Origin of the sequence: Actinomadura madurae (assembly GCF_900115095.1) — a bacterium.
Classification (GTDB): Bacteria; Actinomycetota; Actinomycetes; order Streptosporangiales; family Streptosporangiaceae; genus Spirillospora; species Spirillospora madurae.
Genome location: NZ_FOVH01000013.1, coordinates 229,084 through 285,896, shown reverse-complemented (window position 1 = coordinate 285,896; position 56,813 = coordinate 229,084). Strand labels below are relative to the sequence as shown.

Here is a 56,813-nt window from a genome sequence, read left to right as displayed (position 1 = left end):
GACGGACATCAGCACGGGACACGAGATCTTCGTGGCGAGCGGCCACAGGTTCATCTTCGTGCCGAGTTCGGCGTCGAAGAGCTCCTCGTCGGTGTAGCCGGCCATGGCCATGAAGTTCGTCTTGAAGTTCGGTTGCGCTCCGTTGAAGAGCTTGTCGAAGTCGCCGTAGACGCCCATGAATCCGGCGACCGCGCGCAGGCGCGGGTCATGGGCCGCGGCCCGCATGCCCCAGTAGGTGCTCATGCTCATCCCGAGAAGGCCGATGCGGGTCGCGTCGACCTCGGGCCGCCCGGCCAGGTAGTCGATGAAGCGGGAGACCGCACGCTCGGGATTGGTGAGCGTCACCGTGGTGCCGTGCAAGCGCGACTCGCCCATGCCGGGCAGGTCGACGGCCAGTGCCACGTAGCCCTGATCCGCGAAGAGCCGTTGCCCGACGTCCAGCAGGTCCTCCTTGGTCATGTCCATGCCGGGGCTGAGGAGGACGGCCGGAACGTCCCGGACCTGACCGGCCGGGAGGTGCAGCAACGCGAAGACCGGCCTTCCCTCGAAGTCGAGCTCGACGCGCTCGATCCGCCCCTTGCGCAGCTCCGCCATCTTCGCGACGGCGGTGTTGCACCGCTCCCGGAGCGCCCATTTGCGGGAGTCGACGGTGTAGATCGAGTACTGGGCACGGCTCCAGAGCAGCGCGGCACGGAGGTAGAGCGCGTACGCCGTCTCCAGGAAACCGTCCTGCTCGTACTCGCTCGCGCTGCGCTCGACCTCGGCGGCGACACCGGACCATGCCTTGGCGAGCATCGAGCCCGCCTTGGCCCGCGCTCCGACCTGCTCGAGGTCGTGAGGGTCGTAGCCCAGCCCCTGGAACGCCTTGAACCCGTCAGGGTGCAGGACGTCGAATCCGCCGGTGCGGATCCCCAGGTCGAGGATCCAGCTCTGGCTCTCACCACGGATGGTCATGGCCACTCCTAACCGTCAGGTGCCGGGACGCACATCACGTCGCACTGGGCGACCGTAAGAAGACCGAACTACAAACGCAAGTGTCTGTGCGTTAAGGTGCATCATGGCCTCAGACAAGATCACTCGAAGACCAGGCGGCCGAACGGCGCGCAACCGCGCGGCCGTGCACCAGGCCGTCAAGGTGCTGTTGATCGAGGGCGGACTCGCGAGCGTCACCGTCCCGGCGGTCGCCGCTCGGTCCGGCGTTCACCACACGAGCATCTACCGCCGCTGGGGAACGGTGCAGAACCTGCTGCTCGACGTCATCCTCGCGAACGTGACCCGCGCGGTGCCGACGCCCGACACCGGCTCGCTGCGCGGAGACGTCCGCCAGTTCGCCCGCGACGCGGCCCACGCATTCCAGGACCCGCTGCGTGCGGCGCTCGCCCAGGCCATCTTCGCGTTGCCCGCCGACGACGGGACCATCCGGCGGCGATACTGGGCTCGCCGCTACGAGACGCTGCGCCCGATGTTCGACCGGGCAGAACGTCGCGGTGAGACCCCTCCCAGCCCCCAGGACGTTGTCGAGCGCATCCTGGCTCCGCTGTACTTCAGACGATTCGTGACGGGACGCCCGGTCACCAACCGGTTCCTCGACGGCCTGGTCGATGACGCACTCCGTACCACGGCGCGCTGACGAGCCTCCCGTCACCCCCCGTCACCGGGCGAGCCGGCCTCCTCGTGTCTCCCGCATCCCGGCGAGCCCGATCAGTCCGAGCAGCGCGCAGCCGATCCCCCACACACCGGGTGCCGCGAGCCAGTCCGTGGACACGATGAGCTGCCCGCAGACGTAAGGACCGAGGACGGCCACGATGGTCCCGAGGTTGAAGCCGATCGAGACGGATGTGTAGCGGGTGCGGGCGGGGAACAACTCCGCGAACGAGGTCCAGACGGCAGCCGAGATGAACGGCTCGATCGCCAGGAAGACCAGCAACGCGGGCGCGAGCACGGCGAGACTCGTCGTGGACCCGGCGATCATGTACAGCGGCAGCGAGAGCACCAGGAACGCCCCGTACCCGGCCGCGGCGATCGGTCGCCGCCCGAACCGCTCGCTGACCCGGCCCATGATCGGGAACAACGCGGCGGTGACGAGGAGGAGCACGCCGAGCATCGTGTAGACCGGGACCGCGGGCAGGTCCCGGAACTGGATCAGGTAGATGCCGATGTAGATCTTGCCGAGCACGCCGGCCCCGAACAGGCCGATGGCCATGGCGGTGACCCGGAGAATGTCCGGAACGTGTCCCCGGACCGCATCGCGGATGGGCGATCGGGTGACCTCGTTCTGCGCGGCGAGCGCCTGGAACTCCGGGGTGTCCTCCAGCCGACGCCGGAGCAGAAGGCACAGGCCGGTGAGGACGATGCACAGCAGGAACGGGACCCGCCAGCCCCAGGTCTCCATGTCCGACCCGATGACCGCGCTGCACAGCGCCGTCACCAGTGCGGCGAGGGCGAGTCCGATCGCCACCCCGAGAGCCGGCAGCGACCCGTAGACGGCGCGCCGGTTCGGTGGCGCCAGCTCGACGATGTAGGTCAGCGCGCCGGTGGCCTCTCCCCCGGCCGCCAAGCCCTGCAACAGTCGCAGGATCACCAGGAGGACGGGGGCCAGTACGCCGACCTGTGCGTGCGTGGGCAGCACCCCGACGAGGCTGGAGGCCCCGCCCATGAGGAAGATTGTCGTCATCAGTACCGGCCGCCGTCCGAAGCGGTCGCCCAGGGCACCGAACATCAGCCCGCCCGCCGGGCGCGCGATGTAGGCGGCGCCGAAGACGGCCAGCGCGGAGAGGGTCGAGGCGATGGGATCGTCCGCGGGGAAGAACTGCGGCGCGAATATCACGGCGAGATACGCGTACACCGTGAATTCGTAGAACTCCACGGTGCTGCCGAGGGTGCTGGCCCACATGGCTCGGCGGCGCGCGGTGGGACTGACGGTGATGGCCTGCTTCGGAGGGGCTGCTGGATCCGCACTGGGTTTCATCGCGCTTCCTCGACGCTAAGGAGAATCTGGTGGCCCGCCCGTCATCGCGGGCGGGATGGGTGGGGTCCATCTTCACCACCCGGGAAAAGGCGGGGCCATGGCTCGACGGCCAACACCTGGCCTGACTTTTTCTGCCTGCGACAAATTCGCCCGTGGCGGGCAGGAAGCGGCCACTCGCCGCGGCTCGGGCTATGTTCTCGGTGACGTATCGCCGTAGCGGCGGGAAATGACGGCTCGGAACCTAATCGAAGAAGGGATTCCTCGGCGTTGGCAGGCCAAGCCGATCGCGCAGCGTACCGCCTTCGTAGGCGGTGCGGAACAGGCCACGCCGCTGCAGCTCGGGCACGACCAGGTCGACGAAGTCATGGAGGCCGCTGGGCATGATGGGCGCGTTGATGAGGAATCCGTCCGCGCCCTTGCCTCGGTACCATTCCTCCATCTCGTCGGCGACCTGGAGCGCCGTTCCCTTGAAAATGGTGTGCCCCATCGACGGCAGCACGCGCTCGTACGCCTGCCGGATCGTCAGGTTCTCGCGCTGGACGATCGCGCCGATCTGCACACGGAACGCGGCGATCGCATTGGTCTCGACGGAAAGGTCCGGCATCGGACCGTCGCAGTCGTACGCCGACAGGTCCATGTCGACCAGCTTCGACAGGTACGCCACGCCGACGTCAGGCGTGATCAGTTCCTGCAACTCCCGGTAGAGATCATCCGCTTCGGCCTCACTCCGTCCAACGTAGACGGCGCAGCCGGGCATGACCTTCAGGCTGTCCGGAGCACGCCCGTACCTGTCCAGCCTGCCTTTGATGTCGGCGTAGAACTCCTGCGCTTCGGGCAGGGTGTTCGAGACCGAGAAGACGCAGTCAGCCTGCTTCGCGGCCAGTTCCCGGCCGGCTTCCGACTGACCGGCCAGGAACAGAACGGGATAACCCTGGGGCATCCGGGCGATGTTGAGCGGCCCCTGCACGGAGAAGTGCTTTCCCTTGTGGTTCAAGGTATGCACACGCGACGCGTCGAGATATCGGCCCGTGTTCTAGTCCTCGATGAAGGCATCCGCCGCCCAGCTGTCCCAGAGCCCCTTGCACGCGTCGACGAACTCATCCGCGCGCTCGTACCGCACGGCTTTGTCGACGTGCTTGTCGAAGCCGAAATTGACCGAGTCGCCCGGATAGGAGCCGGTGACGATGTTCCAGCAGGCGCGGCCCTTGCTGAGGTGGTCGAGCGACGCGAAGCGGCGTGCGAGCAGGTACGGCTCCTCGTAGGTGGTCGTCGCGGTCGCCAGCAGGCCGATGTGCTCGGTGTGCTGCGAGATCGCCGACAACAGGGTCAGCGGCTCGAAGCCCGCGGGGCGGTCCGATTGGCTGTTGGCCTCGAACAGTGCCGGTTTGTCCATCTGGCGGACGGCATTGCCGTCGGCGAGGAACACCAGGTCGAACTTGCCCGCTTCGGCGATCTTGGCGAGCTCGATGGCCTGGTCGAGGTTCATCGTCTGGCGGGTCCAAGCCTTCGGGTGCCGCCAGCCGGCGAGGTGGGAGCCCAGAGCGAGCAGCGGTGTCATCAGATGTAGCACGATTTTTCTCCTTGAGGGCGGAGGTCAGCCGCGGACCGACACGTCGTGGAACCGCGACCACGCCTGGAAGTCCTGCGCCAGTCCGGAGACCCGGTCGCCCGCGCCGACGAGCTGGGAACCCTCCCAGAACGGGATGATGAAACCGTTGTCGATCATCGTGTCCTGGATCTTCGCGTAGGTCGCCTTGCGGGCCGACGGGTCTGCGTCCGCCTGGGACCGCGTGAACAACCGCGTGAGACCGGCGGCCTGGAGCGCGTTCTTGTCGGCGAACAGGAAGTTCGCGACCGTGCTGCGGATGATGTCGGGGTCGGGGTCGGTCAGCGAGGCCAGGTAAAGGTCGAAGTCGTGCTTGCTGCCCGCGCTCACCTGCCCGGCTTGGGTCAGGTTCTTCAGGGTGATTCCGATGCCGATGTCCTTCATCTGCTGCTGGAACAGCTGCAGCAGGCTCGTGAAGTAGGCGCCGTAGCTCGCCGAATAGGTGATCGCGAACTTCAGGGTCACGCCGCCCTTCACGCGGATGCCGTCCGGTCCGGGCGCCCAGCCCGCGGCGTCGAGCCCCGACTCGGCCTTCGTCGGGGCGAAGGCCAGCGCGGGCGATTCGTCCTTGTACTGCGGCAGGTTCCTGGTGAGAATGCTCGTCGCAGGGGAATAGGCCGAGCCGAGCACCGCCCTGACGTTGCTCACCCGGTCGAACCCGATCATGATCGCCTTGCGCACCGCCGCATCGGCCAGGCCGGGCCGGGTCGTGTTGACGACGAACGAGACCGGCTGGCCAGGCTGCGTGCCCTGGAGCACGGAGACTCCGGACCGCTTCAGTGCCGGTATGTCCTGCGTCGCAACGTCCAACGCCACGTCCGCCTGCCGTGACTGGAGCGCCCCGGCGCGGAGTCCGTCGTGGCGGCGACCACCGTGAGCCCTGTGCAGAAATTGCCGACGACGTCGCGGAACCGCCGACCGGAATCGACCGCGGCGCCGCCGGTCACTTCGTCACCGCCTTCTTGGTCGCGGACAGCGCGCGTCCCTGAAGCGCCCCCACATTCTCCTGGATCCAAGCGTCGATCGTGGCGTCGAAGCGCGGCATGCTACTCATCGGGAAGTACAGGCCCCGGGTCGGCACGGAGGCGCCCAGTTCCACCAGAAGCGGGCGAAGAGCGAATTCGACCGCGAGGGCGTGTTCCGGTGCGCTCGCGGTGAGAATCGGTATCGTCCGGACGCCCAGGAGTGAATTGCTGGCGTAGCGATCGAGGAACGACTTGAGGAGTCCGGTGTAGGAGGCTTTGTAGGTCGGGCTCGCGACCACGACGATGTCGCTGGTGCGGACGGCCTCGGCGAGTTCGTTCATCCCGTCGTCGGGCCACCGGAAGATCCGGTCGGCATGGTCGATGAGGTCGATGGTGATCTTCCGGTGCCCGCAAAGGTGTTCGGCCACCCGGTCCGCGACGGCTTCGGCGACGAGGAACGTACGCGAGCGCGGCTTCGGATTGCCCACCACAACGGCTATTTCGGTCATGTGCTACTCCCAGACCAGTTGGCACAGGCGTGCAACAGTGGAGGAAAGAGCGAACCACGGTCTTTTGTCGTAGCACGGCACTGGACGTCTTACGCCAGCGATATTGGATATTATGCGAGCGTCAAGGTCACATCAGCGCGAGATTTCGGATCTGCTGCGGCTCCCGCCTGCCAGTCGTAACCCTCGATTCCATATGAGCACTCCTCCGATTTCCCTGATTCGGTGTCAGGGTCCGCCCCCATAATCGCTGGACACGCCGGCACTGGCTATGGCTTACGAGCCAACAGGGCCGGTGTCTCCTTGGCCCTTCGACGCATCCTTCAAGCCGCGGCTCCGCCGGCGCGCTGCACCTCCCGGACCATGACCGCGACGCGCAACTCGAACACGTCTTCCTGGTGTTGCGGGTCCAGGCCGGTCAGCTCGGCGACGCGCCGGAGCCGGTAGCCGATGGTGTGCGGGTGGACATGCAGCGCCCGTGCGGCCTCGGCGGTCGAACACCCCATCCGGAGCCAGACCCGCAGGGTCTCCGCCAGATTCGTCTCCCGGCTCGCGTCATGCTCCTCGACCGGGCCGAGACGGCGGTCGGCGAGCCCCCGCAGGCTGTCCGGCGTCCCCGCCTCCAGCAGCAGCACCGCCACACCGAGATCGTCCAGATCGAACACGGAAGCGCTCCCCCGCTCTCCCGCCAGCGCAGCCGCGCCGCGCAGCATGCGCCACGCGCTCGGGTAGTCGGCCACGGCGTGCACGGTCGGCCCGATCACGGTCGGCCGCCGCGGCGCTCCGTGCGCGACCGCCAGGTCGGCCAGCGCACCGGCCAGTGCGGGCCGGTTGTCCGGGGCGCCCGGCACGAGCGTCACCAGCGCCCCTTCGTGTTCCCCCACCAGCACCGGTTCCGCCAGGCGAGCCGTCAGCTGCGCCCGGGCGGCGGCCGCGCCTCGGCGGCCCCCCGAAACGCCGGAACCGTCCGCCAGGGGGATCAACACGACCGTGTGGGGGCGGGAGAGATCGTGTCCGAGCACCCGTGCGCGTTCGGCGAGGTCTCGCTCGCTCCCGGAACCGGTCACCAGCTCCACGGCGAGGTCACGGGTGAGCCGGAGCTCGGTGTCGATGGCGTAGCGTCTCTTGAGCAGTTCGAGCGCGACCAGCAGCGAGAAGCGCTCGATCACCGGCCGCACGAGCAGCCCGACGTCGGTACCGGTCGTCTCCCGGGAACGGATCACCCACAACCGCGCAACGACCTCGCCCGCCGTCGCGACCGGCACCACCCACGCGACGGCATCGTCGAGGTCGACGTGCACCGGGACCCGTTGCTCGTCCATCTCCGCGAGCAGCCGGACGTCCCGTTCGGAGCGATTCCTCGCCGTCGGCCAGGCCTCGTCTCTCGGCCCGCGCGCCTGTCCGAGCACGGCGCCGTCCTCGGGGATCTCCACCATCACGGACGCTTCGAGCGCCTTCGCCAACGCCTCCAGCACTCCGTCCAGCCCGACGTCGTCGACCAGCAACCGCACCAGCCTGCGATCCTGCTCCTCCGCCCACTCCCGCCGACCACGCTCCTGGCGCAGGTTCTCCACCGCCGCCGTCAACTGCGCGTTGGTCTCCTGCAACCGGGCGATCGTGCGCTGCTCGGCCTCGCGCAGCGCGGCGGTCTTGAGCACGATCGCCGCGTACTGCGCCATCAGCTCGGCGAGGGCAAGCTCCGAGGCGCCGAAGCGCCGGATCCGTCGCGTGTAGCCGACGAGCACGCCGGTGCACCCCTCGTCGGCGCCCAGCGGCACGGCGAGGATGGACTTGATGCCTTCGAGGTGGACCGCCGAAAGCCACGGACTGTTCGCATCGAGTTCCCGCACGTCGGAGAGCACCACCGTGCGTCGTTCACGCACCGCCTGGGTCGCCGGAACGTCGAACTCGTGCGTGGCCGGATTCACCCGCAGCGCCCGCAGGGTGTCGAGCTCGTGCCGGTAGCCCTCGGTCAGCGCGTGGCTCGCCCGAGCGACGAGCCGCTCGCCACTGTCGTCCAGCAGCATCACCGAGCAGGAGTCGAACCTGGCCAGCGCGCAGGTATGCCGGGCGATCCGCCCCAGCAACGACTCCAGCGACTCGTCGGCGTTCAGTGCTCGCAGCACGTCCGCCGCGGCGTTCATCCACCCGCTGTCCGCAGTCCTCTCACCGATCATGGCGCGCCTCCGCCCTGTTCCTCGCCGGCACGGCCGCCGCCGGCTCCGAAGCCACCGGCCGACTCCTCGCAACGGCCACTCACCTCACCGGACTCGTCCACGGCACGGTGGGGAGCCAGGTCCCGGGCCGCCGGGAGATCGGTTCCGGGGGAGTGAGCGTCGATGTCCGCCGCCGTGGCCGGCCCGCCGGCGGTCCGTCGTCCAGCCATCGGCCACCTCTCGCTCGGCGGGGCCGACGCGCGGGCCCGGGTAGGTGACGATCCTCGACGTGATGCCGCCGAGCCGGTCGCCCGAGATCGTGACGGTGTCGCCCGGCCGCTCGATCATCTCCGGGTAGGAGAAGTGCATCGAGTCCCGCCGGTCGGTGCCGATCACCTCACCGCTGACCACAGCTGCCATCCCCAGGTCGAAGGCGGTGCCCGAGCGATGCGGGGCCGGCTCGCCGGGGGTGACGAGCATGTGCCCGAGGGTCAGGGACGTGCCCTTGCCCTTGGCGGGGCCCAGCCGGACCTCCATCTCGGCGAACTGGAGATCTCGTGCCGACCGGTCATTGAGCAGGCAGTAACCGGCGATGTGGCGTTCGGCGGTGGCGGCGACCACACGCAGCCGGACGCCACGGAGGGACACGACGTCACGCGGGTCTCGGAGCGCCTGCTCGCCCGCCCCATGCAGGCGCTCGCCGTGGTCGCGGAGCAGCCCGCGCAGCGTCACGCCCGGCGGGAGGGCGTAGACCCGGTCGCCGCGAAGCACGCCCGCGCGATCGGCGGCGTCGCCAGGTGCACCAGCCGTGCCCTCGGCATAGGTAACGAAACGCATCGTTTGCAACCTCCTCAGCCGCGGTCCTCCGGCGACCGCCGCGCCACCGGCATCCCGGACGCTGCCGCCATCGAGCAGACCCGGCAACGTGATGCCCGGCCCGAGGGATGCATTCGCTCGCCGGCGAAGCCGACCCGTCCGCACCGCCGGCGAAAGTGGTCCGGGTTCATCGGTTCTCCTCTCCCGAGGCGGTGAAGCCTTCGAGCATGGCGATGCGTTCGAAGACGTGGTAGCGGCTGGGCCGGGGCACGGAGGGGTCCAGTTCCTGGTAGACGCTAAGCACGTTCTGCGCCAGCCGTCCGTGTTCGGGGAGTCGCGCGTAGGGGCCGAGGTCGATGGAGGCGACGGCCTGCTCGACGTCGAGGCCGTCCTCGTAGCGCTTGGTCGCCTCGTCCTGGACGAATCGAAGGTAGTCCCGGACGGGAACGACGCCGCTCTTGCCGGTCACCGGGCCGTGGCCGGGCACTATGGTCGTCAGGTCCATGTCCAGGATCGCCTCGCAGGCGGCGATCCAGCGGGATATCGGTCCGGCCCAGACCACCGGGGTGCCGCCGATGAACAGGATGTCACCGGCGTAGAGCAGGTGGGCGTCCGGTACGTGGACGAGTGCGTCGCCGGGGGTGTGTGCGGGCCCGACCTGGATCAGCCGGACCTCCCGCCCGCCGACGTCGAGGCTCTCCTCGCCGGTGAAGGTGCGGTCCGGTCCTGTCGCGACGATCCCGTCGAAGTCGAAGGCGCCGAAGATGTGCCGGGCGAACTCTCCGGTCGCACCGTGCCGCCGCTTCATCGAGGCCAGGGCGGTGACCTGGTCCTGGGTCATGAGCTCCGACGCGGCCTGCGAGGCGATGATCTCGACGCCGCGCTCGGCGAGGAGCTGGTTGCCGAAGACGTGGTCTCCGTCGGAGTGGGTGTTGACGAGCGTGCGCACCGGATGGGCGTCGGTGACCCGCCGGACGCCTTCGAGCATCTCGCGGGTGTGCGGCAGGTCGAACAGCGTGTCGACCATGACGGACGTGCCCGATCCGGTGATCAGGCCGGAGTTGCTCCAGCCCCAGCTTCCGTCGGGCAGCAGCCACGCATGGCAGCCGCCGCCCAGATCGTGGAGACCTCTGCGGTACTGCGAGAGCGCTGTCGTCGTCATGATCCGCCTTCCTAGTCCGTGACCAGCCGGATAGGCAGTGACGAGAAGTTCCGGATCTCGCGGTTGGAGTTGCGCACGGGCATCCCGGCGATCTCGAACCGGCTGACCCGTGCGGAGAGTGCGGTCAGGAACTCGGCGGCCTCCAGCCGCGCGACGGGGGCGCCGATGCACAGGTGGATGGACGCGCCGAACGCGACGTGCTGGCGGGCGTTGGATCGGGCGATGTCGAGCGTGTCGGGGTCGGGGAACCTGTCCGGATCCCGGTTGGCGGCCGGGAGGATCGCGCAGACGTCTGCGTCCGGCGGGATGGTGACGCCGCCGATCTCGACCTCCTCAAGGGTGCGCCGGAAGAACTGCCGGAAGGGCGAGTCCCAGCGAAGCACCTCCTCGACGGCATTCGGGATCAGGTCCGGATCGGCGCGCAGCGCCTCCCATGCTTGGGGAAAGCGCGCGAACGCGTGGATGGCGTTGGCCATCAGGCTGTTGGTCGAGTCGATGCCGGCCAGCCAGATCGAGCCGAGAACCAGCAGGCGTTCCTCGCCCTCCTTGAGGAGCCCGGTGTCACCGCCTTGCTCGGTGACCAGCCGGCCGAGGCAGTGCGGCGGCATCGTGGCCAGCCCCTCGCCGCCGAGCCACTCGAAGGCTTGCAGGACCCGTGCCAGGTGGATCGGGTCGGCGTCCGGGCCGACCATGTGCATCACCGAGTCCGCCCAGGAGGTGATCGTGTCGGTGTCGGGCGGGGTGATTCCAGTGAGCTGGCGGATCGCCAGGTCCGGCAGCGGCTGGGTCAGCGCGGTCACCACGTCGACCTCGCCCTCGGCGACGGCCGCGTCGACGAAACGTTCGGTCGTCTCGCGGATGCCCGGTCGCAACTCCTCGATCGCGCTGCGCTGGAACCGCTGCTGAACGGACCTGCGGATGCGGGTGTGCTCGGGCGGGTCGTTGTCGATGAACGGCGCCCGGAACCCGGAGTCGGCCACGCGCACATAGCTGGACCCCAGGCCGGACACGAACTGGCGGTAGTTGCGCAGCACCGCCGACACCGAGTCGTGATGGGACACCACCCAGACGTTCCGGCTCGGCAGGTGGAGGACCGGACCCAGGTCCCGGAGGCGTTGGTAGAGGGGGTAGGGGTCGTCGAGGTGCTCCAGCAGGAAGGGGTCGAGCTCCCGCGGGACGGACACGGAGGCGGACGCGGGTGTGGACGGAGAAGCAGCCATGGGCGCTCCCTTGAACTGGTATTATGCACTACGATGCAGAAAGTGCTGTAGCTCACTCTCGCACTGACGTGCGAGAATGTCCAGGGATGCACGGGAGCGACGGAGGAGGCTGCGCCGGTGGTCGCGACGGAGCCGATCGACGGCCAGACCCGGCGACGGCTCGCGACCCGCGAACGGCTGTACCAGGCCGCCGTCGCCCTGATCACCGAACGCGGCTACGAGGCGACCACCGTCGACGAGATCGCCGCACGGGCCAGAACGTCCCGGCGTAGCTGCTTCAACCACTTCCCGACCAAGAGCGACATCACGATCGAATGGGCCCGCCGGCGGCGCGAGCAGGCGATGGCCGCCGCGCAGGAGGCGGTTTCACAAGGCGCCACCGACGTGCTCGACCGCCTGCGCGCCTACTTCCACGAGCTCGCCGTCATCACCGAGGCGCGTCCCGTCGAGACTCGCGAGATGCTCTTCGGCTACCTGCGCGCCTGCGGACCGGTCCTCAACCGGACACCGATGGCCGAGGAGCTGCAAATGCGGCTCGCCGACGACGGCACCGCGGGCACCGATTCCGGGATCGACCTCGCCGCCGAGATCCTGCACGACGTCTACCAGGGAGTGCTCTGGCGCTGGATGCGCAACGACCCGGCCCCACCCGGGGCCTTCACGACCGAACTCGACGCGGCCATCGACATCACAATCCAGGGTGTCGCCGCATCCTTCACCACCGGCCAGGGGAAACCGCCCCACACGGTGGACGACTTCACTGACCGCCAACCACGTCGTTGACGGTCGAAGGACATCGCGATTCTCGTGCCACGCCACCAGTTTTGACCACTCAGGACTGTGACCTCGGGAAACGTTGCCGGGCACGCCGTCGCCCGTACGCTCCCGTCCATGCTCAGGGAGCACGGCGCGGCGTCTGCTTCCTCGTTAGGGGCGGGCGAGGCCGTGTCCAGCTCTTCTGGGAAGTCCCTGCCCGAGAGATCGTTATATGGTTACGGACATACGAGAATCCGTATGGTTCCACCTTGGATGCCCACTCGCACGGGAGGCTCTCAGATGGCCGACGATCACGGGGCCGGACCGGTCGAGATCGATGAGACGGTGCCGCATTCAGCACGTATCTGGAACTACTGGATAGGCGGCAAGGACAATTACGACGTCGACCGGCAGGCGGGGGACGCCTACGCGGCCGGGTATCCCGGGGTCTTCGCCCAGGCTCGCGAGGCCCGCAAGTACCTGATGCGCGCCGTTGGGCACCTCGCCGGCGAGGCCGGGGTGACACAGTTCCTGGACGTGGGAACCGGGCTGCCCACCGAGCAGAACACCCACGAGGTCGCGCAGGGCATCAACCCCCGGGCCCGCATCGTGTACGTCGACAACGATCCGGTAGTGCTGGCACACGCGCGGGCGCTGCTCACCAACACCACCCCCGAAGGGGTCACCGTCTACATCGACAGCGACTTCCACCGCCCCGAAGAGATCCTCGCCGGTGCCGCGAAGACGCTGGACCTCAGCAAGCCGGTCACGGTGATGTTCATGGGGGTACTCGGCCACGCCGAGAGTGTCGACCAGGCCCGGTCGATCATCGGCGCCCTGCTGGACGAAGTCCCGGCCGGCAGCTATCTGGTGCACTGGGACGGCGCCAACACCAACGAAGCACACAACCGCGTTAACGCCGAATACAACAAATCCGGCGCGGTCCCCTACAACCTGCGCAGTCCCGAGGAGATTTCCGAGCTGTATCAGGGGCTGGAAGTGCTGGAGCCCGGCATCGTGGACATCTCGCAGTGGCGGCCCAGCCCGCCTTCGTCCCCGCCGGTTGACGCCTACGGCGGCGTGGCCAGGAAGCCCTGACCGTCTCTCGACAATTTCGCAACGTCTGCACCCGCGGCGGAACTGGCTCACCTGATTGGCTGGCGGGTCCTGCGTGGATGTAGTTTTCGGCAGAACAGCGTCGGTGGCGATGCCGCGTTTGCGGCCCCGGCACTTCTTCTGTGCGTCTAGCGCGGTTGTGGCCGGGTGCCGCTTCACTCTTCGGTACGTCCGCGTGGTCGCGCATGTGAGCCCGGGCGTTTGGACTTCGGTGCGCGCGCTGGTGGACAGAGGATGACAGGTTTTTGAGCTGGAGAGTGGGCGGTCGATCGGCCGATCCTCGGAGCTCGGCCACCTGATGGCCGGAGTCCGAGGAGGAAGTCCGTGGAAAATGATCGGATCGGCGGGGTGCTGCGAGCTGGACGGCTCGCGGGCTTCGCGGTAATGACGGTGATCGGCACCGGGATGGCGTTCCTTTCACCGGTCGGTGCCGTTCCGGTGCCGATACCGGCCCAGGTGCGCGAGCGTATCGACGCCGGCGTTCGGCACACCTGCGTGGTCGACGACGCATTCGCGGTGCGATGCTGGGGACAGAACCACGACGGCCAGCTGGGCCACGGCCGCAACGCCGACCCGGGCTGGAGGAGGATCGGCGACAACGAGGCGCCGAGCGCGGCGGATCCTGTCGACCTGGACGGAAACCTGGCATGGAAGGTGGCCACGGGAGCCCTTCATTCCTGCGCCGTCCTGGTCGAGGGCGGGGTCGTCTGCTGGGGGCAGAACCGCTTCGGCGTCCTCGGGTCCGGCGCCCAGGACGGAGGCAACGTTTCGATCGGCGACGACGAGACGCCCGCGGACGTCCCGGTCGGCGGGGACATCATGGTCGACCTCGGGAGGAACCGCACCGCCAAGGCGATCGCCGCGGGCGGCAGCCACACGTGCGTCATCGACGACCTGGACGACGTCATGTGCTGGGGCCTGTCGAGCAAGGGCCAGCTCGGCTACCCGAACACCGAGGAGATCATCGGGGATGATGAGGACCCCGCCCAGGCAAACGCCGTGGAGCTGGGCCGCCGCAACGTCCGGGCGATCGCGGCGGGTGAAGATCACACCTGTGCGGTGACCGAAAGCGGGGCCGTGTACTGCTGGGGCGACAACACCCACGGCCAGCTCGGGCTTCCGGATCTCACCGATCAGATCGGTGACGACGAGACGCCGCTGGCGGCCGGAGCCGTCGACCTGAGCGGGATGAAGGCGGTGGACATCACGGCGGGCCGCGCGCACACGTGCGCCACGCTGGAGGACGCGACGCTCCGCTGCTGGGGCGACAACACCTACGGTGCGACCGGGCTCGGCACCCCGGGCCTCGATCTGCCTCCGGACTCCGGCCCGGTGGACCTGGGCGGGACCGGCGTCACGACGGCCGTCGCCGGATATGACCACACCTGCACCGCGCTGGCGGGCTCCGTCCACCATGTCCGGTGCTGGGGGCGCGTGGGCTGGCAGTCGAAGGACGGCCGGCTCGGCCTGCCTGACCTCGGCACGTTCGAGGACCTCGGCGACGACGAGCTGCCGTCGAGCGCCTCATGGGTCCGGCTGGCCGGTGACTCTGTCGTCGCGCTCGCCGCGGGGACGGTGCACACCTGCGCCGTCACCACAGCGGGTGCGGTCCGGTGCTGGGGCGACAACGTCGACGGCGCTCTCGGGAACGCGCTGGGGGTGAGCAGCGTCATCGGTGACGACGAGACGCCCGGTGCCACCCGTCCGATCAGTCTCGGCGCGACGGTCACCTGGAGCCTGCCCTCGGCGCCGTAGCCACCACAGACTTCCTGACCGCCCAGCCGCCGCGGATCCGACCGGGTCCGCGGCGGCCTTCCGGGGTCTGTCGCCCGGCCGGGGACGGCGTTAGCGTGGGTTCTCGGCCGTGGGGGGTGGAAATGGCGGAGAACCTCGCGTCGGTCATCGACGAGGAGCGCCGGCGGGCGTTCGTGGGGCGGACCGGCGAGCTCGCCGCCTTCACCGAGGCGCTCGGAGCCGGGACGCCACGCCGGATCCTGCTGGTCCACGGTCCAGGCGGGATCGGCAAGACCACGCTGCTTCACCAGTTCCGGATGCGTGCGCTGGCCGCTGGCCGTCCGGTGGTCTCCGTCGACGGGCGAGACGTCGAATGCACACCCGAGTCCTTCCGCCAGGCGACCGAGCAGGCCGAGGACCGCTCCGAAGCCGTCCTGCTGCTGGACGGTTATGAGTACCTCGCCCCGCTGGACACCTGGATCCGCGAGGAGTTCCTGCCGTCGCTTCCGGCGGGCACGGTCGTCGTGCTGGCCGGACGCGAGCCGCCCAGCCCGCAATGGCGCAGCGATCCGGGCTGGCGCGCGCTCACCGTCCGCCGTGCCCTGACGTCCCTGACCAGCGCCGAGAGCGTCGAGCTGCTGGTCCGGGCCGGGGTGGCCGCGCCGCTCACCGCGCGCCTGGCCGAACTCGGCCGGGGCCACCCGCTCGTCCTGGCGCTGCTGGCCGACGCGGCCGCGACGGGACCGCCGCCGGACGAGTTGGGCCAGGCGCCCGATCTCGTCGCGGCGCTGGTGCGACGGGTCGTCGGTGGCGTGCCCGACGAGGCGCACGCCACCGGACTGGCGGTGTGCGCGTATGCGTGGCTCACCACCGAGGATCTTCTGCGCCGCGCCGTCGGAGATCGCGCCGCGGAGGTCTGGGCCTGGCTGGAGGACCGCCCGTACATCGGCCGGGGCAGCGACGGCCTGCACGCCCACGATCTCGTACGGGACCTGATCGCCGCCGACCTGCGGCGCCGCTCGCCCGAGGCCTACCGGCGCGTCCACCGCCTCGTCCACGACCATGCGATCAACGGCCTGCGCCGGGTCGGTGGCGCGGACCGGTGGCTGGCCGCCCACCAGAAGGTCTTCCTGCTCCGGCGGACGCCGCTGGCGGGCCCCGTCTGGTCGCTGCCGGAGCTGCGGACCGCGGCGGTGACACCCGGACGCCAGGACGACCGTCCCGCCGTACTAGCTCTGATCGAACGGTTCGAGGGCGTCGAGAGCGCGGCCGTCGCCGCGCGATGGCTGGACGCCCAGCCCGAGAACCTCGTCGTGGTCCGTACCTCCGCCGGCCTCGCGGGCTGTGCGTTCCAGTGCGTCTGGCCCGCCGACCCCGCTCTCCACGACGCCGATCCCGTACTGCGCGCCGCGCTGGCGACGGCGGACCACATCTCCCCGGCCAGGCCCGGAGAGCAGATCAGCATCGCCCGCTACGTCATCGGCCCCGACGGCCACGAGCGCGACCCCCACGCCGCCCTCGCGGCCTCGGTCATGTCCACCGTCGACTGGGCCACCCGGCCGCTGGCCTGGTCTTTCACCGCCACCACCGACCCCGACCATTGGGGCCCGATCTTCAACTATCTCGCTCTCACCCCGCAGGTCACCGTCGCCTCCGCGGGCCTGTCCCACACCGTCTACGGCGTCGACTGGCGCCGCCTGCCGGTCGAACGGTGGCTCGACCTCGTCGGCGAACGCGAACTCACCGGCGAGACCGGCCCTCCGCCGCCCGAGATCCTGCGCCCGGCGCCGCTCGACCGCGATCGCTTCGACCAGGCCGTCCGCCAGGCGCTCCTGCACCTGAACCGCCCCGACCAGCTGAGCGGCAACCCTCTCCTCGGCACCTCCCTGGTCACCGAGCTCACCCCCGCCTGCCTCCGCGCGACTCTCCTCACCGCCATCGACCACCTGGCCCAGGACCCCCGCTCGCTTCCGCTCCGCCGCGTCCTCGACCGCACCTACCTGCACCCGGCCCCCACCCAAGAGGCCGCCGCCGAGGCCCTCCACCTCTCCTTCTCCACCTACCGCCGCCACCTGGCCAAGGCCACGGCCCGCCTCACCGACCTCCTCTGGTCCCAGGAACTCACCGGCACTCCCCTGACCCCCGAGGCCCCTCCGCACTGACCAACCATCCGTCCGGGAGATCTGCACGACGCCGACCACACGCCCGAACACCTCCAGGTAAGTCAGGCAGTCCGAAACCCCGCCAGCTCACGGCCCCGACATGGACGCCGGTCAGCGGATAGCCGAGCCGTTCCTCGGCGCGCCGACGAGGGATGGGTGGGTGCACCCCCAGGAGCAAGGCGGCGACGGTGTCTACCGGACCATGCTCGAAGACACGGATACCTTTCTGGTCACCGCCGCCTGACACAGGGAAATGTCGACGACCGCACAGCCCAGAACTCGACGGCCTGCTTGCACTGGCTGGGTGATGGTCACAAACCAAAGCGCAGACGACGACGTCACAATTCGGGAGTCTCCGTGGTCGTACGACTGAGAAGAACACTCAGCGACACCATGGAGGACCCGGATGCGTGACTTTGCGGCCATCGCTGACCGCGTCGAGATCGAGGCGCTGCGCGGCGAGCACGTCGACGCGCCCATGCTCGGCGACTACGACCGTTTCGCTTCGCTGTTCACTGAGGGCGCGGTGTGGCGGATCCCCTTCGCCAACATCGAACTCGCCGGGCGGAAGGAGATCCGCGTCGGGATCGAGCGGCTGCAGAGCGCGTGGGATTTCTGGGTGCAGAACTCGCACTCGGGCACGATCCAGCTCGATGGCGACACCGCGTCCGGCCGGGAATACGTCTTCGAGATCGGTCGGCAGCACGACGGCAGGGCGGTCGTCATGTACGGCCTGTTCCACGACCGCTACCAGCGCACCCCGGATGGCTGGAAGTTCACCGAGCGCATCCTCGAGCCCAGATACCTCGACACCACTCCGCTGACGGGCGGACCACCCCAGGGATCTTGGGACGCCCACTAACGTCTCAGGGGGCAGTTGGCTCGCGAAGCGACCCAACCGGCGCCTTCGTGCCGTGGGCGGTAGTGCACCAGGCGCCACGCCGCCGGGAATTTCGCCGCCAGCACCGACCGGTGCGGCGGGCGCATATTCGGGTGCTCGACGGGCTCTGGCAGTTCGTTGGCCGGCGCCTGCAGATCGAGAAGCCCGGGCCGGTTGCGAGCCGCCGCTGATGATGGCGTTCCTCGACCGCATGCGCCTGCCCAACGTCCTTGTGCTGAGCAACTCCCACCGCTCTGGCTGCGTCACGCCAGCCAGTGGCACGCCTTCACCGTGCCGAACTCGACGCCGGTGCACGACCCCGGCTCAGGAGACGTAGGGGCAGCTGAGATAGCCCGACGAAGGCGATGCTCCGCTCGCGGTGCGTGAAGGTGTGCGTGACATCGATCGAGCGCGCTGTCTAGCAGTCCAGGCGGTCGCTCGGGCGAGGAAGTGACCGAGTTCATTGCGCGCACGCACCGTGCATCCCCTCGCACAACGCTACCAGAGCATGCACTCACCCTGTGGCGGTCGGATTCGGTGTTGCCCCGCCGAGGAGCCATGGAACCCGGGCAGTCAGAGGTCGCCTCAGTCGACCGGATTATCAAGCCATCGGCCGTCCCGCATAACCGTGCGCCCAACGAATTCGTGAAAGCCGTTCCAGACCAGGATGCGCCTAGGTTGCAGGCGTAGGTAGATGAACGTGCCCTCTGGGTGAGTGCGGGGGTCTGTGGAGACTCTGGCGTAGCGCTCGGCGATGTCAGGCTCGATGTCGGGGACGTCCATAAGCGATGCGCCTGTGTCGATCATGACGACGTCGGCGGTGGCGCCGAGAGCGACCCTAGCCTGTGGGTGGGCATTGATATTGGCTACAGTGCGACTCTTGGCAGTCGCGGTATACAGGGCCGAGCCGTCCCAGACATAGGCCACGGGGATCAGATGCGCACCGTGACCGTCACTGCCGGTGGCCAGCCACATCTGGAAGCCGCTTTCGAGCCGGTCTCGGGCATAGGCCCGCCGCCCGACCAGGCTGCGCGGGACCGGGATTGAGGCGAGCTCTTCGTCGGCGTGCATGACGATTCTCCTTCGTGTGGGCGTAAGGCTCTGCCCCCTGCTTGGGGCTGTACCTTCTAGACGAACGGCACTGCACGCGCTTCGACACATCGCCGGACCATTTGTCAGCAAGCGCTGCGGACGGCTCGTTTACCCGACGTCAAACCATGCACGTCCAGCTCCTGAGCGGCAGGAACGGCGTGCCCGCCGCCCTCCTCCGGCATTTCGGCCGGTGCCGCCGTGGGCACCGGGGAGGAAGCAAGTTTCGACTGAAACAGGCGTGGAGGCTCCGGCAGGAGGTGCCGCTCTACCCGAAAAGCAACCCAGGTAAGCGAAACCTTCCACGGCACAACGTCCCGCTCGGGATTCACGCAAGCACACCAGCCGGGCCGCGGGACGGGCCGTGGTGGCTCTGGTGGCTCGTCGACCGGTCTGGGGGTCAGTGCCCGAACACCGGGCCGCAGCCCGCGACCCGCTAGACACGTGGTGCGGCTCACCCGGCGCCTCGAGTATGGACAAAGTTCCGCAGGTCTTCCGCGTTCTCCACCATGTGGCGGAGCACCTCGACGGTGTCGGCATAACGGTCCGGGGTCACTCCGGCACTGATCCGGCGCGCTGTCCGCTCGACGCTCTGCGCCAGGGCGGCGTGGGCGGCCTTGCCTGCTGGGGTGAGGGCGTGAGGCTCCTGTGCGGTGAGCCAGCCGCGCCGGGTCAGTTCCTCGATCGCCTCGTCCACGGTGACCGGGCTCCCGAGCCAGAAAGGGCCCAGCCTTTCAGCGATCGCTTGCTTTGTGGCCGGTCCGCGACCGCCGGTGCGGTCGAGTTCGGGCCCTGGCGCGAGGAGGTTCATCGTTTGCCAGTGGCGACGGTGAAGGCCCTCCGCCGCCAGCATCCGGTTGAGGTTCTCCTCGATGAGCTGGTCGAGAAGCTTGAGCCAATAGCCCAGGGGGCGGCGGCGTTCCATGCTGTCCTTTCCGCGGGCATCAAAGGACGGCCGAGTTACGGCCTCAGGACGGTCTTTCCAGTGGTCGCGCGGGACTCTAGGGCGGCGTGGGCCGCGGGCGCGTCCGCCAAGGCGAACCGCTGGCCTATCACCGGTTGGAGCCGCTTGTCGTTGAGCGCCCGCAGAGCGGCGCGTTCCAGCGTCCGGATGCCGCCCGGTCGTTCGAGGATGCGGGCGCCGACGGCTGAAGCGGCGCTGATGCCGCGGCTGAACAGGTCGGCGGCCGAGAGTTCGGTCAGGGAGCCGGACGACGAGCCGAACATCACCAGCCGTCCCGCCGGACCGAGCAGTTCAAGCGCGCTCCTGCCCACCGGGCCGCCGACGCCGTCGAGCGCAAGCGTGAGCCTGCCGCCGTCCAGCGCTTCGCGGATCGCGTCAGGCCAATCCGGCACGCTGTAGTCGACGGCGTGATCGGCCCCGAGCCGGCGGACCAGCGCGACCTTGCCGGGGCCGCCCGCGGCGCCGACCACCTTGGCGCCGGCGGCGCGGCACGCCTGGACCAGCAGGGTTCCGACCCCGCCCGCGGCCGCGGTGACCAGCACGACGTCGCCGGCGTCCGGCGCGGCGAGTTCGAGGATCGCCATGGTGGTGCGGCCGGTGCCGACCATGGCTACGGCCGAGTCCGCGTCGACGTCGTCCGGTAGGAGGTGAACGGCCGTCGACGGCGCCACGGCGAGTTCGGCGTACCCGCCACTGGCCAGGCCGAGATCGGCCACGATGCGCCGGCCGATGAGCCCCGTGTCGACGCCGGCGCCGACCTCGTCGACGATCCCGGCGACCTCCCTGCCCGGTGTCATGGGCAGGGAGGTGGCGACCCGCGGCCCTCCCCCGCCCCGGCGGATCACCGTGTCCAGCAGGTGGACGCCGGCCGACTCGACCCGGATCCGCACCTCACCGTCGGCGGGGTGCGGGTCGGGCACCTCGTCGAGCCGGAGCTGTTCCGGACCGCCGAAGGCGGCCTGCCTGATCGCCAGCATCGCGGTCAGCCCTCCGTCCCGGAAACGAGGCCGTGCTTGTCGAGCCACGCGACCAGCGATGCGGCGATGGCCTCGGGCTGGTCCTCGGGAGTGTGATGGCCGGCGGGCCCGTGCGTCTCGACCTCGAGAGCGGACATGTGGGCGGCGCACCAGCCGACGAGTTCCGCGCCCATCATCGCGCCCTGACCGGGTTCGAAGGCGAGCAGCAGCTTGGGCACGTCCGGGCTGGCCGCCAGCCATTCGCCATAGGCGTCGACTCTGGCGACGACCTCGGCGGGTTCCCCGTCCAGCGGCATCGACCGCGGCCACTGCAGCAGCGGGACGCGGCTCCGCCTGGTCGGGTACGGGCGGCCGTAGACCGCGAGGTCCTCGTCGCTCAGCCCGCCGGCGACGGTGCGCGGCAGCGCCTGCTCGATGAACGCGTTCCGGTCCAGGACCATCGCCTCGCCCGCTTCGGGCGTCCGCATGGTCTCGAACAGAGGGCGGGCTTCGGCGGGGAACTCGTCCCAGGACATCGGTTTCACGATCGTCTCGGTGAAGGCGATGCCGCGCGCCCGTCCGGGGTGGCGAGCGGCCCAGTCGAAGGCGAGGGCGCCGCCCCAGTCATGGCCGACCAGCACGACCTGGTCGAGTTCGAGGACGTCGAACCAGGCGTCGAGGTACCGCGCGTGGTCGTCGAAGGTGTAGTCGATACCGGGCTTGCCAGACTCGCCCATGCCGATCAGGTCGGGCGCCAGGCAGCGTCCGGACTCCGCGACGACGGGAAGGATGTGCCGCCACAGATGGGACGAGGTGGGGTTGCCGTGCAGGAAGACGATCGGGGTCGGTCCCGTGCCGGCCTCCCGATAGAAGATCGTCGAGTCGATGACGTGCGCGGTGGGCATGACGGGCTCCCTGCTGGAAACTGACATACTAGACAGGTACCTGACCAATCTAGGAAAGTAGACAGGTGCCTGTCAACATGAACGGAAACTCGTCTTCCCGGCGACCGCGGCTGGCGCTGCTTCTGCGGCTGCTCCACCGCGAGTACACCGCCGGCATCGAGGCGGCCCTTGGCGAAGCGGGCTTCGGCGATATCCGGCCTGGGGACGCGAAGGTGTTCCCCTTCGTCCCGCCAGAGGGCATCCAGATCCGCGACCTGGCGGCTCGCGCGGGAGTTCGCAAGCAGACCATGGCGCAGTCGGTCGACCAGCTGGAGCGGGGCGGCTACCTGGAACGCCGTCCCAATCCGCGCGACGGCAGGTCCCGGCTGATCGTGCTCACCGAGCGAGGGAGAGCGGTGCGGCCGCTGACGGCCGGCGCCGGGGACCGGATCGAAGAGCGGTGGGCGGAACTGACCAGTCCCGAGGAGTTCGAGACCCTCCGCGCCCTCCTCCATCGATTGCTGGACCGCATCGCCGAAGCGGATCCCGATGCGGCAGAGCGATTGACGTCCGTCAGCGACGACCGCCTCGACTGAGGTTCACGCTCCAGTGGTGCGCGATCGCCTCCGTTGCCGACGCCGCTGGAGATCGCCGGCGCTTGCCGGTGGGAACCGGGCAATCACCCAGCGCACACCCGGCAGCTTTCGGCGGGTCCCACGAATTCCTGGCGGAGGACTTCCGGCCTGCTGTCACGTTCGGAGGGGGCGGCGGTGTCTTCATGCCGACCAGCTCGAACGCACACCCACAGGGAGAACGTCATGGCGCTGCGCGTACCGAAGGCCGAGCTTCCCGATGAGCTCAAGGAGAACATGATCAAGCAACTCGGTGGCGTCCCCGAGAACGTCGAAGTGTTGTGGCACAGCCCCGTGCTCGCCCAGGACAGCCTGGAGTTCGGTGCCAAGGCGGGCGCCTGGAGCGCGGCCGACAAGACCCTCAAGTCGTTCGCGCACATGGCCGTCGCGGCGCAGATCGGCTGCAGCTGGTGCCTCGACGTCGGCTACTTCCAGGCCCAGAACGACGATCTGGATCTGGTCAAGGCGAGCCAGGTGCCGCGCTGGCGGACATCGGACGTGTTCACCCCGCTCGAGCGGGACGTGATGGACTACGCCGAGGCGATGTCGGACACGCCGCCGACCGTCACCGACGAGCAGTACGCGAGTCTGCTGGAGAGGCTCGGCCCGGCGGCGATGGTCGAGCTCACCGTGTTCATCGCCTCTGTCAACATGGCGACCAGGGCCAACGTGGCGAACGGGGTCACCTCGCAGGGCTTCTCCGACGCCTGCGAGATCCCGCTGGCCGAGGTCCCGGAGAAGCCCGGTGCGGCGTCGACGGCATGAGCGGGGACGCGACGGCCGAGGACCCCTTCCTCACCCACCGCAGCCTGCTGTTCACCGTCGCCTACGAGATGCTCGGGTCGGCGGTCGACGCGGAGGACGTGCTGCAGGACTCCTGGCTGCGGTGGGCCGGCATCGACCGCGCGAAGGTGAGCGACCCGCGGGCCTATCTCGTCCGGCTCGTCACCCGGCAGGCGCTCAACCGCCTGCGCACGCTGTCACGCCGCCGCGAGGACTACGTCGGTGAATGGCTGCCGGAACCGCTGCTGACCAGCCCCGACGTCGCCGAGGACATCGCCCTTGCGGAGAGTGTCTCGATCGCGATGCTGACCGTGCTGGAAACCCTCGCTCCGGTGGAGCGTGCGGTGTTCGTCCTCCGCGAGGTCTTCGAGATGCCTTACGGCGAGATCGCCGGGGCCGTCGACAAGCCCACGGCCACGGTGCGGCAGATCGCACGGCGGGCGCGCGAACGCGTGGCGGCTCGGCGGCCCCGGGTGCGGGTGAGCCGGTCGGAGCAAAAGGCCGTGGTGGAACGATTCCTGGCCGCGGTGCGCACCGGACAGGTAACGGCGTTGATGGACGTCATGGCGCCGGACGTGGTCCTGATCGCCGACGGCGGCGGGCTCGCGCCGGCCGCCCGGGCTCCGATCCACGGGGCCGAGCTCGTCGCGGAGGCGCTCGCACGCTCGAACCGGACGGTGTCGACCATTTGGCTCAACGGCGCACCGGCCGGGCGGGTCGAGACCGATGGCCAGGTGGCCGCGGTAAGCCTGGTGGTCGAGGACGGACGCGTGACCCGGATCCACGCGGTGGCCAACCCGCAGAAGCTGACGCGTTTGGAGGTGCTGGCCGAACTCGCCAGATAGGCCCGGCGACCGCGCCAACGCAGGCTTGTCGCCTACCAGTCGGTCCCAGAATCAGCGTCGGGGCCGAGCGCAGCAGCAGGCGTCCGCGGTCCGGGACGTGGCGCCAACACGCAGCACCCGTCGACGACGGGCCATTCTCGCGCCACGGCGGCTGATCGGGCAGTGCCCGCGAGCGTTCGCGAACGGTCCGGCCGGATCAGGTGGCCAGCTGGCCGAGGAAGCGCCAAGTGCGTCGATGCTCGTCCAGTCCAAGCCCTCCCCGTACGTCCGAGCTCGTTGCCTTGACTCTGGCCCTGGTGCCCAGGTTCGACTGGGAACCCTCGGCCGTCATGAGCGGGATCTGACGGTAGCGCCGAGGCCGTTTCTCAGGTGATGGGGCGGGTCAGTTCTGTAGCGCCGTCCAGGTCGTCGAGGGTAAGGCAGCGGGCGCGCCACGCGGTGAGGCGGCCGGCGGTCAGGGTGTCGAATTTCTTGAGCACCGCGTCCGGCGGGAGGGGGCGTGCCGGGGAGCCCAGGGCGTCCACCACGCGGTGGGACGAGCGGCCCGACGGTGTCTCGATCGTCACGCGGGCGGCCCAGTGGCCGGGGAGCAGGGCGTCCAGCTCCGGATCCGGGACGAGGGTCGTGGGCGGGACGCCGGCGGGCAGCCGGGCGCGGCGGAACGTCGACACGTCCTCGGGGGCGCCGGACAGGACGGCGGCCACCGCGAAGGCCGCTCCGGCGGACGCCTCGGCCGGGCCCGGCACCTCCCGGTCGGCGTTGACGAACGACATCAGCCCGGACGGAAGCGCCACCTCGACGTGGGCGGCGTCCCGGACGTCGAGGGCGAGCAGCGCGTCGATCACGGCGTGCAGCGGGCGCGCGCAGGGGTACGGCTTGAAGCCGCAGCGCTCCAGGTGGACGCCTTCGAGGGGAGACGCGGGCGAGGGAGGGCGGCCGAGCGCCAGTGTCGCGGGGCCGTCCAGGAGGGCGAGGCTTCCCGTGGCTCCGGCGCGGGCGAGGTAGGCCGCCTCGACGCCGTCCGCGGCGGCCCGGCCCGGGAGGAGGTAGTGCGCCTCCCCGAAGGAGCCGGTCGAGAGCAGCCCGCCGAGGCCGGCCGCCGCGATCGCGAGGGCGGCGACCGCCCGCTCCTCGTCCAGGTCGAGCAGGACGGACGTCGCGGCGGCGGCGCCGAGCGGGCCGAACAGGGCCGTCGGCCACCAGCCGGAGCCGTACAGCGACGCGCCGCCGAACCGCAGGCCCGCCTCCACCACCGCCTCGTAGCCGGCGAGCACCGCGTCGACGACCGCCGCGCCCGGGCGTCCCTCGTGCTCGGCGACGAGGAGCGCCGCGGGGACGACCACCGCCGCGGGGACGACGGCCGCCTCGGCGTGCAGCGCGTCGAACTCGTCCAGGTGCGCCTGCGCGGACCAGCGCAGGACGCGGGACCGCAGGGAGTCGCCGAAGTGCCGGGCCGCCGCCGCGGCGATCGGGTGGGTGGCGCCGGAGACCGCGCAGCCCATCGTGTCCAGGACGTGCAGGGCCGCGAGCCGGCGGGCGTCCCCGGACGCCGCCCGGGGAGCGCGCGCGGCCCGGGCGGCGAGGGCGTGCAGGGTGCTCACAGGCGCGGGAGGACGTCGCCGCCGACGGCCTCGATGAGGTCGTGCGGCGGGTCGTAGGAGCCGACATGCTGCAGGAACACGCCGGACGCGCCCGCGGCGAACGTCTCCCGGAGCCGCGTCGCGACCTCCTCGGCGGTGCCGACCAGGCAGAACGCGCGGGCGAAGGCGAGCGCGTCCGCGTCCGACACCCAGCGGCCCGCGACCTTGACGGCGTGGTCCCAGTCCTCGGCGTGCACGAGGTCGGGGTAGACCTCGTCGACCCGGTCCGGCACGGACGGGCGGATTCCCGCGAGGGCGAGGAAGGGGGCGCCGCCGTTCTGCGCGATCGACGCGCAGATGGGCTTCAGCCTGCGCGCGGAGGCGAGGACGTCGTCGGTGACCTCGCAGAACGCCGAGACCGTCAGCGGCACCCCGCCGGACCGACCCGCCTCCCGGGCGCCCGCCCGGACCTGCTCCGCCGCGGCGGCGAGGGTCTCCGGGGAGACGCCGCTGAGCAGGACGACACCGTCCGCGAGGCCCCCCGCGAGCCGGAGGTTGCGCGGCCCGCTCGCGGCCAGGTGCACGGGCACGGACGGCGCCGGGTCCCGCAGCCGCGACCGCACCGGGCCGTAGTCCCATGCGTCCCCGCCGAGCAGGGCCCTCAGCTGGGCCAGCCCCTCCTTCAGCTCCGCGCGGGTGCTGGCCCGCAGCCCGATCGGCAGGACCGAGCTGTTCCCGACGCCGAGACCGAGGGTGAAGCGTCCGGGCGCCAGCTCCGCGACGGTCCGCGCGGCCGACGCCACCACCGACGGGTGCCGGGTGGCGACGTTGGTGACGGCCGTGCCGAGCCCGATCCGCTCGGTGCGCAGGGCGGTCACCGCCAGGACGGAGAAGACGTCCCGCCACAGCAGCTGCGAGTCGGGGACCCAGACCTCGTCGAATCCCAGCTCCTCGGCCCGCGCCGCGACGGACGCGAGCCGGTCCGGGCGGTCGCAGGCCGGGATCCGGACGCCGACGCGGCCGGCGGCCGTCACCGCGCCTCCCCGAGGAACTCCAGGTTGAGGCGGTTGAAGCGGGCGGCGTGCTCGTGCTGGGGCCAGTGGCCGCACTCTCCGAAGATCTCCAGCCGCGAGCCGGGAATGCCGGCGTTCATCCGGTGCGCCTCGGGGACCTCCCCGAACGGGTTCTGCGCGCCCCACACGATCAGCGTGGGCGCGGCGATCCGTCCCATCTGCTCGGCGGTGAGCAGGTCGGGCCGGCGGTTCTCCATTTCCTGGAGGCACAGCAGGTTGTCGACGCGCTTGACGAACTCGGGCCGGTGGTAGATCGCGTGCCGGACCTCGACCAGCTCTTCGGAGACGTCCTTCGCCGGGTCGTGCATGAGGAGGTGGAGGCGCTTGCGGGTGAGGTCGATGTCGTCCTCGGCGACGGCCTTGCGCGTGCTGGTCTTGATCCGCTGCATGACCTCGGGGTTGGCGACGGTCCCGCCGGGCGCGACGAGCGTGAGCCGCCCGACGCGGCCCGGATGGTCGGCGGCGAGCCGGCCCGCGACCCAGCCGCCGAGCGACTCGCCGACGAAGTGGGCGCGGTCGATGCCGGCGGCGTCCAGGTAGGCGAGGACGTGGTCGACGTAGCGGGGGATGCGGTACGGCTCGTCGACGCCGTCGGTGTAGCCGTGGCCGAGCATGTCGATGGCGTGGCAGGCGTACCGTTCGGCGTGCGCGGGGATGTTGCGGACGAACGCCTCCAGGTGGCCGCTGGTGCCGTGCAGGAACACGACTGCCTCACCCGTCCCGGCTTGGAGCGCCCGCGTGCGGAGGCCTCCCGCGTTCACGAAGCGGACGGCGTGGTCCACGCCGGCGAGGTCGGTCCAGATGCTCATGCGTTCTCCTTCTCGGGGTCGGAAGCGGGCTCGACGACGGCGACGCCCATTCCGGTGAGCCATTCGGGGATGGCGGCGTAGGCGAGGGCCTCGCCGCGCGCGCCGGGTCCGAGGGCGGCGAGCATCGCGATCCAGGAGCGGATCTCCTGCGCGCCGTTGCCGGCCTCCGCCTCGATGCCGGCGGCGGTGCGGTCGAGGACGGGCCCGAGGTCGCCCTCCTCGACGAGCTTGAGGAACGCCTCGTCGAACGAGGGGTTGATGTCGGCCTCGGCGGCGCGGATGATCTGCCGTCGCCGGACCTCGTAGTCGCCCCAGGAGCCGCGCCCGTTCAGCCACGCCTCGACGAGGAAGCGGTCGTCGTCCGACAGCGTCTCGAACCACTTCGGCCACGGCAGCCGGTGCGACAGGCCGCCGGACGCTATGACCGCGACGCGCTTGCCGGCGCCGTCCGCGGCGACGGCGCGGCCGATCGCCGCGCCGAGGCCGTGGCAGCGCCGCGGCGACGGCAGCGGCGGCGCGAACATGTTGATCACGATGGGCACGACCGGGACGTCGAGGTCCGGCACCAGGTGCTGCAGCCCGTGCGTGATGCCGTGGTCGACGGTGAGCCGCAGCGAGAACGCCGGGTCGAACCCGTCGTCCACCAGGGACGTGACGAGGTGCCGGGCCAGGCCGGTGTCGGCGGGCAGCGGCCCGCCGGGCGTCCCGGCCTCCCCGGCGCCGAGCACCTCCCCGACGCCGACGGTGAACGCGGGCATCAGGTCGAGGAAGAACCCGCGGAAGTGGTTCGACCCGATGACCACGACGGTGTCGGGGGCGGCGGCCCGGAGCCGGTCCCTGGCACGTTCCAGCCCGGCGCGGAAGCGGTGCGCCCCGTCCAGGTGGTCGACCTTGTCCCAGTCGGTGTTCATCAGGGTGCTGTGCGAGGCACCCACGCCGAGCACGATCTCGCTCATCCGTTCCTCCAGCGCAGGACGGACGGGGCGGCGGCCCGCCCCGTCGTCGGGGTGGCCGTCGCCGTCCGCCCGCGCGGGGCGGCCGGCACGCGGGTCAGGGCCGCTCGGCCGCGAGCCCCTTCAGCAGGACGTCGAGCCCCGCGTGGAACTGCCGGTCCGTGGGCAGCCAGGCCAGCTCGGGCGACAGCTCCACCATGTTGGGGAACTCGCCGGCCGGGAGGGCCGAGTAGAAGTGGGCGCGCTGCCGGCGCAGCTCGGCGGCGTCCGGGCCGTCCCCGCCCCACGGGCGCGGCATCTGGTAGGCGGCGAAGCCCAGCGCGTACGTCAGCAGCAGCCCGTAGACGCGGACGGCCTCGGCGGGCGGCAGCCCGGCCTGCCGGAGCCGCGCCAGCACGCGCTCGAACGCGCCGCTCAGCGACTCGCGGCTCGCCGTGGTCCGGGTGGACAGCAGCCGGACGACGCTCGGGTGCTCCCGCATCATGGCGAGGAACGCCTCGGCGATGCGGCGCGCCTCGGTGATGGGGTCGGGCCCGATCTCGTCGGGGAGCCGCAGGTTGCCGAGCACCTGGTCGGCCATCCCGTCGAGGATGTCGTCCTTGTTCTTGAAGTGGCGGTACAGCGCCATCGTGCTGAAGCCGAGCTCGCTCGCGAGGCGCCGCATGGTCAGCCCGTCGAGGCTCTCCCGGTCGCCGATCCCGATGGCGGCGTCCAGGATGTCCTGTGCCGTGAGCGCCTTGTCCGGACGGCGTCCTCGGGAGGGGGGTCGCCGTGTCGCCACTCTTCGCTCCGTCTCGCCCAAGATCGTGAACTCTTCTCCGCTCAATCTTGCCCGGGATCACAGGCCCGCGTCCGCTCTTGCCCGGGTACAGGTGTTGATCGTCGTGCGCAGCACGTGCCGGGTGAGCCGGCACATCTCCCGGACGTCGACGACGTTCATCCCCATGGGGAAGTCGACGGGCAGCGGCGCCTGCGCGCCCGCCCTGGTCATCCCGATCCGGGCCGTGGGCAGGCCGCGGCTGCGCAGGATGTTGGCGTCGGTCGCGCCGCTGTTGCCGAGGATCGGCTCGTGCGCCCGGCCCTCCTCGGCCTCCCACGCCTCGATCGCCGCGCGGACGATCCACGAGCCCGGGTCGGTGGCGGTGCCGGGGATCGCGAGGACCATGTCCCAGCCGATCTCCAGCCGCCGGTGCGCGGCGGCGATGCGGGCGATCGCGTCGCCGAACTCCCGCTTGACGCTCATCGGCGTGGACGCGGGCGACGTCCGCAGGTCGAGGACGAACCGGCACGTCGCGGGCGAGACGGCGGGCATCCGCATGAAGCCGCCCTCGATCGCGCCGATGTTGCCCTGCGGCGCGACCGTCCCGGACGTGTGGCGGGCGGTGTACTCGGCGAACCACTCCTCCAGGGCCGCGGCGACCGTGCCCGCCCCGAGGATCGCGTTGCGGTAGTCGATGCGGTGCCGGCTGCCCGCGTAGGAGTAGGTGCCGCCGACGGTGACCTCGAACCAGCACAGGCCGACCTCGTCCCAGGAGACGGCCCAGCCGGGCTTGGCGATCAGCGCGTAGTCGGCCCAGACGCCCTGCTCCAGCATGAACGAGCAGCCGTTGCCCTGCCCGGCGTTGTACCGGCGGACGTGCGGGGCGGTGCGCTTGTTCGTCGGCATCCCGCCCGCGCCCAGCCCGAGGACGACGTCGCCGCGCAGCGGCGTGCCGGCCCGGTGCAGGATCTCCAGCGCGGCGACCAGGCAGGCCGCGTGCCCCTTGGGGTTGCTCGCGCCGAGGCCGATGACGTAGTCGCCGTCCCGGACGGGGTTCGGCTCCATGTCGTAGCGCAGCGCCGTGCCCACGTGGGGCAGGTCCTCGCCGGGGTCCCCGGTGGTGAGCGTGTCGATCGGGGCGTAGAGGAGCAGGTCGGGGCCGGTGCCGTCGCCGCGCAGCCGGGCGACGGCGTTGCCCTGGTCGTCGTCGATCGGCTGGTAGGCGGCGTCGAGGCCGGACGCGGCGAGCGTCGACACGACCCAGCGGGCCAGCTCGCCCTCCTCGCCGGTGGGGCTGGGGATGCCGGTCATCCCGGTGATGATCTCGGCGAGCCGTTCGGGGTCGATGAGCCTCTCGGCGTCCCGCAGCAGTCCGAGGCGCGCCTCGTCCAGCGCCGTCATGGGGATTCCTCCTTCTCGGGGGTTTCGGTCTCACGGGGCCGGGTCCGGGCGAGCCGTTCGGCGGCGCGTTCGGCCAGTCCTGCGGCGGCGTCGAGCTTCCACGCGTTGCCGGGCAGCGGGTGCCCGTACCTGGTGAGCTGGGCGTCCACGGTGTCGCGGAGCGCGGCGGGGTCGAACGGCCGCCCGTCGAGCGCGCGCTCGGCGTCCGCGGGGCGCCACGGCGTGGGGGCGAGCGCGCCGAACACGATCCGGGTGTCCTCCCAGCGTTCGCGCGACCGGCTCGACGCGGCGACCGACACCATCGCGAAGTCGCCCTGCCAGAGCGCGAGCTTCTCGAACACGCAGGCCCGGCCCGGTTCGGGGATCCGGACGGACACGACCAGGTCGGCCGGCTCCAGCACCGTCTCCCCGGGCCCGGTGTACAGGTCCGCGATCGGGATCCGGCGCCCGTCGGACAGGTCGGCGGACGCGTCCAGTGCGACGAGCACCGTGGCCAGGTCGGACGGCGTGACCGCCTGGCAGCGGTGCCCGTCGATGGCAGCGTGGTGGAAGCGGTGGTCGCCGAGGATCGCGTAGCACGGGCTGGACGCGCCGTTGCGCTTGTAGCAGGGGAAGCCGTTGCGGAAGAACCGGCAGCGCTTCGCCTGGAGCAGGTTCCCCGCGACCGTCGCCGCGTTCCTGACCTGCGGCGAGGCGATCGATTCGGCGGCCTCGGCCAGGGCCGGGACGGACTCGGCGAACCGCGCGGACAGCTCGGCCAGCGTGACGGCCGCGCCGATGACGACCGTCCCGTCCGGTTCCTCGGCGATGTCGCGCAGGCCGGGGAGCAGGGCCGTGGAGACGAGCCGCTTCGGCGCGATCAGCCGCTGCCGGCGCTGGAGCAGCACGTCGGTGCCGCCGCCGATCGCCGTCCCGTCCCGCAGGGCGGCCCGCGCCTGCGCGACGGTCTCCGGCCGGGCGACCTCGGCGAGGTCGGGGGCGGGCGGCCGCAGCTCCGGGTACCGGCCCTGCCGGCCGAACCGCGTCCCCCACCGGTGCAGCAGCGCGTGGACGCCGCGCGGGTACGCGGCCCGCATCAGCGCGATCCACCAGCGGGACGGGCGCCGCCGCAGCCGGTGGTCGCGGACCCGCCCCTCCTTCTCCGCGAGCGCCCGCAGCACCTTGTCCGGGGTGATCGGCAGGTCGCGGACGCGGACGCCGACCGCGTCGTACACCGCGTTCGCGATCGCCGCGCCCGGCGGGATGATCGGGATCTCGCCGACGCTCTTCGCGCCGTACGGACCGGCGTCGTCGTGGCCCTCGACGATGAACGCCCGCACGGCGGGCACGTCGGCGGCGCGCGGCACGGCGTAGTCGATGTAGGCGGGGTTGACGACCCGTCCCTCGGTGCGGATCAGCTCCTCGCCGAGCGCGGCGCCGAGCCCGTGGACGGCGCCGCCGATGATCTGGCCCTCGGCCATGACGGGGTTGACGGCCCGCCCGATGTCGTGCGCGGCGACGTAGTCGAGGACGGTGACCTTCCCGGTCCGGACGTCGACCTCCACCTCCGCCCCGTGCGCGGCGAACGAGTAGGTGGGCGACAGGTTGGCCCTGTCCTCGCCGGGCGTGATCGTCTCGGTGCCCTCCAGCTCGTAGCGGGCCTCCAGGCTGAGACCGCCCTCCGCGCCGGCCAGGTCGGCGAAGCCCACCGAGCCGTCGCCGTGGTGGGCCGCGCCGCCGCGCAGTTCGACCTCCCGCGCGGCGCAGCCGAGCTTGCCCGCGGCGAGTTCCCGCAGCCTGGCGGCCATCTCGCGGGCCGCCCGCCCGGTGGCCATGCCGGACATGTGCGTCGCGCGGGACGACCAGGCGCCGAGGTCCAGGGGCGTCAGCTCGCCGTCCATCGACAGGACGTCGACGTCCTCGGGCTCGACCCCGAGTTCCTCCGCGGCCATCTGGGCGAGGATCGTCTTCTGGCCGGTGCCCGCGTCGGATCCGCCGAACCGGACCCTCACCCGGCCGTCGCCGCCGACGTCCACGCCCGCCTCGCTGACGTTCGACAGCGGATAGGCGTAGGCGCCCGACCCGTGCGCCGCGGTGGACACGCCGACGCCGCGGCCGGGGGTCCGCGCGGCCCGCTTGGCGTCCCAGTCCAGCTCCCGCCGGACGGTCTCCAGGCAGTCGGCGAGCCGCGCCGTCGTGACGCGGTAGCCGCACAGCGTCTCGGTGTGCGGCTCGACGGCGTTGCGGATCCGCAGGTCGATCGGGTCCATGCCGAGCCGCTCGGCGATCTCGTCGAGCTGGGACTCCATGGCGAGGGCGACCTGCGGCGTCCCGTACCCCCGGTACTGCCCGCCGGGCTGCGTCGCGGTGTCGACGAGCCGGGCGTCGAACCGGACGCCGTCCGCCCGGTACACCGACCCCAGCGTGATGACGCCGACCCGCATCACCGACGAGCCCATGTGCGAGTAGGCGCCGTTGTCGACGTTCACCTCGGTCTCGAACGCGCGCAGGTTGCCGTCCGCGTCGGCGTAGGTGCGCAGCCGCGTCTCGAAGCGGTGCCGGGGCTTGTTGGACGCGAACTCCTCCTCGCGCGTCAGCGAGATGAGCACCGGCATCCCGGTCTTGCGCGCCAGCGCCGCCGCGAGGATCTCGTGCTCGGACGCCTTCGATTTGGAGCCGAAGCTCCCGCCGGTGGCGACCTCGCGGCACACGACCTGGTCGTGCTCCAGCCCCAGCAGGTGCGAGACCTCCTTGGCGATGAAGTAGGGCGCGTGCGTGGAGGTCCACAGCTCCATCACCTCCCGGCCGGGGTCCCAGCGGGCGAGCGTGACGTTGGGCTCCATGCAGGCGTGGGCGACGCTCGGGTAGACGAAGTCGCCCTCGACCATCACGTCCGACGCCGCGACCCCGGCGTCCGGGTCCCCCCACACGCCGTTCCACCGGATCGCGACGTTGCGTTCCGCCGGCCGCTCGTGGAGCGCGCGGGCCCGCGGCGCGAGAGCCTCGGCGATGGTGAGCGGCGCCCGCAGCGGGCGGATCCGCAGCCGGATCGCCGACACCGCCGCGCGGGCCTGCTCGGCGGTGTCGGCGGCGACGGCCGCGATCTCCTGCCCGATGTAGCGCACCACGCCCGCGGCGAGCGGCGGCCGGTCGGACATGTGCCCGCCGCGGTGCAGGTAGGTGATGCCGGGCGGGAAGTCGTCCGCGGTGATGATCCCGCGCACGCCCGGCATGCGCAGGGCGCCGGCGACGTCCAGCCGCCTGATCCGCCCGTGCGGAACCGGTGAGCGCAGCACCGCGGCGTGCAGGTGCGGCGGATCGGTGAGGTCGCCCGTGTAGGCGACGCGTCCGAGCGAACGGTCCCGCCAGTCCAGCGGCCGGACACCGCGCCCGATCCGGGTGGTCACTCGGCCTCCCCCCGTGCCCGGGCCGTCGCGCAGACGGCCTCGACGATCGCCGCGTAGCCGGTGCAGCGGCAGATGTTGCCGGACAGCTCCGCCCGCACCCGGGCCCGCGCCCGCTCCGCGTCGGCGGGAAGGCCGGCGCGGAGCAGGGCGCTGGCGTGGACGACCTGCCCCGGCGTGCAGAAGCCGCACTGGAACGCGCCCAGGTCGGCGAACGCCGCGCGCAGGTCCGCGGACTCCTCCGCGAGGCCCTCCGCCGTCGTGACCTCGCCGTCCACCAGTTCGACCGGAGTGGCGCAGGACAGCCGGGGTCGGCCGGCGACGAGCACGGTGCAGGCGCCGCATTCGCCGCGCTCGCACGCGAGCTTGACCGACGTTGCCCCGAACCGCTCCCGCAGGACGGCGGCGAGGACGGTCCCGGACGGCGCGGCGGCGTCGCCGGTCTCCCCGTTGACGGTGATGTTCATGAAGGACCTCGCAGGAAGGGACGGATGGACGGGACCCGCCGCGGCTACTCCAGGTCGGCCTCGGTGAGATCGTCGGAGGTCTTCTTGTCGAACGGCCGGGTCTCGATGTTCACCACGCTCGGCGTCTCCTTCCCGTCGAGCTCGCCGGCCATCGTCCGCAGCGCCGTCGCGCCCCACTTCTTCGGCTGGAGCGCGATCTCGAAGCCGACCCGCCCGTCCCGCACCATCGCGAGCGTGGACGGGATGCCGTCGAAGCCGGTCACGGTGATCTGGCCGCCCCTGCCGGCCTCGTTGATCGCCTGCACCACGCCGGTGAGGAAGTCGTCGAGGTTGGCGTAGACGACCTTCGCGTCCGGGACCGCCGACAGCGACGCCTTCGTGGCCTTCAGCCCCTCCTCGGAGGTGAGGGCGGAGACGTTGACCTCGTGGGCGACCGTCATGCCCGGGCAGTCGGCCGAGCCGACGACCGCCTTGTAGGCCTTCGTCATCTCCTGGACGTAGGGCGCCGCCGACGGCCCCTTGATCATGATGATCTTGCCCTTGCCGACGTTCTCGCACGTCCACTCGGCGATCTGCCGGCCGGACTTGCCCCAGTCGTTGCCGATGTAGGACGCGCGGCTGGACTTGTCCTCCACGTCGCGGGCGACCGTCATCACCGGGATCTTCGCCGCCTTCGCCGCGTTCAGCGGGGCGACGATCGCCTTGGAGTCGATCGCGGAGACGAGGATGCCGTCCACGTTCTTCGCGATGAGGTCGTTGATGTCGTTGGCCTGCTTGAGCGGGTCGCCGCCGGCGTCGGTGAAGACGACGTCGACGCCGAGCTTCTTCGCCTCGGCCTGGATGCCCTTCTGCATCCCGGAGTACAGGGCGATCCGGGGCGCCGCGAAGCTGACGCCGATCGTCTTCCTGCCCTTCTCGGACGCGTCCGAGCCGCTGCAGCCGGTGGCGGCCAGGACGACGCAGAGCGCCGCCGCGGCGATGCCGCGTAGTCGGGTCATGCGCATGGTGTGAATCTCCTGGTGCGGGGATGGTGGTGAAGGCGGGGGGCCGGGGGACGGTCAGGTGGCGGTGGCCTCGGCCGGGACGTCCGCGACGCCGGTTCGCGCCGGTGGCGCCCCCCGCCGCCCGGCGCGCAGGCGGGAGAACCGGCGCAGCAGCTCGGCCGACATGGCGAGGATGAACACGATCCCGACCGCGACCTCCTGCCAGGCGTCGCCGACGCCGTTCAGGTTGAGGCCGTTCTGGATCACGGAGATGACGAGGACGCCGAGCAGCGTCCGCCACATCGCGGCCCGCCCGCCGTGCAGCGCGCTGCCGCCGAGCACGACCGCCGCGACCGAGAACAGCTCCAGGCCCTCGCCGACGGTCGGCTGCGCCGACTGCAGCCGCGCGGTCGTCCCCATTCCCGCCACGGCGGCGAACGTCCCGGCGAGCACGAACGTGGCGACGATCGTCCGCTCGACGCGCAGGCCCGCGAGGCGCGCCGCCTCCCGGTTGCCGCCGCTGGACAGCACCCGCAGCCCGAACGGGCTCACGCTCAGCAGGAACGCCGAGACGGCGAAGCAGGCGATCATCACCCAGACGATCCACGGGACGCCGAGCGGGCGGCCGACGCCGAACCCGGCGATGCTCGCGGGCAGCCCGCCGACCGACTCGGCGTGGGTGAGGATGAGCGTGACGCCCACCCCGATCACCGAGGTGCCCAGCGTGATCATGAACGGGTGGACCTTGAGCGCGATCACGAGGATCCCGTTGAGCAGCCCGAACACGATCCCGGACAGCGCCGCGGCGGCGAGGCCGAGCGCGATGCTCTGGGTGTCGCGCATGACGATCGCGCCGACCGCGCCGTGCAGCGCGACCTGCGCGCCCACCGACAGGTCGAACCCGCCGCCGGCGATCACGAACGTCTGCCCGAACGCGACGATCGCGAGGATCGCCATCGAGCTGAGCACGTTGAGGATGTTGCCGCTGCTGAGGAACGAGTCCGTCGAGAACGTCAGGACGAGCGCGAGGACGACCAGCAGCAGCGGGACGAACGCGTCCTCCAGCGCGGGGGCGGTTCTCTTCATGGGGCAAGACCTTCCGGGTGTTCGCCGAGGCACGCCGTCATCAGTTCGGCGTGCGTGACGTCGGCCGCGAGCTCGGCGACCAGGCGTCCCCGCCGGAACGCCAGGTAGCGGTCGGTGATGGAGCGGAACTCCTCGCTCTCCAGCGCCACGATGACGACGCAGCCGCGCTCGTCCGCGAAGGCGCGGAGCTGCCGCAGCACGTGCTCCTTCGCTCCGATGTCGATGCCGTGGGTGGGCTCCTCCACGACGAGGACGCGCGCGCCCGCGGCGAGCCACCGCGCGATCAGGACCTTCTGCTGGTTCCCGCCGGACAGCAGCCCGGCCGGGAACGCCGGGTCGGCGGGGCGGACGTCCAGTTCGGCGATGAGCCGCAGCGCCTCGGCGCGCATCCTCCGCCGGTCCAGGACACCGAACCGGGTGAACGCCTTCACGTCGCCGAGCGCGATGTTCCGCTCGACGCTGAGCAGCGGCTGGACCCCGTCCCGCTTGCGCTCCTCCGGCACGAACCCGATCGCGGCGGCGGCCGCCGCGATCCGGTTGTGCGGCCTGACCGTCCGGCCGCCGACCTCGACGGCGGCGGGGACGTGCCGGGGCGGGCGGCGCGCCCCGGCGAGGGTGCGCGCGAAGCGGCCCGCGCCCGAGCCGAGGATGCCGGTCATCGTGACGACCTCACGGTGCCGCAGCTCCAGCTCCGGGGCGTCCGGCAGGTCGGCGCGGACGAGCACGCCGCCCGCCTCGTGCGGCTCCCGGTCCGGGGCGTTGGCGAGGGTCCGGCCCGCGACCAGTTCCACCAGCCCGTGCGGGGTCGCCTCGCCGCGTTCCAGGCGGGCGACGACCCGGCCGTCCCGCAGCGCGGTGATCCGGTCGCAGAGCAGCCGCACCTCGTCCAGGTCGTGGCTGACGAACAGGACCGCGAGGCCCTCGGCGGCGAGGCGCCGCACCAGCTCGGTGATGCGCCGGCACTGCCGCGGCTCCAGCGCCGCCGTGGGCTCGTCCAGGATCAGCAGCTTCGGGCGGGCCCGCAGCGCCCGCGCCACCTGCAGCAGCTTCTTCTCGGCGAGGTCGAGCGCGCCCACGCGGCGCGCCGGGTCGAGGTCGAGGCCGAGGGTGCCGAGCAGCTGGGCCGTCTCGGCGTGGTCGGCGCGGCGGTCCCGCAGCAGCCGGCCCCGCCGGTGCGGGGCGGCGACGACGATGTTGTCGGCGACCGTCAGCTCCGGGAACAGCTGCGTCTCCTGGTGCACGACGGTGATCCCGGCCTGCTCGGCCTGGGCGGGCGTCACGTTGCCGACCCTGCGGCCCTCGACCTCCAGGTGCCCGGCGCCCGGCGCGTACGCGCCGCACAGCACCTTGATGAGGGTCGACTTGCCGGCGCCGTTGGAGCCGATCAGGCCGTGGACCTCGCCCGCCGCGAGGTCCAGGTCGACGCCGTCCAGCGCGGTGAACGTCCCGAACCGCATGGTGACACCGCGCGCGGCGACCGCCGGCGGCGCGGTCACGGCCGGGGACGCCGTCACGAGCCCGGCTCCGTCCGCACCGCCGTCCCGGTGGCGCGGACGAACGAGGCCAGGGCGCGGCGCCGCACCGGCGGGATGCCGAACACGGCGGCGAGCAGCAGCGCGAGGGTGATCAGGATTCGCATCGGGTGGCCTCCACAGGAGCGAGCCGGGAATCGAGGGGCGGGAGATCGTGGGGACGCGGGAGGTCGTGGGGACGCGGGAGGTCGTGGGGACGCGGGAGGTCGTGGGGACGGGGCGCGTTCAGGAACGCCTCGGCGAGCCGGGCGTAGTCGCGGGGCCGCTCCTCCTGGGGGTGGTGCGCCGTGCCGGGCAGCACCTCCAGGACGGCGGCGGGCAGCGCCGCCGCCAGGCGGGACGCGTAGCCGACGTCGGCGAACGGGTCGGCCGAGCCCCACAGCAGCAGGACGGGCGCGGTGACGGTGTGCAGGAGGGGGCCGAGGTCCTCGGGCAGGCCGCGCGCCTCGGTGTCCGTCCCGAGCGCCAGCGCGTCGACGGTGACGCTGTTGCGGAAGCGCTCGAAGACCGTGGCCTCCGGAACGATCGCGGGATCGTTCCACTCGTGGTCGCGGATGAGATCGCGCATCTTGTCCGGGGTGGGCCCCTCGCCGCCGTAGTACGCGGCGCGGATCGCCGCGCCGCTCGCTCCGGGCGTTCCGCCGAGGTCGGCGGGGCGGCCGCCGGTGAGGACGATCCGGCCGGCGCGGTGCGGCTCGCGCGCGGCGATCAGCAGGGCTACCGACCCGCCGAGCGACTGGCAGACGAAGTCGGCGCGGTGAATTCCCAGGTCATCGAGCAGGGCCATGACGTACCGTGCGTGGAAAGAGAACAGCGGCCGGTCGGCCTGCGGCGCGTCCGAATCGCCGTACTGGGGGAGATCGACCAGGATCAGCCGGCGGCCGTGCAGCTCGGGCACCAGCGCGGCGAAGTCGGTCCAGGCGGAGCAGCCCGGGCCGCCGCCGTGCAGCAGGACGGTGGGCGTTCCCTCGCCGATCGTGCGGACCCGCAGCGCGGCTCCCAGCACGGTGTGCCGGGTTCCGGTGGTCGGTGCGGTCATGGGTTCTCCGGTTCTTCCGGCCCCTTGCGGAGGCTCAAGCGCCCCGCGAGAAGGGGCGCGCTACCGAGAAAGTCGAGATGAAGCCGCGAATAACGGGTGATGCGTACTATGTACACTACTTAGGTCAGGAGTCAATGCCCCGGATCGGAATTCCGGCTCGGAGATCGCTCAGAGAGCCAGAACCAGCCGGGCCGAGAGGCAGCGCGAGACGCAGGGCATCATCGTCCTTCCGGCCTCCCGCTCCGCCTCGGTCAGCAGCCCGTCCCGATGGTCCGGAACCCCTGCCAGCACGGGCGTCTCGCAGCTTCCGCAGATGCCCTCGCGGCAGGCGTTCGGTACCTGGACGCCGGCGCGCTCCAGGGCGTCCATGACGGTCTCGTCCGCCTCGACCTCGATCGTCAGCCCGGACCGCGCGCACTCCACCTCGAACGCGGTGTCGTCCGCCGGACCGCGCGGCGCCGCGGCGAAGCGCTCGACGTGCAGGCTGCCGTCCGGCCACGCCGCGCACCGCTTCTCGACCGCCGCGAGCAGGCCCTCCGGACCGCAGCAGTAGACGGCGGTGCCCTCCTGCGGCGTGCCGAGCAGGGCATCGAGGTCCGAACGCCCGGCGCGGTCCTCGGGGACGACCGTCACCGCGTCCCCGTACCGGGCGAGTTCGGGCAGGAACGCCATGGAGCTCCGGCTCCGGCCGCCGTAGACCAGCCGCCACGGGACGCCCCGGCCGGCGGCCCGCGCGATCATCGGCAGCAGCGGCGTGATCCCGATGCCGCCCGCCAGGAACAGGTACCGCGGCGCGTCCTCCAGCGGGAACCGGTTGCGCGGGCCGCGCACCCGCACCGTCTGGCCAGGACGCAACTCCTCGTGCACGAAGGCCGAGCCGCCCCGGCCGTCCGGTTCGTAGAGGACGGCGATCCGGTACGTCCCGGACTCCCCCGGCTCACCGCACAGCGAGTACTGGCGGACCCATTCGCCGAGGTCGAGCTCCAGATGGGCGCCCGGCTCCCAGGGCGGCAGCGGCCCGCCGCCGAGCCCGGCCAGCGTGACCGACAGGACGCCGGCCGCCTCCCAGGTCATCGAGCGGACGAGCAGCTCGTGTTCGTTCTCCAGCATGGCTCGTACTATGTACGGTACTTTGCATGGCCGTCAAGAGCCGGGCTTGACAAGGCGGAATGGGCTCGTACAAAGTACGTAACATTGTTCAAGGAGGCACCGTTGACCACCAACGCCACGTCCCCCGGCCGCTCCCGGCCGCAGCGGCGGCAGCCCGGCCAGGACTGGTCGTCCTGGCCGACCTACGAGAGCGCCGTCCTCGGGTTCCGCGACCACTGGTACCCGGTCCTGTGGACCGAGCAGGTCGGCAAGAAGCCCGTAGCCGTCACCGTGCTCGGCGAGAACATCGCCCTCGTCCGCGAGGGCGAGGAGATCCACGCCCTGCACGACCGCTGCCCCCACCGCGGCGTGCCCCTCTCCCTGGGCCGGCGCCAGTTCCCCGGTACGGTCTCCTGCCCGTACCACGGCTGGACCTACGACCTGAAGGACGGGAACCTCTGCGGCGTCCTCACCGACGGCCCGGACTCGCCCATCAAGGGCCGCGTCAAAGTGCGGACCTACCCCGTCCAGCAGCGCTTCGGCCTCATCTGGGTGTACATCGGCGACGGCGACCCTCACCCCCTGAACGACGACCTCCCCGAGGAACTTCGGCACAACGCCCTCGTCATCGGCGGCCGCACCGACATCCGCAAGGGCAACTGGCGGTTCGCCGCCGAGAACGGGTTCGACGAGGGCCACGCCAAGTACCTCCACAACACGGCGCTGTGGCGGCTCTTCAAGGTGATGCCCGCCTGGAACAAGACCCGCGTCGTCGAACGCGGCGAATGGCTCGTCCGCGTCCAGGACGAGGTGCACTGGGAGGCCGACATGCCCGGCCTCGGCCTGTGGACGAACAAGCGCTGGTGGAAGCGGATGCCGCTGCCCGACGCCCCCGGCAAGGCCCAGAAGATCAACCCCGTGATCAAGGGCCTCGACCTGCCCGGCTTCGTCTCCATCCGGATGCCCGGCATCCTCCGCGTCGCCTACCCGCATTTCATCCACTACGAGTGGTACGTCCCGGTGGACGCCGACAACGTGCGGTACGTCCAGCTGATGGTCCGCTTCGAGACCGGTGCCCGCGCCGGCCTCTTCAAGGTCAAGTACCTCACCGCCGTCCGCTGGCTCTTCCACGGCCAGTTCACCGCGCAGGACGCCTGGATGGTCGACGTGATGGACGCCCCGCCGGAGAAGCTCTACCGCCCCGACCTGTCCCTCACCGCGTGGCGGCGCAAGGTCGAGCAGAGCAGGCCGAACGTCCAGCCGTACAAGCGCTAACCTCGCTCGGGAAACCGACGAGACACGGAGCGGCATGGCCAAGAAGGACGCGCGGACGCTCACCCGCGAACGCATCGTCGAGACCGCCGTGCGCATCGGCGACTCCGAGAGCCTGGACACCCTGACCGTCCGGCGCCTGGCCGGCGAACTGGGCGTCGGCGCGATGACCCTGTACAGCTACTTCCGCAACAAGGAGGAGATCCTCGACGCGATGGCCGACCACGTCCTCGGCGGGATGGAGCTCCCTCCCGCCGGGACGGACGACCCCGTCGACATCCTCGTGAGCTGCGGGCGGGCCTTCCGCGCGATGATGCTCGCCCACCCCTGCGTCGTCCGCCTGCTCTCCACCCGCGTCACCGACAGCATCGACGCCCTGGACGGCGCCATGGAGGACGTCCTGGCCCGCCTCGAATCCGCCGGCCTGAAAGGCGCCGAAGCAACCCGTGCCTACGGCGTCCTCATCACCTACGCCCTGGGCTTCTCCGGCTACCAGGCCCCTCGCACCTGGGGCGACGACCCGGAGGCCCGCCGCCAGCGCCACCACTTCTACGCCGGCCTCCCCGCCGACCGCTTCCCCACCACGGTGAGGCTCTCCGCGGACCTCCCGTCCCTGCCGTCCTCGGACCAGTTCGAATTCGGCCTGCACCTGATAGCCAAGGGCCTCGCCCCCACACCCTGAAATCCCCGGCACGCCGGACCGTGGCTGGCAGCATGGAAGGTGTGGACAGAGATGCCGTAGAACGGTGGGTCGCCGGGTACGAGCGGGCGTGGCGCACTCCCGGCACCGAGCCGCTCACCGACCTGTTCTCGCCGGACGTGTCCTACCTGCCATCACCGTGGGCACACCCGATCGTGGGCCTGCCCCGGCTCGGCCAGTGGTGGGACGCCGAACGCGACGGCCCCGACGAACCCTTCACGATGACGAGCGAGATCGTGGCCATCGACGGCGACAGAGCGGTCGTGCGCATCGAGGTCACCTACGAGCGCGACGACCTGGCACGCTGGCGCGACCTATGGATCATGCGCTTCGACACCGAAGGCCGCTGCACCCAGTTCGAAGAATGGCCCTTCACCCCAGACCAACCCGACGGACACTAATAGTGCTTGGTTAAGTGGTGGCCGTCTCGACCAGGGTCAGTGAACAATTTCCCACTGGAGTACGCCGGCTTCGATCTGGGGGCGGTAGCGTCGGATGTCGCGCGCCTGCTCGGTCGCTTCGGCGATATCGGCGATCATCGCGGCGAGTGAAGGCCAGGTCGCCGGTGTGCAGCCTGCCGTCGCGGCGGAGGCGGGTCTGAGAATCGATACCGGTCTGGTTGTGAGGCTTTCTCGGATTTGGTGGTCGTGGTTCTATGAGCACCAAGTAAGCGTTCGGGGGCCAGTGCGGAGCGCCGAGCGAGGGAGTACCGGATGGGCCCGCGGATTCTCATGAGGTTGGGGGTGCCGCCGGCGGCAGCGATCGTGCTGGTCCTCGGCCTGGTGCAGGTGGCACAGGCGCACATCGAGCGGCCGTCGTACTGGCCGTCTCCCGGTCCCGACTGTTCCGTCAGCCCGTGCGCGGGCGGGAAGGTGCCGACACCGCGGAGCCTGGCGTCGGCGGTCGAGAACGCCCCGCGGAGCACGACCCGGGTGGTGTGCCGGCCGGATTCCCTCGAACGGCTGGACGCCTCGATCAAGCGGGCGCTGAAGTCGGGCTACGACATCCGCCCGCACGACCACCGGGCTTTCGGCGCTGCCGAGGCGCGGGAGCTGAAGCGGATCAACCGGGCGCTGTTCGACCGGTGCCGGTACAGCGAGATCCAGCCCGCGGTGACCGATTCACGGAACAACGACCGGGTCGTGGTGCTGCCGGGTCTCTACACCGAGCCCACGGCGCGGAAGAAGCCGACCCACGACCCCGCGTGCGAGCAGTACAAGCTGAGCACGGGCGCGTACTCCTACCTCGGCGAGTACACCTGCCAGAACGACGCCAACCTGATCGCCGTGCTCGGACGGGCTCCCGGCGGCGGCGAGGACCCGGATCCGCCGCTCGTCGACCGGCACGGCATCCCCAACCTGGGCACGTGCGTGCGCTGCAACCTCCAGCTCGAAGGGTCGGGCGTGAGCGCCGACGACGTGGTCGTGGACGCCGGCGATCCGTCGTCCGGCAACGGCGGCCCGCGCAACTCGGCGAAGGACGTGGGCATCCGTGCCGACAGGGCCGACGGCTTCGTCCTGCGGAACATGACAGTCCGGCACGCTGAAGAACACAACATCTACGTACTGGAGAGCAACGGGTACCTGCTGGACAGATTCAAGACCTTCTACGCGGGCGAGTACGGCGTGCTCACCTTCGTCGAAGACCACGGTGTGATTCAGAACTGCGAGGCGGTCGGGAACGGCGACTCCGGGCTGTATCCCGGGTCGGGCGCGAAGACCGCGGCCGGACGCGACGAGAAGGTCTACCCGACCGCGCGCTACAGCCAGCAGATTCGGTACTGCGACTCGCACCACAACACCAGCGGTTATTCAGGCACCGACGGCAGCGCGACCTGGGTGCACCACAACAACTTCTACGACAATGCCCTCGGGTTCACCACGGACGTGTTCACCGCCGCCGGGCATCCCGGTTTCCCGCAGCAGGGCGACCTCATCGAGCACAACGACTTCTTCTCCAACAACTTCAACCCGTACCTGGCTGACAGCGACGTGGTGCCGACGGTGCCGGTCCCGGTGGGGAGCGGAATGTGGATCGCCGGCGGTGACGACAACGTCGTCCGCAATAACAGCTTCCGCGACAACTGGCGGCGTGGGGCCATGCTCTTCGCCGTGCCGGACGCGTTCGTCTGCTCCGATCAGCCCATGACAGGCTGCGACCCGCTAAAGTTGTCCACCTCGCACCGCAACCAGTTCTACGGCAACCGGATGGCAGGCAACGGCCTGGACTTCTGGTGGGACGCATTCCCCGGCAATTTCGGCAACTGCTGGTACTCCAACGGAACCGTCACCACGTCACCCACCAACCTGCCCGACTGCCTGAACGGAAGGGCGCCCTTCCTCAGCATCGGGTTCGGCAACCTGGGCAACGAACTCGAACTGCTCACCTGTATGGCCAACTTGAAGCCCGGCGGCCCGTGCCCCTGGTTCACGACCCCCGAGGCCCCCGCCCCGGCCGCGTCCAGGGCGGCGCCCGCCGGCGACCCCCACGATCACGGGGCGAGCGAACTCGACGACGCGATGCTCGCCGCGATGACCTGCCATTCCTGGCAGGAGATGACGACCGGCCAGCGCGACCACATGCTGGACAAGATGGCGGTGTTCATGGGTGGCCAGATCGACCATCCCGGGGCGCGCGGCACGACGCTGGGCAACAAGAAGGCGACCAGCATGCTCGACAACGCCTGCGGGCTGTCCTTCGCGGGCCCGTTCAAGCTCTACAAGCTCTACGCCCGAGCGGCGGCCTTCCCCCTACAACTCCCATAACGTCTCAAAGGGACCAGGAGCATGAGGCGCGGCCTCGCGATTCCGCGCGCTACTTTGGGGGCAATTGCCGGGTGATGGCGGGCTGGCGGGCCCCGGGGCGGCCCCGGTGAAGTTCGGTGGGCGGCGCTGGGAGGAGGCGGTCAGTCCTTCGGCGAAGTCGGGGGTGGTTCGCAGGCGGGTTTGCTCCTGGTTCTCACGACTCATGGCGTCGGCTACCCGATCGACCAGCTCCTGTCGCATGGTTCGTTTGATGCTCGCCACTGCCAGGGGTGCGGCGGATGCCATTCGGTCGGCAAGGCGCATCGCCGTTCGGCGGATGTCATCGTCGTCGGTCAGTTCGTCGAGAAGGCCGGCGCGGTGGGCTTCCTCGCCTTTGAAGCGGCGTCCGGTGATCAGGTAGTCGAGGGCCTTCTGGTGTCCGACGACGAGTGGGAGGGTCACTGAGATGCCGAAGCCCGGGTGGAAGCCCAGGCGGCTGAAGTTGGCGGCGAATCGTGAGCCCGCGCCACCGACCCGGAAGTCGGCGGAGAGTGCCAGGCCTAGCCCCCCGCCGATCGCCGCGCCCTGCACCGCGGCCACGACCGGGGTCCGGCAGCGGAACAGGCGGAGGGCTTGGGAATAGAGTTCGGACGCGTCGTCCAGAACAGCGTCAGAGCGGCTGAAGTCGGCACCGGCGCAGAAGTGCCTTCCCTGTGAGCAGAGAACGATCGCACGGCATGAGCGGTCGCGATCCAGAGCCTCGTAGGTGTCGGCGAGTTGAGCGATCAGAGCCGTGTCGAAGTGATTCGACGGGGGACGCCGGAGTTCGACCACGGCGGTGTGGCCCGCGATGTCGGTGTGGACGTCTTTCATGGCCGGGCCAACCGGTCCAGATGGGTGGCGGGGTCGCCGAGCAGGTGTTGAGCCGCCTTGGCCCGCCGGTAGTAGAGATGAAGGCCGTACTCCCAGGTGAATCCCATGCCGCCGTGAAGGTGGATGGCCTGATCGGCGGCTTGGAAGGCCGTCATCGAGGCGAGGGCGAGCGCGGCGGCCGCGGGGAGTTCGCCGGGTTCGGAATCGGCCGCCCGAGCGGCGTGACGAACCGCTGACTCGGCCAGTTCGCAGTCGACGTAGAGGTCGGCCAGGGCGTGCTTGACCGCCTGGAACGAGCCGATCGGCCTTCCGAACTGCACGCGGGTTCGCGCGTACCGCACGGTCATGTCCAGGCATCTGCGAGCCACTCCGAGTTGTTCGGCGGCGAGGCCGACGGCCGTCAGGTTCCAGGCGGCGTCGAGCGCCCGCGGCAGGTCGGGGCAGGGCAGCGGGCGGCCCGCGGCGCCGGCGAGCTCGATCCGGGCGGCGCCCCGGGTGAGATCGAGCGTGGTCAGGGTCCGCCGGACCAGGTCGTCGGCGTCCACGGCGAAGACCGCGCGGTGGTCGGCGACGACCAGGAAGACGTCGGCGAGGTCTCCGTCGACCACGCACGGTACCCGTCCGTGCAGGCGGCCGTCCGCGTCGGCCGTGATGGGCCCGGACGCGGGGTCCCACCACGGGGCCGCGGCGACGATCTTTTCTCCGGAGGCGATTCCGGCCGGCAGGTCGGTCCCGTCCAGTTGGAGGAGGAGGCTCGCGGCGAGCACCGAGGAGGACAGGAACGGGGCGGGGAGCAGCGCGGCCCCCATCTCTTCGAGGACGACGGTCAGCTCGGCGGCCCCCGCCCCCGCACCACCGTGCCGTTCCGGCACGATGAGGCCGGTCACGCCCAGGTCCTCGGCCAGGCGGCGCCATGTCTCCCGATCCGGCCCGGCGGCGGGTGGCGGGGCCCCGGCCAGGAACCGGCGTGTGGCGTCGCGGAGTTGCTCCTGCTCGGCGGTCGGTACCAGGCTCATGCGGTTCCTCTCGCACGCGACTCCGAGAAGGGGACGTCGCGGTCGGTGGCGGGCTCGCGAGGCAGGCCGAGTACCCGGTCGCCGATGATCTGCCGCTGGATCTCGTCGGTGCCTCCGGCGATGCGGGCGGACGGAGCGTCCAGGAGGGCGGCGGCGAGCCGGGCCGCGGCGCCGTCCTCCGGTTCCCACGCCAGCCCGGTGTGGCCGGCGATGTCGGCGATGGCGTCGGCGGAGAGGCGGGCGAGCCGTCCGGCGGCCAGCTTGCCCGCCGAGCCGCGGGGGCCGATGGGACGGCCCGCGCGCGCCTCCTCTCCCAGCCTGGCGGCCAGCAGTTCCGCGAGCCGCTCCGCCCGGTAAACCTCGGCCAGGCGGCGGCGGACGTGCCGGTCATCGGCGACGCCCCGGGCACGGGCCAGTGCGGCGAGCGCGGTGTGGGAGGCCGGGTGGTCGCGTGGAAGGCGCAGGTCGGAGATGGTGATCCGCTCGTGGCCGAGCATCCGCACCGCCGCGTCCCAGCCTTCGCCGACCGCGCCGACCACGGCGCCGGCGGGTAGCCGGACGCCGTCGAAGAACACCTCGTTGAAGCGAACGGTGCCGGTCATGTCGCGCAGCGGCCTGACCTGGACGCCCGGGGAGCCCATGTCCACGACGAACATCGTGATCCCCCGGTGTTTGGGCACGTCGGGGTCGGTGCGCGCCAGCACCGCCCCCCATTCGGCGTACTCGGCCCGGGACGTCCACACCTTCTGGCCGTGCAGAAGCCAGCCGTCGCCGTCCCGCCGCGCCCGCGTGGTCAGGCCGGCGACGTCCGAGCCCGCGTCGGGTTCGGAGAAGAGCTGGCACCAGATCTCGTCGCCGCGCAGAATCGGCCGCAGGAAGCGCCGTTTCTGCTCGGCGGTGCCGAGGTCCAGCAGTGTGGGGCCGACCATGCCGAGCCCGATGAGGAAGGGTCTGGCAGGCAGCGCGTAGTCCCTGGCCAGTTCGTCGAACGTGCGCTGTTCCACCTGGGTGAGTCCCTGGCCGCCGTGCTCGGTGGGCCAGGCGATGCCGGCGAATCCGGCCCCGTGCAGCTCCGCCTGGAAGAGCCGCGCCTCCGTCACGCCGGTGACGGGCTCGCGGGGGGCGTGCTCGGCCAGCCAGGCGGCGGCCCGGGCGGAGAAGTCCTCGGTCATCGGCCCTCCTTGAGGCGGTCGGCCAGGACGAGTGTCGCGGCGGAGGTGAAGATGCCGCCCACTCCCTGGACGACACTGATCTCCACTCCGTCCACCTGCCGGTGCGCGTCTCCGCGCAGTTGCCGGACGGACTCCTGGATCGCGAACATGCCGTACATGCCGGTGTGCGTGTAACAGAGGCCGCCGCCGTTGGTGTTCATCGGCAGGGAACCGCCGGGGGCCGTGTTGCCGTCCGCCACGAAGGCGCCCGCCTCGCCGCGGCCGACGAATCCGAGGTCCTCCAGCCCGTAGAGCGGCAGGTGCGCGAACGGGTCGTAGACCATCAGATGGTCGACGTCGGCGACGGTGACGCCGGCCTGCGCGAACGCCCGGCGGCTCGACTCGCGGAAGGCCCGGGAGGACGTGAGGTCCTCCATGTGGGCGACCAGCGGGCTCTCCCCCGCCTCGCCCGCCCCCAGCAGATGGACGGGCGTGCGCGGCAGGTCGGCGGCGCGTTCGGCAGCGGTCAGCACCAGGGCCGCTCCGCCGTCGGTGACGGGGCAGCATTCCAGCTTGTGGAACGGCCAGGCGACGACTCTGGAGGCGAGCACGTCCTCGACGGTGAACTCCTCGGCCCGCCAGGCCCTCGGGTTGCCGTGCGCCCAGCGGCTCTGCACGGCGGGGACGGCGGCCATCTGCTCGCGCGTGGTGCCGGTCTCGTGCAGGAAGCGCAGGGCGGGAAGGGTGAAGGCGGTGACCGCGCCGCGCACCCCGTACGGCGCCTCGAACTGGCGGGACAGGGAATCGGGCGGTGTGCGCCGTGACGGCCGCCCGATCCGCGACCGTCCGGATTCGCCGTGCAGGACCAGCACGGTGGTGCACAGCCCCGCGTCGATGGCCGCCGCCGCGTGGCCGACGTGCACCAGGAACGAGCAGCCGCCCACGGTGGTGCCGTCGTGCCAGGACGGGGTGACGCCGATGTGGTGCGCGATGTCGATCGGCGAATGCCAGGCGGTGGCGATGCCGTCCACGTCGGCCGGGGTCAGTCCGGCGTCGGCCAGCGCCATGGCGGCCGCGCGGGCGTGCAGGTCCGGCTCCGACAGGTGGGGAAGGACGCCGACGTCGGTCTCCGCGGCCCCCACGATCGCCACCCCTCGCGGTTTCACGGGCCTGCCTCCGGCACCGGCTGGAACAGGGGCAGCGCCTGGTCTCCACGCGGCTCGATGACCAGTTCCAGCGGCAGGTCCAGCGGGAGGGCGCGGGGATCGGGCGGCACGTCGACGAGGTTGGTGATCATGCGTGGGCCCTCGTCCAGCTGCACGATCGCGATGACGTAGGGGACGTCGCCGGCGTATCCCGGAGCGGGGACGTGGTTGATGACGTACGAGCTGAGCCTGGCGCGTCCGCTCACGGGAGTCCATTCGAGGCGGGACGAGCCGCAGAAGGGACAGGCGATACGCGGGTAGAACACGTGCCGGACACAGTCTTCGCAGCGTTGAAGGCGCAGTTCACCGGCTCTGGTGCCGTCCCAGAAGGGCTGCGTGGCCGGAGTGGGGACGGGCACCGGGCGGCTGTCGGCGGCCACCGGTCAGCCCGTCCGGACGGAGCCGAGGGCGGGTGCGGCGTTGGGCCGGGCCCGTTCGATCAGTGCGGGGAGCACCTCGCCGAGTTCGCCCGGATCCCAGCGTTCGGGGCGGTCGATCGACGGGCCCGGCCGCCAGCCCTCGGCGACGGTGATCGCGTTGCCCCGGACGCCGAACATGCGGCCCGTGACGCCCCGGGAGTGCGGGCTCGCCAGCCACACCACCAGGGGGGCGATGGTGGCCGGGTCGCGCAGCGGGTCCGCCTCCCGGCCCGCGTAGGCGGAGAGGCCGGCGGTCAGGCGGGACGCGGCGGCCGGGTACACGCAGTTGACGGTGACGCCGTACCGTTCCAGTTCCAGGGCGGCGGTGAGGGTGAACCCGGCGATCCCGGCCTTCGCGGCGGCGTAGTTGCACTGGCCGGGGTTGCCGAACAGGCCGCTGGACGAACTGGTGTTGATCAGGCGAGCGTCGACCGGCCCGTCCGCTTTGGCGCGGGCCCGCCAGTGGGCCGCGGCGTGCCGCGAGACGGCGAAGGTGCCGCGCAGGTGCACGCGGACGACGTCGTCCCAGTCGGACGCCGTCATGTTCACCAGCATCCGGTCGCGGAGGATGCCGGCGTTGTTGATCACGATGTCGAGGCCGCCGAACTCGCGTACCGCGGTCCCCACCAGGCGCCCGGCCGCCTCGTGGTCGGCGACGTCGTCGGTGCTCGCGACCGCGCGTCCACCGGAGGCCCGGATCTCCTCGGCGACGGCGAGGGCGGGACCGGGGTCGGCGCCGGAGCCGTCCCGGGCGCCCCCGAGATCGTTGACCACGACGGCCGCTCCCTGCCGGGCCAGCTCCAGGGCGTACGCCCGGCCGATTCCCCGGGCGGCGCCGGTGACGATGGCCACGCGTCCCTTGCACAGGTCGGTCATTCCGCTGTCCTTCCTTCCTGACAGGTCGTTCACTGGTGGGCCGTCCCGTCGCGAAGCAGCTCGGCGGTCTGCGCCGCGCTGTGGCCCAGTTCGCCGAGCACGGCCGCGGTGTCGGCTCCCCGGGGCCTGGCGGGGTGTGCGCCCGGCCCGGGGTCCGTGACAGCGCGATGGGCACGCCGAGTTCCCACCGACGGCCGGTGACGGCGACGAGGCCCCGGTGCCGCACCCGGGCTTCGGCCAGGGCTTCGGGGACGGTGTCGACGGGAGCGGCGTTGGCCGCCAAGAACACAGCACGTCCCGCCCGCTGGGTGGGACAGATCAGGGCAGATGTGGCGCTTGCCGCGGTTGATGCCGTCGAAGTAGCCGCTCGTGCCGTCGCCGAAGGGCCCGTCGAGGGCTCCGGTCATCGTCATGCCTCCCCGCAGGCCACGGCCCAGGCGTCGCCGCCCATCGCGGCGGCGACGCGGTCCCGCCAGCGGGCCTCGGATCCGTACTCGTCACGCCATGACCACAACCGCAGGGTGAGGCGCCGCAGGACGTGCTCGCGGGTCACCCCGATGGCGCCGTGGATCTGGTGGGCCGTCGCCGCCGCCGCGCCCGCCGCGCGGCCCGCATCGGCCTTGGCGCAGGCCACGGCGGTCCCGGCGGCCGGACCGCCGGCGCCGAACGCCACCGTGGCCGCCTCGGCGCCGGTCTCCAGCAGCATCACCTCGCCTGCGAGTTCGGCCAGAAGCTGCTGGACGGCCTGGAACCGCGCGATGGGCCGGCCGAACTGCTCGCGTTCGGCGGCGTGGCGCAGCGAGAGGTCCAGGACGCGACGCGCCGCCCCGGCCATGGCGATGGTCCTTGCCAGGGCTCCGTGCAGCATCAGGTCGGACGGAGTGAACGGGGACGGCACGGCATCGACGGCGACGGCGTCCAGCGTGATGTCGTCACGCGGCTCTCCGGCGAGGTTGCGGCCCGGCTCGACGGACACCGCGCAGCGTTCGACCAGCGCGGCCAGCGTCCCCTCCGGGCCCTCGACCGCCAGTGCGATGCGGTCGGCGTGCGCGGCCCAGGGGACGCGGCTCAGCCGGCCGCTCAGCCGCCAGCCCGCGCCGTCCCGTTCGGCCCGGACCTCGCCCGGCCACGGCCCGCCGCGCACCGACCCGGCGGCCGTGAGCGGCCCCGGCGGGACGGGCAGCCCGGCGGCGCTCAGCAGGCGCCCGGCCAGCCAGGTCTCGGCCAGCGGAACGGCGGCCGCGTGATACCCGGCCGCACGGAGGACGGCGGCCGCGTCGGCGAGGCCGCCGCCGGCGCCTCCGGAACGCTCGGGTATGCCGATGGCCGTCAGGCCCGCTTCGTACAGGGCGGGCCAGGCGTCGCCGGCCCGCTCGACGAGGATCCGGTTCACGGTGTCGTCGAGCAGCGCCATCAGCGGACTCCCAGCTCGCGGGCGACGATGCCGCGCAGGATCTCCGTGGTGCCGCCGCGGAGGGTGAACCCGGGTGCCTGCACGACGGCCTCGGCGAGGGCGCGGGCCAGCGGGGCGGGTGAGTCCGGATCGGGCTCGACCGGGATGTGGGCTCGCACAACGTCGATGACCTCCCGTTCGAAACGGGTGCCGAGATCCTTGACCAGCGCCGCCTGCGCGCCGGCGCCGTCGCCTCGTTCGAGGGCCCCGGCGACCGCCATGGACGCCTGCCGCAGCGTCCACAGCCGGGCCAGCAGCCCGCCCAGGGCCCGGCGCGCGGCGTCATCGCCGGTCTGCGCGGCCGCCGCCCGGATCAGCGGGAACGTGCTGAGCATCCGCTCGGGGCCGCCGCGCTCGTGCGCCAGTTCCGCGGTGACCTGCCCCCAGCCCGCGCCGGGCCGGCCGAGGAGCATGCCGTCGGGCACGAACGCCTCGTCGAAGGTCACCTCGTTGAAGTGGTGCTCCCCCGCGAGCCCGCCGATCGGCCGGATCGTCACCGCCGGGTCGGGCAGCGTCACCAGGAACTGGCTCAGTCCGGCGCGGCGATCGGGGCCCGGGGGTGCGGTGCGGGCCAGCGCGAGGATGACGTGGGCGCGATGGGCTCCGCTGCTCCACACCTTGGTGCCCGTCAGCGACCATCCGTCGCGGACGCGACGGGCCCGGGTGCGCGCCGACGCCAGGTCGGAGCCGCTGTCGGGCTCGCTCATCCCGATGGCGAAGAAGCACTCGCCACGGACGATCGCGGGCAGGAACCGCCGCCGCTGCTCGGACGAGCCGTGCGCCACGAGGGCGGGCGCCATCTGCCGGTCGGCGACCCAGTGGGCGGCGACCGGGGCACCGGCCGCCAGCAGTTCCTCGATCACCGTGAACCGTTCCAGCGGGCCGCGGCCGTGCCCGCCGAGGCGGCGGGGCACGGTCATGCCGAGCCAGCCTCGCTCGCCCAGTCTCCGGCTGAAGGCGGGGTCGAAGCCGGTGAGCCAGCTGTCGCAGCGCGGGGTGAACTCCGCCCCCTCCAGGAAGGCCCGCACCTCCAGGCGCAGGTCCGTCGCGGCGGGCGCTGCGCCGGGGAGAGACAACCTCATGACGCGATGCCCTGTTCCGCCAGGGCGGCGACCAGCGCGTTGCGGTCGGGTTTGCCGACGGGGGTGAGCGGGAGGCGCTCCACGATCACTACTTCGTCGGGGCGTTTCGGGCCGGCCACTCTGGTGCGGCAGTGCCGGTGGACGTCCTCGGGCGTGCAGGTGCCGACCACGGCCGCCACCACCCGCTCGCCGAGGGTGCGGTCCGGTATGCCGACGACGCCGACGCCGGCAACACCGGGGCAGGTGCGGATGGCGTTCTCCAGGTCGGCGGGGTGGATGTTGAAGCCGGCCCGGATGATCAGCTCCTTGCGGCGCCCGGCGATGCGCAGGTACCCGTCCTCGTCCTGGCTGCCCAGGTCGCCGGTGTGCAGCCAGCCGTCGCGGATCGCCTCGGCGGTGGCGGCCTCGTCCCTCCAGTAGCCCGCCATCACGGCGGGGCCTCGCACGATGATCTCGCCGATCCGGCCGGGCGGCGCGTCCCGCCCGTCCGGGTCGACGATGCGGACGTCGACGCCCTCGAACGGGACCCCGACGCTCCCCCGGCGGTGCGGCCGGGACGGCGAGTCGCCCGCGATGAGCGTTCCTGACTCGGTCAGCCCGTACCCCTCGATCACACGGACCGGGAGAGAGTTCTGGACGGTCTCGATGAGGTCGGGCGGGCAGGGTGCCCCGCCGACGTAGAGGGTGCGCAGGGTACGCAGCGCGCCCGAGTGGACGTGCCCCTGGTCGAGCAGGGCCTGGAGCATGGCCGGGACGACGTCCGCGACCGTCACGCCCTCCTCCCGGACCGTGGCGGCGAAGTCGTCCGGGTCGAAGCGCCGCCGGACCAGCAGGCGCAGCGGCCGCAGGTAGGTCACCAGGAAGGCGATCAGGCCGAACCCGTGCGAGAGGGGCAGGGTGACCAGGCTGACGTCCTCCGGCCGGGCGTCATCGGCGGTGGCGGCCATCGCGGCGGCGGCGGTGAGGTTGCGGTGGGTCAGCATGACGCCCTTGGACCGGCCGGTGGTGCCGCCCGTGAACAGCACGGCCGCGAGGTCGCCCTCGTCGTGTCCGCCCGGGACGACGTCCGCCGCCGACCCTGCCCACGGAACGTCGCCGCCGTCGCCGGCCAGCGGGAAGGTCCCGCCCGTCGCGGCGCGCGCCGCCCGGACGGTGTCCGCGGTGTCCGCGGAGACCAGGACGGCGGCGGGCTCGGCGCTTTCGAGGATGTGCGCGACCTCGTCCGGGACGAGGGCCGGCATCAGCGGGGTGATCGCGGCACCGGCCCGCCAGATCGCCTCGTACGCCACGAGGACGTCGACGCCGTTGGCCATCATGACCCCGACGCGGTCACCGCGCCGCACGCCCTGCGCCTGGAGGCCGCCGGCGAGCCGGCGGGCCCGCTCGGCGAGCCGGTGCCCCGTCCAGCCTCCGGTGTGGTCGGTGGCCCGGACCCGGTCGCCGTGTCCGGCGAGATAGGTGTCGATCAGCTCGACGATGTGCACGTCCGTCACTCCCCGTTCAGAACATCGCGATGTTGAGGCCGCCGTCGACGACGAGCTCGGCGCCGGTCACGTAGGACGCCTCGTCGGAGAGCAGGAAGACCACGCAGCGAGCGACCTCCCACGGGGTGCCGACCCTGCCCATGGGGATGCCGCCCGTCAGGTCCGGCACGTGCTCGGCGGGGATCCCCGCGAGCGCCCGGCGCAGCATCGTCGAGTCGATGACGCCCGGGAGGACGGTGTTGACCCGGACGTTCATGGGCGCCGCGGCGGCGGCGGCGTGCCGGGACAGGCCGAGCAGCGCCGCCTTGCTGGTGTCGTAGGAGATCCCGGCGCCGCCGGTGCGGTAGGCGTTCAGCGAGGACATGTTCACCACGGCCCCGCCGCCCGCATCGGCCATCTCAGGCAAGGCGTGCCGGACGGTGAGCAGGTGGCCGCGCACGTTGACCCGCATGATCCGATCGAAGGTGTCCGCGTCGGTGTCGGCCACGCCGCCCGCGTCGGCGATGCCCACGTTGTTGACCAGCAGGTGCAGGGCGCCGAACGCCTCGACCGCCGCCGCGACCGCGGCCGCGCACTGCTCCGGGTCGGCCACGTCGCAGGCGACGGCCCCGGCCCTGCCACCGGCGTTCCTGATCTCCTCGGCCGTCGCCTCGGCGGCGTCGGCGCGCAGGTCGGCGACCATGACGGCGGCGCCCTCCGCGGCAGAGGCCAGCGCGGCGGCCCGGCCGTTGCCGATCGGCAGCCGCTCGCGGTCGCGCGGCGGCCCGTCCGAGCCGCCGCCGATCACCAGCAGCACCTTGTCGTCGAGTCGTCCCATGGGTTCGGTCCTTTCGGGGGGCGGAGGTCAGGCGTGCACCGCAGGGATGCGGCCGGCCCACGGCATCGCGGCCTCCAGCTGGGACGCGACCCGGATCAGCACGTCCTCGCGGCCGTGCGCGGCACCGAGCTGCACGCCGACGGGCATCCCGTCGGCGGCCCAGTGCAGGGGCAGGGAGATGGCGGGCTGCCCGCTGACGTTGAACGGGACGGTGAAGGTGCTCGCCTCCATGCCGAGGCTGGAGAACGGGTCCTCCTTCGTGGGGTTGAACAGGCCGAGCGGCGGCGTCTGGCCGGTGAGCGTGGGGGTCAGCAGCAGGTCCCACCCGTCGTCCTCCCACCACCGCTCGATCTCGCGACCCCGCTCGCGGAGCGCGTCGACTCCGGCGGCGTACTGGACGCCCGTGACGGTGCGGCCGACCTCGGTGTAGGCCCAGGTCTGCGGCTCCATGTCGTCCTCGGTGAGCGGCCGGCCGACCAGGCGGCCGAAGCGCTCGATCTCGCGGAGCACCACCACGCCGACGCACGGCATGAACTCCATCGGCCAGCTGCCCTGGCGGAGCACCTCGGGGTATCCGTCGCGCACGTCGTGGCCGAGCCCGGCGAGGACGTCGGCGGCGGCGCGGGCCGCGGCGGCGCATTCGGGGTCGACCGCGGTCTGCCCGGTGGGGTCCTCGGTGAGCACGCCGATGCGGAGCCGCCCCGGGTCGGCGCCGACCTCCCCGGCGAACGGGCCGGGCGGCGACCACGCGCCGAAGGCGTCGCCGGGCCGGTGGCCGCCGGTGACGTCCAGCAGCGCGGCGCAGTCCCGGACGCTCCGGGTCATCCATCCCTCGTGCGCCATGCCGGACACGTTGTCGGAGTCGATCACCTGGGGGCCCTGCGAGATCCGGCCCCGGGTGGGCTTGATCCCGACGATCCCGCATTTGGCCGCGGGCTCCCGGACGGACCCGCCGCCGTCGCTGCCGTGGGCGACCGGGACCAGGCCGGCCGCGACCGCCGCCGCGGCGCCGCCGCTGGATCCGCCGGTGGAGCGGGAGGTGTCCCACGGATTGCGGCATGTGCCCCAACCCGCGGACTCGGTGGTGGCGACCAGGGCCATCTCGGAGGTGTTGGAGCGCCCGGCCAGCACGAACCCGGCGGCGCGCATCGCCTGGACGAGGTAGGTGTCGTGGTCGGCGCGCAGCCCGGCCGCGATGACGCCCTTGATGCCCGCGGCGTAGATGTCGCCTTTGGACGGCATGACCTCCTTGAGGAGGTACGGAACGCCGCGGAAGGGCCCGTCAGGGGCGTCCGCGGCCTCCGCGCGCGCTTTGCCGGCGAGCGTGACGACGACGGAGTTGAGCTGCGGGTCGACCTTGCCGATG

Annotated in this window: 51 protein-coding genes and 2 pseudogenes (2 of these 53 only partly in view); 14 read left to right on the top strand and 39 right to left on the bottom strand. The window is 71.6% G+C overall.

Annotated elements, in window-relative coordinates; all coding sequences use genetic code 11:
* Positions 1–954: the 5' portion of an alpha/beta hydrolase gene (locus BM339_RS32105; protein ID WP_075023296.1), read on the bottom strand. It extends 333 nt beyond the left edge of the window; the window shows 954 of its 1,287 coding nt (coding positions 1–954); the start codon lies at positions 952–954; its stop codon lies beyond the left edge, outside the window.
* 163 nt (positions 955–1,117) lie between these two features.
* Here BM339_RS32105 and BM339_RS32100 point away from each other — a divergent pair, with 163 nt between their 5' ends.
* Entirely contained in the window at positions 1,118–1,630 is a 513-nt protein-coding gene (locus BM339_RS32100; RefSeq protein ID WP_021591617.1) for a TetR-like C-terminal domain-containing protein, read from the top strand.
* A gap of 21 nt (positions 1,631–1,651) precedes the next feature.
* On the opposite strand, the gene BM339_RS32095 is transcribed toward BM339_RS32100, so the two are convergent.
* The 8 genes and pseudogenes from BM339_RS32095 to BM339_RS32060 form a co-directional block, all read right to left on the bottom strand.
* A complete protein-coding gene (locus BM339_RS32095) occupies positions 1,652–2,968 on the bottom strand; it encodes an MFS transporter (protein WP_024933987.1) in 1,317 nt (438 codons plus the stop codon).
* 241 nt (positions 2,969–3,209) lie between these two features.
* Positions 3,210–4,526: pseudogene (locus tag BM339_RS51840) on the bottom strand (LLM class flavin-dependent oxidoreductase).
* Positions 4,527–4,562: 36 nt separating this feature from the next.
* A complete protein-coding gene (locus BM339_RS32085; RefSeq protein WP_083598207.1) occupies positions 4,563–5,462 on the bottom strand; it encodes an ABC transporter substrate-binding protein in 900 nt (299 codons plus the stop codon).
* 55 nt (positions 5,463–5,517) lie between these two features.
* Positions 5,518–6,048, bottom strand: coding sequence for an NADPH-dependent FMN reductase (locus BM339_RS32080; protein ID WP_075023294.1), 531 nt, complete (start codon positions 6,046–6,048; stop codon positions 5,518–5,520).
* A 320-nt stretch (positions 6,049–6,368) separates the two neighbouring features.
* Entirely contained in the window at positions 6,369–8,222 is a 1,854-nt protein-coding gene (locus BM339_RS32075) for a helix-turn-helix domain-containing protein (RefSeq protein WP_075023293.1), read from the bottom strand.
* 84 nt (positions 8,223–8,306) lie between these two features.
* Positions 8,307–9,038, bottom strand: a complete 732-nt coding sequence (locus BM339_RS32070; RefSeq protein ID WP_083598205.1) for a fumarylacetoacetate hydrolase family protein — start codon at positions 9,036–9,038, stop codon at positions 8,307–8,309.
* 166 nt (positions 9,039–9,204) lie between these two features.
* Entirely contained in the window at positions 9,205–10,179 is a 975-nt protein-coding gene (locus tag BM339_RS32065) for an MBL fold metallo-hydrolase (protein WP_021591623.1), read from the bottom strand.
* 11 nt (positions 10,180–10,190) lie between these two features.
* Positions 10,191–11,399: a cytochrome P450 gene (locus BM339_RS32060; RefSeq protein WP_075023291.1), complete on the bottom strand. Its 1,209-nt coding sequence runs from the start codon at positions 11,397–11,399 to the stop codon at positions 10,191–10,193.
* Positions 11,400–11,516: 117 nt separating this feature from the next.
* Here BM339_RS32060 and BM339_RS32055 point away from each other — a divergent pair, with 117 nt between their 5' ends.
* The 6 genes from BM339_RS32055 (at position 11,517) to BM339_RS32035 (ending at position 18,029) form a co-directional block, all read left to right on the top strand.
* Positions 11,517–12,182: a TetR/AcrR family transcriptional regulator gene (locus BM339_RS32055; RefSeq protein ID WP_021591625.1), complete on the top strand. Its 666-nt coding sequence runs from the start codon at positions 11,517–11,519 to the stop codon at positions 12,180–12,182.
* A gap of 273 nt (positions 12,183–12,455) precedes the next feature.
* Complete coding sequence (locus tag BM339_RS32050; protein WP_075023290.1) at positions 12,456–13,253, top strand: SAM-dependent methyltransferase; 798 nt, start codon at positions 12,456–12,458, stop codon at positions 13,251–13,253.
* A 342-nt stretch (positions 13,254–13,595) separates the two neighbouring features.
* The gene (locus BM339_RS32045) at positions 13,596–15,026 is read left to right on the top strand and encodes an RCC1 domain-containing protein (RefSeq protein ID WP_143118685.1); all 1,431 of its coding nucleotides are present in this window, start codon (positions 13,596–13,598) and stop codon (positions 15,024–15,026) included.
* Between the two features lie 122 nt (positions 15,027–15,148).
* On the top strand, positions 15,149–17,167 hold the full coding sequence (locus BM339_RS32040; protein ID WP_075023288.1) for an ATP-binding protein: 2,019 nt from the start codon (positions 15,149–15,151) through the stop codon (positions 17,165–17,167).
* A 100-nt stretch (positions 17,168–17,267) separates the two neighbouring features.
* Entirely contained in the window at positions 17,268–17,411 is a 144-nt protein-coding gene (locus BM339_RS50215; RefSeq protein WP_177287834.1) for a hypothetical protein, read from the top strand.
* A gap of 162 nt (positions 17,412–17,573) precedes the next feature.
* On the top strand, positions 17,574–18,029 hold the full coding sequence (locus BM339_RS32035; protein WP_021591630.1) for a nuclear transport factor 2 family protein: 456 nt from the start codon (positions 17,574–17,576) through the stop codon (positions 18,027–18,029).
* Positions 18,030–18,632: 603 nt separating this feature from the next.
* Here the strand turns inward: BM339_RS32035 and BM339_RS32030 are convergent.
* From BM339_RS32030 to BM339_RS32015, 4 genes are all read right to left on the bottom strand, one after another.
* On the bottom strand, positions 18,633–19,118 hold the full coding sequence (locus tag BM339_RS32030) for a hypothetical protein (protein ID WP_075023287.1): 486 nt from the start codon (positions 19,116–19,118) through the stop codon (positions 18,633–18,635).
* A 472-nt stretch (positions 19,119–19,590) separates the two neighbouring features.
* A complete protein-coding gene (locus BM339_RS32025; RefSeq protein WP_021591632.1) occupies positions 19,591–20,061 on the bottom strand; it encodes a hypothetical protein in 471 nt (156 codons plus the stop codon).
* A 35-nt stretch (positions 20,062–20,096) separates the two neighbouring features.
* Entirely contained in the window at positions 20,097–21,077 is a 981-nt protein-coding gene (locus BM339_RS32020; protein WP_075023286.1) for a zinc-binding dehydrogenase, read from the bottom strand.
* A 5-nt stretch (positions 21,078–21,082) separates the two neighbouring features.
* Positions 21,083–21,961, bottom strand: coding sequence for a haloalkane dehalogenase (locus tag BM339_RS32015; RefSeq protein WP_075023285.1), 879 nt, complete (start codon positions 21,959–21,961; stop codon positions 21,083–21,085).
* 77 nt (positions 21,962–22,038) lie between these two features.
* On the opposite strand from BM339_RS32015, the gene BM339_RS32010 reads away from it, so the two are divergent.
* The 3 genes from BM339_RS32010 (at position 22,039) to sigJ (ending at position 24,200) form a co-directional block, all read left to right on the top strand.
* Positions 22,039–22,536: a MarR family winged helix-turn-helix transcriptional regulator gene (locus BM339_RS32010; RefSeq protein WP_021591635.1), complete on the top strand. Its 498-nt coding sequence runs from the start codon at positions 22,039–22,041 to the stop codon at positions 22,534–22,536.
* Between the two features lie 222 nt (positions 22,537–22,758).
* Entirely contained in the window at positions 22,759–23,337 is a 579-nt protein-coding gene (locus BM339_RS32005; RefSeq protein ID WP_021591636.1) for a carboxymuconolactone decarboxylase family protein, read from the top strand.
* Positions 23,334–24,200 (top strand): RNA polymerase sigma factor SigJ, encoded by an 867-nt coding sequence (gene sigJ, locus BM339_RS32000; RefSeq protein WP_075023284.1) that lies wholly within the window; start codon positions 23,334–23,336, stop codon positions 24,198–24,200. The genes BM339_RS32005 and sigJ overlap by 4 nt, the downstream gene beginning before the upstream one ends.
* A 365-nt stretch (positions 24,201–24,565) precedes the next feature.
* On the opposite strand, the gene BM339_RS31995 is transcribed toward sigJ, so the two are convergent.
* From BM339_RS31995 to BM339_RS31935, 14 genes are all read right to left on the bottom strand, one after another.
* On the bottom strand, positions 24,566–25,801 hold the full coding sequence (locus tag BM339_RS31995) for an MmgE/PrpD family protein (protein WP_021591639.1): 1,236 nt from the start codon (positions 25,799–25,801) through the stop codon (positions 24,566–24,568).
* A complete protein-coding gene (locus BM339_RS31990) occupies positions 25,798–26,814 on the bottom strand; it encodes an LLM class flavin-dependent oxidoreductase (protein WP_021591640.1) in 1,017 nt (338 codons plus the stop codon). Before BM339_RS31990 ends, BM339_RS31995 begins: the two co-directional genes overlap by 4 nt.
* On the bottom strand, positions 26,811–27,662 hold the full coding sequence (locus BM339_RS31985) for an alpha/beta fold hydrolase (protein WP_021591641.1): 852 nt from the start codon (positions 27,660–27,662) through the stop codon (positions 26,811–26,813). The genes BM339_RS31990 and BM339_RS31985 overlap by 4 nt, the downstream gene beginning before the upstream one ends.
* Positions 27,659–28,618, bottom strand: a complete 960-nt coding sequence (locus tag BM339_RS31980) for a DODA-type extradiol aromatic ring-opening family dioxygenase (RefSeq protein ID WP_075023283.1) — start codon at positions 28,616–28,618, stop codon at positions 27,659–27,661. The genes BM339_RS31985 and BM339_RS31980 overlap by 4 nt, the downstream gene beginning before the upstream one ends.
* 94 nt (positions 28,619–28,712) lie before the next feature.
* The gene (locus tag BM339_RS31975) at positions 28,713–29,396 is read right to left on the bottom strand and encodes a TetR/AcrR family transcriptional regulator (protein ID WP_021591643.1); all 684 of its coding nucleotides are present in this window, start codon (positions 29,394–29,396) and stop codon (positions 28,713–28,715) included.
* Between the two features lie 57 nt (positions 29,397–29,453).
* Positions 29,454–30,776 carry a M20 family metallopeptidase gene (locus tag BM339_RS31970; protein WP_021591644.1) on the bottom strand — a complete coding sequence of 441 codons (1,323 nt, stop codon included), beginning with the start codon at positions 30,774–30,776 and terminating at the stop codon, positions 29,454–29,456.
* Positions 30,773–34,162 (bottom strand): molybdopterin cofactor-binding domain-containing protein, encoded by a 3,390-nt coding sequence (locus tag BM339_RS31965; RefSeq protein WP_075023282.1) that lies wholly within the window; start codon positions 34,160–34,162, stop codon positions 30,773–30,775. The genes BM339_RS31970 and BM339_RS31965 overlap by 4 nt, the downstream gene beginning before the upstream one ends.
* Positions 34,159–34,626: a (2Fe-2S)-binding protein gene (locus tag BM339_RS31960; protein WP_075023281.1), complete on the bottom strand. Its 468-nt coding sequence runs from the start codon at positions 34,624–34,626 to the stop codon at positions 34,159–34,161. The genes BM339_RS31965 and BM339_RS31960 overlap by 4 nt, the downstream gene beginning before the upstream one ends.
* A 44-nt stretch (positions 34,627–34,670) precedes the next feature.
* Positions 34,671–35,624 (bottom strand): substrate-binding domain-containing protein, encoded by a 954-nt coding sequence (locus BM339_RS31955; RefSeq protein ID WP_161790942.1) that lies wholly within the window; start codon positions 35,622–35,624, stop codon positions 34,671–34,673.
* Between the two features lie 60 nt (positions 35,625–35,684).
* Positions 35,685–36,695 (bottom strand): ABC transporter permease, encoded by a 1,011-nt coding sequence (locus BM339_RS31950; RefSeq protein WP_021596040.1) that lies wholly within the window; start codon positions 36,693–36,695, stop codon positions 35,685–35,687.
* Positions 36,692–38,209 (bottom strand): sugar ABC transporter ATP-binding protein, encoded by a 1,518-nt coding sequence (locus tag BM339_RS31945; protein WP_075023280.1) that lies wholly within the window; start codon positions 38,207–38,209, stop codon positions 36,692–36,694. The genes BM339_RS31950 and BM339_RS31945 overlap by 4 nt, the downstream gene beginning before the upstream one ends.
* Positions 38,206–38,334, bottom strand: coding sequence for a hypothetical protein (locus tag BM339_RS51835; protein WP_256255552.1), 129 nt, complete (start codon positions 38,332–38,334; stop codon positions 38,206–38,208). The genes BM339_RS31945 and BM339_RS51835 overlap by 4 nt, the downstream gene beginning before the upstream one ends.
* Positions 38,322–39,266: an alpha/beta fold hydrolase gene (locus BM339_RS31940; RefSeq protein ID WP_075023279.1), complete on the bottom strand. Its 945-nt coding sequence runs from the start codon at positions 39,264–39,266 to the stop codon at positions 38,322–38,324. The genes BM339_RS51835 and BM339_RS31940 overlap by 13 nt, the downstream gene beginning before the upstream one ends.
* Before the next feature lie 168 nt (positions 39,267–39,434).
* On the bottom strand, positions 39,435–40,376 hold the full coding sequence (locus tag BM339_RS31935; protein WP_075023278.1) for a PDR/VanB family oxidoreductase: 942 nt from the start codon (positions 40,374–40,376) through the stop codon (positions 39,435–39,437).
* Between the two features lie 102 nt (positions 40,377–40,478).
* Between BM339_RS31935 and BM339_RS31930 the strand changes: the two genes are divergently transcribed.
* The 4 genes from BM339_RS31930 (at position 40,479) to BM339_RS31915 (ending at position 45,092) form a co-directional block, all read left to right on the top strand.
* Complete coding sequence (locus BM339_RS31930) at positions 40,479–41,630, top strand: Rieske 2Fe-2S domain-containing protein (RefSeq protein ID WP_021596045.1); 1,152 nt, start codon at positions 40,479–40,481, stop codon at positions 41,628–41,630.
* 34 nt (positions 41,631–41,664) lie between these two features.
* A complete protein-coding gene (locus BM339_RS31925) occupies positions 41,665–42,309 on the top strand; it encodes a TetR/AcrR family transcriptional regulator (RefSeq protein ID WP_021596046.1) in 645 nt (214 codons plus the stop codon).
* A 41-nt stretch (positions 42,310–42,350) separates the two neighbouring features.
* Positions 42,351–42,728 carry a nuclear transport factor 2 family protein gene (locus tag BM339_RS31920; RefSeq protein ID WP_021596047.1) on the top strand — a complete coding sequence of 126 codons (378 nt, stop codon included), beginning with the start codon at positions 42,351–42,353 and terminating at the stop codon, positions 42,726–42,728.
* A gap of 330 nt (positions 42,729–43,058) precedes the next feature.
* Positions 43,059–45,092: a right-handed parallel beta-helix repeat-containing protein gene (locus BM339_RS31915; RefSeq protein ID WP_143118684.1), complete on the top strand. Its 2,034-nt coding sequence runs from the start codon at positions 43,059–43,061 to the stop codon at positions 45,090–45,092.
* Here the strand turns inward: BM339_RS31915 and BM339_RS31910 are convergent.
* The 12 genes and pseudogenes from BM339_RS31910 to BM339_RS31860 form a co-directional block, all read right to left on the bottom strand.
* Positions 45,078–45,944, bottom strand: a complete 867-nt coding sequence (locus BM339_RS31910) for an enoyl-CoA hydratase/isomerase family protein (RefSeq protein ID WP_075023276.1) — start codon at positions 45,942–45,944, stop codon at positions 45,078–45,080. The two genes, BM339_RS31915 and BM339_RS31910, sit on opposite strands and share 15 nt — an antisense overlap.
* Positions 45,941–46,960, bottom strand: coding sequence for an acyl-CoA dehydrogenase family protein (locus tag BM339_RS31905; RefSeq protein WP_075023275.1), 1,020 nt, complete (start codon positions 46,958–46,960; stop codon positions 45,941–45,943). The genes BM339_RS31910 and BM339_RS31905 overlap by 4 nt, the downstream gene beginning before the upstream one ends.
* Positions 46,957–48,132: an acyl-CoA dehydrogenase family protein gene (locus tag BM339_RS31900; protein WP_075023274.1), complete on the bottom strand. Its 1,176-nt coding sequence runs from the start codon at positions 48,130–48,132 to the stop codon at positions 46,957–46,959. The genes BM339_RS31905 and BM339_RS31900 overlap by 4 nt, the downstream gene beginning before the upstream one ends.
* Positions 48,129–49,262, bottom strand: coding sequence for a thiolase C-terminal domain-containing protein (locus tag BM339_RS31895; protein WP_256255551.1), 1,134 nt, complete (start codon positions 49,260–49,262; stop codon positions 48,129–48,131). The genes BM339_RS31900 and BM339_RS31895 overlap by 4 nt, the downstream gene beginning before the upstream one ends.
* An 11-nt stretch (positions 49,263–49,273) precedes the next feature.
* On the bottom strand, positions 49,274–49,522 hold the full coding sequence (locus tag BM339_RS51830; RefSeq protein ID WP_021596053.1) for a Zn-ribbon domain-containing OB-fold protein: 249 nt from the start codon (positions 49,520–49,522) through the stop codon (positions 49,274–49,276).
* Between the two features lie 21 nt (positions 49,523–49,543).
* Positions 49,544–49,675 (bottom strand): annotated as a pseudogene (locus BM339_RS51825) (zinc ribbon domain-containing protein); the annotation flags it as partial.
* A gap of 24 nt (positions 49,676–49,699) precedes the next feature.
* The gene (locus tag BM339_RS31885) at positions 49,700–50,611 is read right to left on the bottom strand and encodes an SDR family oxidoreductase (protein ID WP_075023272.1); all 912 of its coding nucleotides are present in this window, start codon (positions 50,609–50,611) and stop codon (positions 49,700–49,702) included.
* Between the two features lie 409 nt (positions 50,612–51,020).
* Entirely contained in the window at positions 51,021–52,025 is a 1,005-nt protein-coding gene (locus tag BM339_RS31880) for an acyl-CoA dehydrogenase family protein (RefSeq protein WP_075023271.1), read from the bottom strand.
* Entirely contained in the window at positions 52,025–53,146 is a 1,122-nt protein-coding gene (locus BM339_RS31875; RefSeq protein ID WP_024933981.1) for an acyl-CoA dehydrogenase family protein, read from the bottom strand. The genes BM339_RS31880 and BM339_RS31875 overlap by 1 nt, the downstream gene beginning before the upstream one ends.
* Positions 53,143–54,630 (bottom strand): class I adenylate-forming enzyme family protein, encoded by a 1,488-nt coding sequence (locus tag BM339_RS31870; RefSeq protein WP_177287833.1) that lies wholly within the window; start codon positions 54,628–54,630, stop codon positions 53,143–53,145. Before BM339_RS31870 ends, BM339_RS31875 begins: the two co-directional genes overlap by 4 nt.
* 16 nt (positions 54,631–54,646) lie before the next feature.
* A complete protein-coding gene (locus tag BM339_RS31865; protein ID WP_075023269.1) occupies positions 54,647–55,447 on the bottom strand; it encodes an SDR family NAD(P)-dependent oxidoreductase in 801 nt (266 codons plus the stop codon).
* 27 nt (positions 55,448–55,474) lie between these two features.
* Positions 55,475–56,813, bottom strand: the 3' portion of a protein-coding gene (locus tag BM339_RS31860) for an amidase (RefSeq protein WP_075023268.1). Its footprint extends 95 nt past the window's final position; the window shows 1,339 of its 1,434 coding nt (coding positions 96–1,434); its start codon lies beyond the right edge, outside the window; its stop codon occupies positions 55,475–55,477.

What these genes read in the sequence shown, in the direction of transcription:
- BM339_RS32005 (WP_021591636.1), top strand. Translation starts at nt 22,759, where the DNA reads ATGGCGCTGCGCGTACCGAAGGCCGAGCTTCCCGATGAGCTCAAGGAG.
- BM339_RS31950 (WP_021596040.1), bottom strand. Translation starts at nt 36,695, where the DNA reads ATGAAGAGAACCGCCCCCGCGCTGGAGGACGCGTTCGTCCCGCTGCTG.
- BM339_RS32050 (WP_075023290.1), top strand. Translation starts at nt 12,456, where the DNA reads ATGGCCGACGATCACGGGGCCGGACCGGTCGAGATCGATGAGACGGTG.
- BM339_RS31875 (WP_024933981.1), bottom strand. Translation starts at nt 53,146, where the DNA reads ATGAGGTTGTCTCTCCCCGGCGCAGCGCCCGCCGCGACGGACCTGCGC.
- BM339_RS32015 (WP_075023285.1), bottom strand. Translation starts at nt 21,961, where the DNA reads ATGCCCACCGCGCACGTCATCGACTCGACGATCTTCTATCGGGAGGCC.
- BM339_RS31905 (WP_075023275.1), bottom strand. Translation starts at nt 46,960, where the DNA reads ATGAGCCTGGTACCGACCGCCGAGCAGGAGCAACTCCGCGACGCCACA.
- BM339_RS32040 (WP_075023288.1), top strand. Translation starts at nt 15,149, where the DNA reads ATGGCGGAGAACCTCGCGTCGGTCATCGACGAGGAGCGCCGGCGGGCG.
- BM339_RS32030 (WP_075023287.1), bottom strand. Translation starts at nt 19,118, where the DNA reads ATGCACGCCGACGAAGAGCTCGCCTCAATCCCGGTCCCGCGCAGCCTG.
- BM339_RS31970 (WP_021591644.1), bottom strand. Translation starts at nt 30,776, where the DNA reads ATGACGGCGCTGGACGAGGCGCGCCTCGGACTGCTGCGGGACGCCGAG.
- BM339_RS32020 (WP_075023286.1), bottom strand. Translation starts at nt 21,077, where the DNA reads ATGCTGGCGATCAGGCAGGCCGCCTTCGGCGGTCCGGAACAGCTCCGG.
- BM339_RS31960 (WP_075023281.1), bottom strand. Translation starts at nt 34,626, where the DNA reads ATGAACATCACCGTCAACGGGGAGACCGGCGACGCCGCCGCGCCGTCC.
- BM339_RS31955 (WP_161790942.1), bottom strand. Translation starts at nt 35,624, where the DNA reads ATGACCCGACTACGCGGCATCGCCGCGGCGGCGCTCTGCGTCGTCCTG.
- BM339_RS31925 (WP_021596046.1), top strand. Translation starts at nt 41,665, where the DNA reads ATGGCCAAGAAGGACGCGCGGACGCTCACCCGCGAACGCATCGTCGAG.
- BM339_RS31935 (WP_075023278.1), bottom strand. Translation starts at nt 40,376, where the DNA reads ATGCTGGAGAACGAACACGAGCTGCTCGTCCGCTCGATGACCTGGGAG.
- BM339_RS31885 (WP_075023272.1), bottom strand. Translation starts at nt 50,611, where the DNA reads ATGACCGACCTGTGCAAGGGACGCGTGGCCATCGTCACCGGCGCCGCC.
- sigJ (WP_075023284.1), top strand. Translation starts at nt 23,334, where the DNA reads ATGAGCGGGGACGCGACGGCCGAGGACCCCTTCCTCACCCACCGCAGC.
- BM339_RS31880 (WP_075023271.1), bottom strand. Translation starts at nt 52,025, where the DNA reads ATGGCGCTGCTCGACGACACCGTGAACCGGATCCTCGTCGAGCGGGCC.
- BM339_RS32035 (WP_021591630.1), top strand. Translation starts at nt 17,574, where the DNA reads ATGCGTGACTTTGCGGCCATCGCTGACCGCGTCGAGATCGAGGCGCTG.
- BM339_RS32060 (WP_075023291.1), bottom strand. Translation starts at nt 11,399, where the DNA reads ATGGCTGCTTCTCCGTCCACACCCGCGTCCGCCTCCGTGTCCGTCCCG.
- BM339_RS31915 (WP_143118684.1), top strand. Translation starts at nt 43,059, where the DNA reads ATGAGGTTGGGGGTGCCGCCGGCGGCAGCGATCGTGCTGGTCCTCGGC.
- BM339_RS51835 (WP_256255552.1), bottom strand. Translation starts at nt 38,334, where the DNA reads ATGCGAATCCTGATCACCCTCGCGCTGCTGCTCGCCGCCGTGTTCGGC.
- BM339_RS32075 (WP_075023293.1), bottom strand. Translation starts at nt 8,222, where the DNA reads ATGATCGGTGAGAGGACTGCGGACAGCGGGTGGATGAACGCCGCGGCG.
- BM339_RS31940 (WP_075023279.1), bottom strand. Translation starts at nt 39,266, where the DNA reads ATGACCGCACCGACCACCGGAACCCGGCACACCGTGCTGGGAGCCGCG.
- BM339_RS31985 (WP_021591641.1), bottom strand. Translation starts at nt 27,662, where the DNA reads ATGAGCATCTGGACCGACCTCGCCGGCGTGGACCACGCCGTCCGCTTC.
- BM339_RS31910 (WP_075023276.1), bottom strand. Translation starts at nt 45,944, where the DNA reads ATGAAAGACGTCCACACCGACATCGCGGGCCACACCGCCGTGGTCGAA.
- BM339_RS31865 (WP_075023269.1), bottom strand. Translation starts at nt 55,447, where the DNA reads ATGGGACGACTCGACGACAAGGTGCTGCTGGTGATCGGCGGCGGCTCG.
- BM339_RS50215 (WP_177287834.1), top strand. Translation starts at nt 17,268, where the DNA reads ATGGACGCCGGTCAGCGGATAGCCGAGCCGTTCCTCGGCGCGCCGACG.
- BM339_RS31980 (WP_075023283.1), bottom strand. Translation starts at nt 28,618, where the DNA reads ATGAGCGAGATCGTGCTCGGCGTGGGTGCCTCGCACAGCACCCTGATG.
- BM339_RS32025 (WP_021591632.1), bottom strand. Translation starts at nt 20,061, where the DNA reads ATGGAACGCCGCCGCCCCCTGGGCTATTGGCTCAAGCTTCTCGACCAG.
- BM339_RS32095 (WP_024933987.1), bottom strand. Translation starts at nt 2,968, where the DNA reads ATGAAACCCAGTGCGGATCCAGCAGCCCCTCCGAAGCAGGCCATCACC.
- BM339_RS32070 (WP_083598205.1), bottom strand. Translation starts at nt 9,038, where the DNA reads ATGCGTTTCGTTACCTATGCCGAGGGCACGGCTGGTGCACCTGGCGAC.
- BM339_RS31900 (WP_075023274.1), bottom strand. Translation starts at nt 48,132, where the DNA reads ATGACCGAGGACTTCTCCGCCCGGGCCGCCGCCTGGCTGGCCGAGCAC.
- BM339_RS32065 (WP_021591623.1), bottom strand. Translation starts at nt 10,179, where the DNA reads ATGACGACGACAGCGCTCTCGCAGTACCGCAGAGGTCTCCACGATCTG.
- BM339_RS32010 (WP_021591635.1), top strand. Translation starts at nt 22,039, where the DNA reads ATGAACGGAAACTCGTCTTCCCGGCGACCGCGGCTGGCGCTGCTTCTG.
- BM339_RS32080 (WP_075023294.1), bottom strand. Translation starts at nt 6,048, where the DNA reads ATGACCGAAATAGCCGTTGTGGTGGGCAATCCGAAGCCGCGCTCGCGT.